The sequence below is a fragment of the Cryptosporangium minutisporangium genome, assembly GCF_039536245.1.
Classification (GTDB): Bacteria; Actinomycetota; Actinomycetes; order Mycobacteriales; family Cryptosporangiaceae; genus Cryptosporangium; species Cryptosporangium minutisporangium.
In genome coordinates, this window is the sequence record NZ_BAAAYN010000036.1 from 1 (window position 1) to 57,671 (window position 57,671).

Sequence of the window (57,671 nt, forward strand, 5' to 3'; positions counted from 1 at the left end):
GGGCGCGGGCGCGGGCGCGGGCGGCGGGCGGCGGTGCGGCGGGCACGGACGCGGGCGGCAGCGGCGGGGCGGCGGCGCAGCGCGCGGGGCGGCGAGGCGGGAGCGACACGCCGGGGGCGCGAATCGTCCACCGTGGTATTCGCCTGTCACAGTAAGACCGTGTCCCCCGGCCGTTCCCCCTCAGCCGACCGGGCCTCCTCGGCCGGCCGGGCCGTCCCGGGCGGTGGAGTCTCGCCTGCCCGGGTAGCCCTGCCCGCGGCGGCGGTCACCACGGCCGGATGGGCTGCGCTGGTCGTCGTGGGGCCGATGGCCGGTATCGCGCTGATGGTGTGGGTGGCCGAGAACCGTTCCGGTGCGCCCGCTGGCGACGCGCTGCGGCTCGCCACCGACGGCTGGCTGCTCGCCCACGGCGTCCAGCTGCAGACCGCGACCGGGCCGGTCGGGTTGGTGCCGCTGGTGCTCAGTGCGCTGGTGGTGCGTCAGCTCTACCGTGCCGGCCGGAACAGCGCGCTCGCCACCGGAGCGGAGTCCGGGCTGGGCGTGGCGCGCGTGGCGATCGCGGTGGGGATCGCGTACGGCTTCCTGGGCACGGTCGCGGCGCTGGTGGGCTCCACCGCCGCGGTGCGGGCCGACCCCGCGTCCGCCGGGATGACGACTGGGCTCGTCGCGATGTTCTGTGCGGGCTGGGGCGCCGCCCGGACGGCCGGTCTCGGAGCGGTGGTGGCGTTCCGGCTTCCGTACGTCGTCCGCCGCGGTCTCACGGCCGGCGCAGTGGCCGCCGCGGCCGTGCTCACCGCCGGAGTGCTCGCCGCCGGCGCCCAGATCGTCGTGACGCAGGAAGAGTTCCGCAGCGTCTTCGGATCGCTCCAGGGCGGCGTCGTCGGCGGAGTGGCGATCGTGGCGCTCTGCATCCTCTACGCGCCGACCGCCGCGGTCTGGGCCACCGCGTACCTGATCGGGCCGGGCTTCGCCGTCGGGACCGGCACGGCGGTGGACGCCAGCACCGTGCAGCTGGCACCGCTGCCGTCCTTCCCGCTGCTCGCCGCCGTGCCGACCGGTCCGGCGTCGGCGATGGTGAGCCTGGTGCTGGCCGCTCCCCTCATCGCCGGCCTGCTGGCCGGTGTGGTGACCGCGCGGCCGGACGGCGCCGCGGACGATTCCGATCCGCCGGAGCTGCCGCGGTGGCGGATCGCGCTCGGTGGTGCGCTGATCGCCGGGCCGGTGGCCGGAGTGCTGGTGGGTTTCGCGGCGGCGGCGTCGAGCGGGCCCCTCGGACGCGGGCGGCTGGCCGAGCTGGGTCCGTCGCCGTGGCACGTCGGGATCGTGCTCGCGGTCGAGGTGGCCGTGGCGGCGTTGGTCGGGGCCACGGTGGCGCGAACGGCGGCGTCCTGGGCGGCGTGGTCGGCCGGCCGCCGCTGGTCGCCGGCGGGCGACGCGTCGCCGTCCTGGACCGACCGCCTCCCGCCGGTCCTGCGCCGTCTCGGCCACTCGCTGTTCGCCGGCCCGGCCGCGGAACCGCGGCCCGCCGAGCGAGTGGCCGCGCCTCGCCCGGCCGCCGACCCGCCCGACGACGTCGCGGCGACGACCCAGCCGCCCCGCCGACGTGCCGGCGAGCGCTGATCCGCACGCGCTTCCGCTGAATCACGCCGAATCCGCCTTCACGAGCGTCGTGGAGGCGGCTTCGGCGTAAATCCGTGCGTCGCGGGTAGGCGGCGACGACTGGGCGGGGTGCGGGGCGCGGGCGCGGGACGGGTTAGGCTCACCGACGTCGTCGGAGCAGGCCGGGAGGCCGGAGGTAGGGAGCGTCGTGACCGCCCGAGTCGTGGTCCTCGTGTCGGGGTCAGGCACCACGCTGCAGGCGTTGTTGGACGCCGCCACCGATCCCGCGTACGGCGCGAGCGTCGTGGCCGTCGGCGCTGACCGGCACGGCATCGAAGGACTCACCCGCGCGGAGAAGGTCGGTGTGCCGACCTTCGTCCATCAGGTCGACGACTACCCAGCCCGCGCCGACTGGGACGCCGCGCTCACCGAAGCCGTCGCGGCCCACGATCCGCACCTCGTGGTCTCGGCCGGGTTCATGAAGCTCGTCGGCCCCGCCTTCCTCGAGCGCTTCGGCGGCTGCATGGTCAACAGTCACCCGGCGCTGCTGCCGTCCTTCCCAGGCATGCACGGCCCGCGGGACGCCCTGGAGTACGGCGTCAAGGTCACCGGCTGCACGTTGTTCTTCGTCGATGCCGGCGTGGATACCGGGCCGATCATCGACCAGCGAGTCGTTCCCGTACTGCCCACGGACGACGTCGCGCAGCTGCACGAACGCATCAAGGTCGCGGAGCGCGAAATGCTCGTCGACTCGATCGGCCGGCTGGCCCGGGAGGGCTGGACCGTCACTGGAAGGAAGGTCTCGATCCCATGACGCAGGCGTCCGCAGAGCAGTACGACCGGAGGCCGATCCGTCGCGCGTTGATCAGCGTGTACGACAAGACGGGGATCGAGGAGCTGGCCGTCGGGCTCGCCGAAGCCGGCGTCGAGATCGTCTCCACCGGCTCCACCGCGGGGCGCATCGCGGCCGCGGGCGTCAGCGTCACCCAGGTCGCCGAGGTCACGGGGTTCCCCGAGACGCTCGACGGCCGGGTGAAGACCCTGCACCCGCACATCCACGCGGGCCTCCTCGCCGACCTGCGCAACCCGGCGCACGTCCAGCAGCTGGACGAGCTGAACATCGCGCCGTTCGACCTGGTGATCTCGAACCTCTACCCGTTCCGCGAGACCGTCGCCTCGGGCGCCGGCCACGACGAGGTCGTCGAGCAGATCGACATCGGCGGGCCGTCGATGGTGCGGGCGGCCGCGAAGAACCACGCGAACGTCGCGATCGTCGTCGAGCCGGCGGCGTACCCGCTGGTGCTGGAGGCGGCGAAGAGCGGCGGGTTCGACCTGGCGACCCGTCGGCAGCTGGCCGCGCGGGCGTTCGCCCACACCGCCGCCTACGACGTCGCGGTGGCCGGCTGGACCGCGCGCGAGCTGGTCGAGGAAACCGGCGACTACCGCTGGCCGGCGTTCGCGGGCATCGCGCTGGAGCGCGCCGAGGTGCTCCGGTACGGCGAGAACCCGCACCAGGCCGCCGCGCTCTACGTCGACCACGACGCGGTGCCGGGCATCGCGCAGGCGGAGCAGCTGCACGGCAAGCCGATGTCGTACAACAACTACGTGGACGCCGACGCGGCGTACCGGGCGGCGTACGACTTCACCGAGCCGACGGTGGCGATCATCAAGCACGCCAACCCGTGCGGGATCGCGTCCGCGGAGGAGGTCGCCGAGGCGCACCGCAAGGCCCACGCCTGTGACCCGGTGAGCGCGTTCGGCGGCGTCATCGCAGTGAACCGTCCGGTCAGCGTGGAGATGGCCCAGCAGGTCGCGGAGATCTTCACCGAGGTCGTGGTGGCGCCTTCCTATGCGGACGGTGCGGTCGAGATTCTCTCGAAGAAGCCCTCGATCCGGCTACTGACCGCCCCCGAGCGGGCGCGTGGTGGCGTCGAGTTCCGGCAGGTCTCCGGCGGCGGGCTGGTGCAGACCGTCGACGCGGTGGACGCCCCGGGCGACGAGCTGGCCGGCTGGAAGCTCGTCAGCGGCGAGCCCGCCGACGCGGCGACCCTCGCCGATCTGCAGTTCGCCTGGCGGGCGGTGCGGGCGGTGAAGAGCAACGCGATCCTGCTCGCGGCCGACCGCGCCACGGTGGGCGTCGGCATGGGCCAGGTGAACCGGGTCGACTCGGCGCGGCTCGCGGTGTCGCGCGCCGGTGACCGGGCCGCCGGGTCGGTGGCTGCGTCGGACGCGTTCTTCCCGTTCCCTGACGGACTCGAGGTGCTCGCCGAGGCCGGGATCAAGGCCATCGTCGAGCCGGGTGGCAGCGTCCGCGACGACGAGGTGATCGCCGCAGCCCAGAAGGCGGGCGTGGCCTTGTACTTCACCCAGACCCGCCACTTTTACCACTGAGGGCGGCACGCCTAGAACGACACTGCCCTGGCCCAGCCGCGCGCGGGCGTCTGCAGGGGAGATTTTCGGGAAGACCACCTCATCCGGCGCCGGGAGAGGTGGTCTTCCCGAAAGACCACCTCAGAAGCCACCTCGCGTGACGCGTTTCGGGAAAGCGTCCCCCGGACGGTATGGCGGGCGTCATAGCTTGGCTTTCGCGCACTGACACAACGGACGTGCGGCGTCAGCAATAGTGGGCGGATGGGGTTCTTCACATCGGTCGCCGATGTCACCGACCGGCTCGCGGCAGTGGGCTACCTCGCGTCCAAGGCCGTCGCGACGACGGTCTTCCTCGCCGACCGCTTGGAGAAGCCGCTCCTGGTCGAGGGTCCGGCGGGCGTCGGTAAGACCGAGCTCTCCAAGGCCGTCGCCGCTGCCGCCGGCGCACGCCTGGTCCGCTTGCAGTGCTACGAGGGCGTGGACGAGTCGCGCGCGCTCTACGAGTGGAACCACGCCAAGCAGCTGCTGCGCATCACCGCGGGGCGGGACGAGAACTGGGAAGAGACCAAGGCGGACGTCTTCAGCGAGGAGTTCCTGCTCCCGCGCCCGCTGCTGACCGCGATCCAGGGGGACGAGCCGACCGTCCTGCTCGTCGACGAGACCGACAAGGCCGACGTCGAGATCGAAGGCCTGCTGCTGGAGGTGCTCGGCGACTTCCAGATCACCGTGCCCGAGCTCGGCACGATCGTCGCGACCCGCTCGCCGTTCGTCGTCCTCACTTCGAACGCCACCCGTGAGCTGTCCGAGGCGCTGCGGCGCCGTTGCCTGTTTCTCCACATCGACTTCCCCGACGCCGAGCTGGAAGAGCGGATCGTCCGGCTCAAGGTGCCCGGTCTCGACGAGGCCCTGGCGACGAGCGTCGTCCGGGTGGTCACGGCGCTGCGCTCGATGGAGCTGCGCAAGGCACCCTCGGTCGCCGAGACCATCGACTGGGCCCGGACGCTGCTCGCGCTCGGCGCCGAAACGCTGGACGAGCAGATCGTCGGTGACAGCCTCGGCGTCCTGCTCAAGCACCAGGCGGACGTCACCCACGCGACCAAGCGACTGCGCCTGGACACGGTGCTGCGATGAAGGAGTTGCGGTGACCGTCCCGGGCCGGCTGGTCGAGTTCGTGCAAGCGTTGCGCGAGCACGGCCTGCAGATCGGGCCGGGCGAGACGATCGACGCGGCCGGTGCGGTCTCGGTGCTCGGCTTCTCCGACCGTGAGCAGCTCCGGCACGGCCTGGCCGCCACGTTGCTGCGGCGTTCCGGCCACGAAGCGGTGTTCGACGCGATCTTCGACCTCTACTTCCCGCTGGCCACCGGCGCGCCGGAGGTCACTCGCTCGGAGACACCGGACGTCGAGGAGCTCCGCGCCCAGCTCGCGGACGCGCTGGCCGGTGGTGACGATGCGTTGCTCGCCCAGTTGGCGGCCGCCGCGGTCGCGCTGCTGGGTGCGTACGGCCAGGTGGGGGAGGGCAGCTCACCGGGCTCCGGCGGGTGGTCCGCGCACCAGGCGTTGGAGCGGCTCCGGCCCCAGACGCTGATCGCCGCGGTGGCCGAACGGATGGCGTCCGGAGAGTTCACCGACCGGCTCGCCCGGGACGAGGCCCGCAGCCGGGTCGCCGAGTTCGAGGATCGGGTCGCCGCCGAGGCCCGGCGCCGGGTCGCCGAGCTGCGCGGCCGCGACCGGATCGCCCGCTACTCGATCCCCAAGGCCGCCGACCAGCGCGACTTCATCACCGCCAACCGCGACCAGCTCGCCGCGCTGCGCCGGACGGTGAAGCCGCTGTCGCGACGCCTGGCCACCCGGCTCGCCGCCCGCCGACGGCACGCCCGCCGGGGTGCGCTGGACCTGCGCCGGACGTTCCGCCGCTCGCTCTCCACCGGTGGCGTCGCGATGCGTCCGGCGTTCCGGAAGCCGCGGCCCGGCCGCCCCGAGATCGTGCTGCTGTGCGACGTCTCGGGATCGGTCGCGGGCTTCGCCCAATTCACGCTGATGCTCGTCGAGGCGCTGCACGACCAGTTCAGCCGGGTCCGTGCGTTCGCGTTCGTGGACGCCACCGCCGAGGTGACCGAACTTGTCGCCGACAACGACGCCGATCCGGCGCGGCTGGTGGAGCGCATCCTGTCCGAGTCGGGCGTCGTCCGCTGGGACGGGCACAGCAACTACGGCCGGGCGCTGCGGGACTTCGTCACCGACTCGCTGGACGCGGTCGGCCCGCGGACGTCGGTCCTGGTCCTCGGCGACGCGCGGACGAACGGCGGCGATCCGAACCTTCCGGCGCTGCGGCAGATCGTCGACCGGGCCCGGCGGACGTACTGGCTGAACCCCGAGCCGCGCGCCTCCTGGGGTAGCGGCGACTCGGCGACCGAGGCGTACCGGACGCTCGTCGACATGTACGAGTGCCGCAACGCCGAGCAGCTCACCGGAGTTATCGCGCGACTTCTTCCGGTTTGAGCGGCCCGCTCAGGACGCCGCTGACAGGCGAGCGCGAGGCCTTGAGACCACCGCAAGGTCGAGGCGGCCTCGTGCTCGACTGCCAGCGACGCCCTGAACGGGCTCCAGGTCGGAAGGAAAACTTCAGATCGGGTTAGATGGAGCTGTGACGGCGACTCTCCTCGACGGTAAGGCGACCGCGGCCCTGGTACGGGCCGAAATCCGCGACCGGGTGGCCGCGCTGCGCAAGCGAGGCGTGGCACCGGGCCTGGGCACGGTACTGGTGGGCGACGACCCGGGCTCCCGGGCGTACGTCGCGGGCAAGCACCGGGACTGCGCCGAGGTCGGCATCGAGAGCATTCGGGTCGACCTTCCCGCCGACGCCACCCAGCAGGACGTCGAAGGCGCGGTCGCGCGGCTCAACGCCGACCCGGCGTGCACCGGGTACATCGTCCAGCTGCCGCTTCCCAAGGGCCTCGACGCCAACCGCGTGCTCGAGCTGATGGATCCTGACAAGGACGCGGACGGCCTGCACCCGACGAACCTGGGTCGGCTGGTTCTGGGCGTGCCGGCGCCGCTGCCGTGCACCCCGCGCGGGATCGTGGAGCTGCTGCGTCGCTACGGCGTGAAGCTGGACGGCGCCGAGGTCGTGGTCGTCGGTCGTGGCCTGACCGTGGGGCGCCCCCTGGGGCTGCTGCTGACCCGTCGCACCGAGAACTCGACCGTGACGTTGTGCCACACCGGCACCCGCAACCTGGCCGAGCACACCCGCGCAGCGGACATCGTCGTGGTGGCCACCGGGCACGCTCACATGCTGACGCCCGACATGATCAAGCCGGGCGCCGCGGTGCTCGACGTCGGTATCACCCGTACCGAAGCGGGGCTGGCCGGTGACGTCGACCCGGCGGTGCGCGAGGTCGCGGGATTCCTCGCCCCGATGCCCGGCGGCGTCGGTCCGATGACGCGGGCCATGCTGCTGGCGAACGTTGTCGAGACCGCAGAGCGATTTGCGGAATGACGCGCCAGCATTGCTCGTAGTTAGCTTCTGACTACTCTTTGCACGGGCCTGTCCGGATCTTCTGGGCGGGCCCGTGGTGTGTATTGGGTAATCTCCTGGAATCGCCACCCAGGCTTCACTCGCAATGAGTAACGGCCCGCGTACTCATTGCAGATAATGCTGAAGCTCCCGGGAAGATCGTGGCCCGCGTTACGTGTCCTCGCCTTTTTCTGCGTGTCATTTTTCTGACACTCTAAGCGGCGGTCGTTTCGTCGCAAGGTTGACAACGCTCACGCAGCCTATGGGGGAGACTCTTCCTGAGAAGTTTTACAGAATACCCATAGTCGGACATATGCGTCCTCGGACGAATCGGACTTAAGTTATTACTAGGGCTATCGTTGCGGCTTCAACTGAATTCCGCCAATCGACTAAACGGACTTCAAGTAACTTTCCAGGAATACATGTATGGGTTGGTCGGGGATTGACAAAGCGACATGAAGTTTTGACCGCACCTTCACATGAGAGTGCACATGTTGCCTATGATCGGTCCTTCGGGAGGCCGCTTTGCGGATCGTGAAGCGGCTACCGAGTCAAGTAGAGCAAGTTGGACATAAAGGTAGATGCGTGCAATGCAGGGAGATTTTCGGATGGGCGGCATGGAGGGGACCTGCCGAGTCACGGTGCGTGAATAACGCCGTGGTCGTACATCCGAGATCCACTGCCCGCCCGGGCCTGCCGACCGGTACCCACCGGTCGGCGCCGGGGCATGCCGAGCCGACGGAGCCGTCGGTGATCGGCGCACGACCGGTTGCCTCACCGCAGGTAGCCCACGTGTCGACCCGCCAAATTTCTGATGTCCGTGTCAGTCAGGGGCGTTACGTCGTCCCTGTCGGAGGAGGGCTGCAATGACCGCGCCGAACCGGGCTGTGACGAGCGATGACGACTCGTCACAGTCCTCCAGCTCGGCAGTAGGCCGGGTGCGCGTCCCCTCGGCGCGCCCGGCTGCCGATACCGACGGATCGACGGACCGTCCCGACGAGCGGGCCGACGACGGCGGTGCCCGGCAGCCCGAGGCTGCCGGTCGAGCTTCGGTGAGCGGAACCGCGTCGGTGAGCGGCTCCGCCTCGGTAAGTGGTTCGGCGTCCGTGAGTGGCTCTGCTTCGGTGAGCGGCTCGGCGTCCGTGGGTGGTCCGTCCGGCCGGGCGAGCGTTCCGGTGCCCGCGCCGGATGCGTACGACGGTCGGGGCCGCGCGTCGGTCCCGGTGCCGCCGCCGGTCGACGACCGCGGACCGCAGGGACGCGCGATGGTTCCGCCGCCGGCGGAGCCGCAGGACCGTCAGCCGTCCGGGCGTGCCCGGATCCCGGTTGCCCGACCCGAGCCCGACGCCGACCAGGGCTACTTAGCTGGCGGCGGTCACGAGAACGCCGGCCACGCGGCTCCCGGTTACGACCGGGCGCCCGGTTACGACCAGCCGGCCGCCTACGGCGCGGCCCGGCCTCCGCAGCCCCCGCCGCCTCCGCAGCCCGAGCAGCCCGCGTACCGGCATGAGCCGGACGCCCGCGGCGGCCACGGCTACGAGGACAGCGGCGAGTACATCCGCCCGATCTTCATCGACGCTCCGCCGATGCCGGCGCCGAGCCACGAAGAGACCACGCTCCTCGACATCGTCCAGGAGCCGTTCGGCCCGGCCCCGCGCATGGTCGCGATCGGCCGCGCGACGGTTCCGGTCTTCTCCCGCCCGGACGCGCGCGAGGAGATCCCCGAGACCGGCCTGGACGCCGCGTTCGAACTGGACAAGACCGGCCAGTTCGGCATCGAGCGCCTCCACGGCCCCCGCGAGACCTACGACTACGAGGGCTACAGCACGCTGGCCGGCCCGCTGCAGGCCGCGCCGCAGGGCGAGTACAAGGTCCAGCTCCGCCGGCTGTTCCGCCGGCGGCCGTTCCGGACCGCGATCGTCACGCTGCTGGCGCTCACCGTCGAGGTGACCTTCTTCGCGTGGCTGCTGATCGCCGGCGAGATCCCGACCGTCAAGGGTCACCAGGGGCTCTACGCCGCCACGATCGTCGTCGTCGCGGCGACGGCGCTGGTGGAGTTCTTCCGCCTGATCAACGTCCTGACGCTCTGCATGATGACGCTGGGGGTCCGGGATCCGATCCCGGTCGTTCCGCAGCGCGGTATGCGGGTCGCGTTCCTGACCACGATCGTGCCCGGCCGCGAGCCGGTCGACGTGGTGCGGCGCACGCTGATGGCGGCGAAGCGCATCCGTCACGACGGTCCGTTCGACGTCTGGTTGCTCGACGAGGGTGACGACGACGAGGTCAAGCGGATGTGCGCCGAGCTCGGCGTCCGCCACTTCACCCGACGTCACGTGCCGCAGTGGAACACCAAGCACGGCCCGCACAAGGCACGAACCAAGCACGGCAACTACAACGCGTGGATCATCAGCCACGCGCGTGAGTACGACGTGTTCGTCTCGGTCGACCCCGACCACGCGCCGCTGCCGAACTACTGCGAGCGGATGCTCGGCTACTTCCGCGACCCGAACGTCGGCTTCGTGATCGGCCCGCAGGTCTACGGCAACTACGACAACTTCGTCACGCGATGGGCCGAGTCGCAGCAGTACCTGTTCCACTCGGTGCTGCAGCGGGCCGGCAACCGGCTCGGCGTCCCCATGCTGGTCGGGACCAACAACGCGGTCCGGATCGACGCCCTGCTGTCGATCCGTGGCCTGCAGGACTCGATCACCGAGGACATGGCGACGAGCATCGTCGCCCACACCACGAAGAACCCGGCGACCGGCAAGAAGTGGCGCTCGGTCTACACGCCGGACGTCCTCGCTGTCGGCGAGGGCCCGGCCTCCTGGACCGACTTCTTCACGCAGCAGCACCGCTGGTCGCGCGGTACCGACGAGGTGCTCATCCGGTCGTTCTGGCGTCGCGGCTGGAGCCTCGGCCCGCGCCGGATGCTGCACTACATGCTCTTGATGTCCTTCTACCCCCTGACCGCGGTCGCCTGGCTGCTCGGTGCGGCCACCTGCGCGCTGTCGATCCTCCTGGGGACGAAGGGCGTGCAGGTTCCGCTCCAGGTCTGGCTGATGCTCTATGTGGACGCCGCCGTGCTCCAAGTCGGCCTGTACCTGTGGAACCGCAGGCACAACGTCAGCCCACACGAGAGCGCAGGCTCCTCCGGCGCGGTCGGTATGCTGATGTCGACGATGTCCGCACCGATCTACGTCTCGTCGTTCGTCGGTGCTCTGCTCGGCCGGAAGAGCGGCTTCGTCGTGACGCCGAAGGGCGACTCGGCCAGCCCCGACCGACTCCGGACGTTCAGCCTGCACATCGCCTGGGCCGTGTTCTTCGCGGGTCTGGTGATCGCAGCCGTCCCGCTCGGGCACGCCTTCGGCCCGCTCTGGGTCTGGCCGGTGCTGAACTGCTTCGTCTGTCTGCTGCCCGTGATCATCTGGCGCTACGAGGTCCCGCTACGCCGTCGTCAGGCGCGTAAGGCCGCTGCCGCCTATCCGCAGTCCGCACGCAACACTCACCTGGAGACCGCAGCATGAGTCCCCGGAAGAAGCCGTCGATCGGCCGCCGGTTCGTCACCCTGGTGACGACCCTCGGTGTGATCGCGATCCTCGCAATCGTCAACCGGCCGATGGTCGCCTTCGGCCAGGAGCAGTACCACCAGTTCCAGATCAACCGGGCTTCGTACAAGTCCGAGTACGGCCACTGGGACATGCTCCCGGTTCCGGCCGATTACAAGGTAAACGCGATCCACGCGGCGCTGCTCCCGACCGGCAAGGTCCTGATCATCGCGGGCTCCGGGAACAAGGAGAAGGAGTTCAAGGCCGGCAAGTTCAAGACCCTGATCTGGGACCCGGCCACGAACCACTTCAAGCTGATCATGACGCCGACCGACATCTTCTGCGCCGGTCACAGCTTCCTGACCAACGGCAACCTGCTGGTCGCCGGCGGTACCAAGAAGTACGAGGTGCTCGAGGACAAGATCAAGAAGGCCGCCGGCGTCCTGAAGATCAAGCAGGAGTCGCCGGAAGGCGATATCACCGAGTTCGACAAGGGCACGATCGTCACCTCGGCGACCGGGGTGAAGTTCAAGCTCACGTCGGATGCCAAGGTGCCCGCGGCGACGAAGAAGACCGACCCCCTCACGGGCAAGGTCGCCATCACGCCGGGTGAGACCGAGGTCTGGATCGAGGCGGTCGAGCCCGGCAAGGACTCGATCATCCCCAAGTCGATGAACTTCACCCTGCCCGGCCTGACCGGCGACGACGTGAAGAACGTGTACGGCGTCACCGAGAAGGTGACGATGGAGAAGCAGGAGTACACCGGCGCCGAGTACTCGTACGAGTTCAACCCGTTCACCGAGAAGTACGAGCGGGTCGGCAACCTCAACGAGCCGCGGTGGTACCCGACACTGATCCCGACCGCGGACAACAAGGTGCTCGCGCTCTCGGGTTTGGACCAGTTCGGCCGGATCGACACCGGCAAGACCGAGGTCTACAACGAGGAAACCCGGAAGTGGGAGTTCCAGCCCAAGCTGAACCGCTACTTCCCGACCTACCCCTCGGTGTTCCTGATGGAGAACGAGAAGCTGTTCTACTCGGGCTCCAACGCCGGCTACGGCTCGGCGACCGAGGGCCGGACGCCGGGCATCTGGGACCTCAAGACCAACAAGTTCCAGGAAGTCACCGGGCTGCGTCAGCCTGAGCTGAACGAGACCAGCTCCTCGGTGCTGCTCGCGCCGGCGCAGGAGCAGAAGGTCATGTTCCTCGGTGGCGGTGGCGTCGGCGAGAGCGAGATCTCGACCGCGCGGACCGACATCATCGACCTGGACGAGTCGGCGACCCCGACCTGGAAGCCCGGGCCGGACCTGCCGAACCCGGCTCGCTACCTGAGCACGGTGCTGCTGCCGGACGACACGCTGTTCACGTCGCACGGTTCGAGCGGCTACCGGGGCAAGGGCAACAGCGACCTGCTGACCGCGCAGATCTACCACCCGGACACGAACAAGTTCGCCACGGCCGCCGACCCGACCGTGGGCCGGAACTACCACGCCGAGGCGCTGCTGCTCCCGGACGGCCGGGTCATCACGCTCGGCAGCGACCCGCTGTACGACAAGACCGACAAGAACCCCGGTACGTTCGAGCAGCGCATCGAGATCTACTCGCCGCCGTACCTCTACCACGGCAAGCGGCCAACGATCAGCGACGGCCCGAAGTCGGTGCAGCGGGGCGGTAGCTACAAGTTCACGACGCCGGACGCCGCGGAGATCAAGAACGCCCGGCTGATGCGGCCCAGCACGGTCACGCACAGCACGGACGTCGAGCAGCGCTCGATCGCCCTGGACGTGACCCAGGCCCCCGACGGGGTCGGCGTGACGATCCCGAAGGCGCGCGGTCTCGTGCCGTCGGGCTGGTACATGCTGTTCGTCACGAACGCTGACGGAACGCCGTCGGTAGCGAAGTGGGTGCAGGTGCAGTGAACCCTTTCGACCGGCGCTAGCTGAGGGCGCCTGACCTCGGCGAACGCCGGAGGTTGAAAACGGTTCACTTAGCCGCACGTCACGAAGAGGGCGGGCCACCCGGAGGGGGTGGCCCGCCCCCTTTTGTGGGCGGCCCGCCCAGGACGACGCTGACAGGCGAGCGCGCCTCCCTTGAGACACCAAAGCCAAGGTCGCGGCGTCGGCGCGCTCGACTGCCAGCGCCGCCCTGGACGGGCTCCAGGTCAGAACGGTGCGTGGCTAGCGCTGGGGGAGCGATGCACGTTTCGAACCCCTATAGCGGATGCAGATGTGCAACGCCCCGCGCGGATGGAGGGGCCCAACTGCTCCGTCCGGGAAAGCAGCGAGCCCCTGGCCTCGATCGGCCAGGGGCTCGCTAAGTGCCCTGAGAGCTACGTGGATGCCTTCGCCAGCGACAGCGCGTACTCGGGCCACCACTGGCCGGCCGCCGGCTCTCCGTCGCGGCAGGCGCCGTCCGAGTCGCCGGGCTGCTTGACCCAGAGGAACGCGTCGACCTTCGGGATGCCGGTGTCGCTGGTCGGCGGCGTGCCCAGCGCCCGCCCCGGCGGGTTGCACCACTTCTGGTCGTCGGTCGTCTCGGTGTACGGGCCGTTGCCGTTCCGGCTGGTGTCGATCACGAAGTGCTCGCCCTCGAGCGCGTCGGACAGCTGGTTCCCGTAGTCGACGCTCGCGTCCGTCGTCTCGAAGTTCGAGACGTTCAGCGCAAAACCGTCTGCCTGGTTCACTCCGACCTGCTTGAGCGCGGCCACCATCCGGTCCAGGTCCTTGATCCAGGACGCGTTTCCGGCATCGACGTACACCCGGACCTCGGGGTTCTTCTTGAGCGTCGTGAGCGCGTACGTGAGCAGCCCGAGCCGCTCCTTGATCTGCCCCTCGTCGGTGATGCATCCGTCGAGCGTGTGCGCGATCGCGTCCGGCTCCAGCACGATGACCGCGTCGTGCCCGGTGAGCCCGGTGGAGATCTCGTCGATGTAGGTCTTGTAGGACGCGGCGTCGGCCGCACCGCCGGAGGAGTACTGCCCGCAGTCGCGGTCCGGCACGAAGTACACCGTCATCACCGCGGTCTGGCCGGCCTTGTCCGCCTCCGCGGCCAGTGCGGTGACCCGTTCGGTCGTTTGGCCGTCGTCGGACGCCAGCCACTCGGCGATCGGCCGGGACGCGATCTTGTTGAGCTGCTCGGCGTCCGCGGTGTTGCCGGCGTTCTTCAGCTGGCGGTAGTTCTGCGCGGCCGGGTTCTGCGGATTGACGTAGAACGTCTTCCCGGAGAGCGGATTGTCGGGGTCGATGCTCACGCTGGGCTTCGGCTTCGCCGTGTTGTTGCCATCGGATTCGCCACCGGAGGTGAGCGCGATCGTCAAACCACAGGCCACCAGAGCCACGACGACGGCGAGGCCGACGATCATCGGGGTGCTGACCCGTTGGGGACGCCGATGTCGAGGTGCCACCTTCTCTGCCACTTCGAGGTTCCCGCCCTGTTCCATATCCTCCGCCTGAACCTACACGGCCGGTGCCAGTCGCCCTGTGCGCCGGTTGTACGGCCCGAACCCGTGGTCGATCCGGCTATCGGCATCGTGCGCTACGCCCGGTCACCGGTCAGTCGGATTCCGGTCGCGCGCCCGGCGACGTCCGCCACATCGACAACGGCTACCCGTTCCTGCACGTCCCGGAAGCACACAAAAGTTCAGATGTGTTGCCGATCACGCCCGCGATCGGTAGAACGTCCAGGCGTCGGCGACGATCGTGTGCAGGTCGGGACGCTCCGGCACCCAGCCGAGTTCGCTGGCGGCGCGGGCGCTGGAGGCGACCAGCTCGGCCGGGTCGCCCGGACGGCGGGCCGCCATCTCGACCGGAACCGGGTGGCCGGTGACCGCGCGCACGACCTCGACCACCTGCTGGTTGCTGAAGCCGTTGCCGTTCCCCAGGTTGTAGACCCGGTGCCGGCCCGGCTCGATCGCGTCCAGCGCCAGCAGGTGCGCGGCCGCGAGGTCGGCGACGTGGATGTAGTCGCGGACGCAGGTGCCGTCGGCGGTGGGGTAGTCGTCGCCGAACAGCTGGAGCTTGTCACGCTTCCCCGCGGCGACGTCCAGCGCGATCGGGATCAGGTGCGTCTCCGGGTCGTGTCGCTCACCCAGCGGTGCGCCTGACTCGGGAAGGTAGGCGCCGGCGACGTTGAAGTACCGCAGGCTGACCGCGCCGAGGCCGTGGGCGGTGCACTCCGCGCCGATCGCCGCGTCGACGGACAGCTTCGTCCAGCCGTAGGGGTTGGTGGGTGCCTTTACCGCGTCCTCGGTGATCGGCACCTCCTGCGGGTTGCCGTACACCGCGGCGGTGGAGCTGAACACCAGCCGGGGCACCTTCGCGGCGCGGACGGCGTCCAGCAGGGCGAGCGAGCCGACGACGTTCGTGTAGTAGTGCCGCTCGGGGAACTGCACCGATTCGCCGGCCGCGATCTTCGCCGCGAAGTGAAGTACGCCATCGAAGCCGGCGTCGGGGGTGAGCACCGAGGCGACCTCGTGCACGGAGATCTGGTGCAGCGCCACCCCCGCCGGGACGGCGTCCGCGTGGCCGGTCGAGAGGTCGTCGAGCACGGTGACGTCGTGCCCGGCGTCGACCAGCAGACGCACCACCACCCCGCCGATGTACCCGGCTCCGCCCGTCACCAGCAGTTTCATTTCAGCTCCTCGTCGCAGCCCCGGCCCGTGCCCCGACACTGGCACCGCCGGCTGTTCGCCGGCCGAGAGCGGGCTGTGTTTCTCCTCGAAGATCGTATCGATCCAGCCGACCCCCGAATCCGTTGGTGGAAGCACCCGCGACGGCCCGGCCGATGCCCGAGCGCCAGTCCTGACAGAATGCTCCGTATGGGTGAGACACGTCCCCGAGTGCTGTCCGGTATCCAACCCACCAGCGACTCGTTCCATCTCGGCAACTACCTCGGGGCGGTACGCAACTGGGTGCAGATGCAGGAGACGCACGACTGCTTCTACTGCGTCGTCGACCTGCACGCGATCACCGCGGGCCACGACCCGGAGGCCCTGCGTCGGCGCACCAGGGTGTCGGCGGCGCAGCTGCTCGCCGTCGGCATCGACCCGGACGCGTCCACCCTGTTCGTGCAGAGCCAGGTGCCCGAGCACGCCCAGCTGGCGTGGGTGCTCAGCTGCATCACCGGCTACGGCGAGGCCAGCCGGATGACGCAGTTCAAGGACAAGTCGGCCAAGGGCGGCGTCGATCGGTCGAGCGTCGGCCTGTTCACGTACCCGATCCTGCAGGCGGCCGACATCCTGCTGTACCAGGCGGACGCCGTTCCGGTCGGCGAGGACCAGCGGCAGCACCTCGAGCTCTCCCGCGACCTCGCCCAGCGTTTCAACAACGCGTTCGGCAAGGTGTTCACGGTGCCCGCGCCGTACATCGTCCGGGAAACCGCGAAGATCTACGACCTGCAGGACCCGACCGCCAAGATGAGCAAGTCGGCGTCGTCACCCACCGGCATCATCGACCTGCTGGACGAGCCGAACCGCAGCGCGAAGAAGATCCGCTCCGCGGTCACCGATACCGGTCGGGAGATCGTCTTCGACCAGGCGAACAAGCCGGGCGTGAGTAACCTCCTGACGATCTACTCGGCGCTCTCCGGCCGGTCGATCGATGAGCTGACCACCGCCTACGACGGCAAGGGCTACGGCGATCTGAAGAAGGATCTCGGCGCGGTCGTGGCCGACTTCGTCGCACCGATCCAGAAGGCGACCCACGCCTACCTCGACGATCCGGCCGAACTCGACCGGGTGCTCGCGATCGGGGCGGAGAAGGCCCGCCGCGTGGCCGGAGCGACGTTGGCCGCGGCCTACGACCGGCTGGGCTTCCTGCCCACGGTGTCGACGCCGGCCCCCTCGGCGTCGACGCAGTCCCGGAGCGGTGCGTGACGCGAACGATCGGGGTCGCACTGTCGATTCCCGCCCCGTACGGTCCGCAGCTCGACGGGCACCGCCGAGCCGCGGGCGATCCGATGGCCGAGTTCATCCCCGCGCACGTCACCCTGCTCGGCCCCACCCCGCTCGCCGACGACGAGGTACCCGCGGTCGTCGAGCACCTCCGCGTCGCCGCGACCCGGCACACGGCGTTCGATCTGCATCTTCGCGGCACCGGCACGTTCCGCCCGGTGACCGCGGTGGTGTTCGTGACCGTCGCGAGCGGCATCAGCGAGTGCGAGATGCTGGAGAAGGACATCCGCACCGGCCCGCTGGACCGGGAACGGCTCTACCCGTACCACCCGCACGTGACTGTCGCTCACGACCTGGACGACGAGGCCCTGGACCGCGTTTACGTCGAGCTCGCGCATTTCGAAGCGCGATTCCGGGTACCCGGATTTACATTGTTCGAGCACGGCGTCGACGGGCGGTGGCGGCCGCGGCAGGAGTTCCCCTTCCCGGTGGAGTAGGGGACACCGCTCGCGCGGGATGGGGGCGGGGTATGGCCGATCGGTTCGTCGCCTTCCCCTGGGTGCCGCCGTGGATCGTCGGGCCGGTCCGCCGTGCCCGCAGCCGCTCCCGCGTCTTCGACACGATGATCCGGGCCGCGGTCCGGTTCGACGAGGTCAACGCGGCCCGCCTGGCGGCGGCGATCTCCTACTACGCGTTCCTCGCGGTGTTCCCGCTCGGCCTGCTCTCGTTCTCGGTGCTGGGGCACCTGCTCTCCGACGACGCCGTGCTGACGATGCGCGTCGAGTCGTTCTTGCGGCAGAACATCCCCGGCCTACCGGTGACCGCGATCGCCGACGCCCGCAACACCGCCGGAGTGATCGGCGTGGTGGGTTTCCTCTACGCCGGCCTGCGCTGGGTGGACGCCGTGCGGAGCTCGGTGCGCGCGATCTGGCGGCGTAACGAGATGCCTAACAACATCGTCTACCGGACGCTGATCGACCTGGTCGGGCTGCTCCTGCTCGGCGCCGCGTTGCTGCTCTCGGTCGGGTTGACGATCGTGCTCTCCAGCGGGGCCAACTGGCTGCTCGGCGCGGCCGGGCAGGAGGGCGAGGTTCTCGGTGACACGACGCTGAGCGTGCTCGCGTTCGTCGCCGGGATGGTCGTGAACGTCGTCGCGTTCGTCGGCTTCCTGGCCGGGCTGCCCCGGCTGCGGATGTCGGCCCGCCGAGTGTTGGGCCCGGCATTGCTGGGCGCGGCCGGGCTGGAGGTGCTCAAGACCGTTGGGCGCCTCTACATCGACATGACCGAGTCCAACCCGGCCTACACGGTCGTGGCCGGCACCGTCGGTCTGCTCGTCTTCCTGTACCTCTTCGACCAGCTGCTGCTCTACTGCGCGGCGTTGACCGCGACGGCCCAGCGCGGCGGCGCGGTGATCGACCGCGGTGCCGGTGGTGTCCCGTGTCCGCCCGACTGCCCGCCTGAGGGAGCAGAAGTCAGCGCGGACCGTCCGGCTGGCGTGGACGGTTCGGGCGCGAACTCGACCCGCCGTACCGATGTGGTGGACGACCGGCCGGCCGCGGACGAGGACCGGACGGACCCCGATCCGGCTCGCGCCGTGGTGGCCGCGGAGGGGTCCCGGGACCGACCGGATGCGGCAGTCGCGCCGACCGACGTCGGCGCGCGGACCGGGCCCGCACCTGCCGAGCCCTGAGCAGCCCGACGCCCACCACCAGCAGGCTCACCCCGACGACGCCGGCCCCGACGAAGTAGGCAGACGGGCCCTCCTCGGTACCGGCCGGAGGGACGGCGTCCGCGCGGGCGGCGTCGGGGTTGCGGGTGCGTTCGGCGGCCGGCGCGTCGTTGGCGCCGTTGACCAGCCGCCCCACCGGCTCGGCCGCGGCCGGGAGCGCGAACCCCCAGTCGAGCAGACCCGCGGCCTGTTTCCACAGCGGCTCCGGCCGGTGCTCCCCGTCGAGCATCGTGACGACCAGCCGCCGCCCGTTCCGGGTGGCCGCACCGACGAAGGTGTGCCGGGCCTGGTCGGTGAAGCCGGTCTTCCCGCCGATCGCCCCCGGGTAGTTGTAGAGCAGCTTGTTGTCGTTCTGGATCTGGAACCCGGCGTACTTCCGCGGCGGCTGGACGTTCGGCTGCTGCGGGGGGATCTGCGCGGACTTCGTCGCGGTGTACTTGCGGAAGTCGGCGCGGGCGAAGTCGGCCCGCGCGATCAGCGCCAGGTCGTAGGCGCTGGTCCACTGGCCGGGGCCGTCGAGCCCGGACGGCGTCACCGCATGGGTGTCGTTCGCGCCGAGCTTCGCCGCGGTCGCGTTCATCGCCGCGAGCCCGCCCTTGACGCCGGAGTCGCCGCCGATCAACCGGGCCAGCACGTTCGCCGCGTCGTTGCCGGAGACCAGCATGAGCCCGAGCAGGACCGTCTCGAGCCGGTACCGGCCGCCCTCCACCAGGCCGACCGCGGAGCTGCCCGACTCGAACGCGAGGTCGCCCGCGGTGACCGTGACGACCTGGTCGGGTTTCACCCGCGGCAGCGCGGTGAGGGCGGTGAGCAGCTTCAGCGTGCTCGCCGGAGCGTGCAGCGCGTGCGGGGCGCACGCAGCCAGCACCTCGCCGCTGTCCAGGTCGGCGAGTACCCAGGCATGGGCGTTGAGGCTCTTCGGCAGCGCTGCGGGCGAGTTCCCCGGCAGCACCAGCCCGTCGCTGCCCATCCGCTCTCCGCCCACCGGGTCCTCGGTGTCCTCGGTGGTGGGCGGCGTCGGCCGCGGGGGTGCAGTCACCGGCGGCGACGCCTTGGCGATCGGGCACCGTGGGTCGTCGGCGGCCGTGGCGGTGCCGGCCGCGGGGCCGGTCACCGTCAGGCCGCTGACGGCGCACACCAGGGTGAGCACTGCTGCAGCGAGTCGAACCGGTCTCACTGGGCGAACGCTACCCGGATCCGGGCGCGTCGCCGGGTAGTTGTGCGCGCGTCGTGGATGAGCGAGCGCCGCTCAGACCGTCGGCGGCGGGGTCGTCTTGGTGGCTTCCAGGAGCGCGTCGAGTTTCTGCTCGATCGCGTTCATCCGCTGATCGACGTATTCCTTCAGCTCCGCGACCTGGTTGGAGTGGTCGTGCCTCATGACCGATCCGCGGTAAGCGTTCCCGTCGCCGCCCCGCACCGTGTCGTCGATGGCGTCGAGCTGGGTGCGGGCGCGCTCGCTGTTGGCCTTGATCCGCGCCCACTCGGCCTGCGGCACCTGGGCCATGTCTTCTCCTCCGTTGGTGCGGTGGTTCTGCCAGTCACGCAGAATCGACGAACTGTAGGTCTCGTAGCCGGCCAGTCCGGATAGGTGCAGGTGGTGATCGGCCGACGAGTAGCGTCCGCGGAACGAGTCCCGGCGCGTGTACTGGTGGCCGTTGATGTTCAGGTAGTAGACCCAGCGGTAGTTGCCGGCCCGGAGACGCGGGATCAGCCAGCGCTCCAGCCCGGTCATGTTCGGGGCCTGCAGGTCGATCGCGTAGACCTTGCCGAACCGGCACCGTCGGCCGGCGTACCCCTCCGAGCACCAGGGCGTGTGGCCGCCCGAGCCGCGTAAGTGGGCGGCGTTGCCGATCACGCCGAGGCAGCGGTAGCCCAGGCGCCGCATCGCCATCGCGGCGTCGTACTCGTCGGCGACGCCCTCGATCGGCGTCCAGCGGACGCGGGCGCCGGTGGACGGTCTGATCACCGAGCCGCCGTCGCGGATCGCGAACGTCGTCACGGCGTTCGCGGCGGCTCCGGCGCCGCCTGCGCCCTCGGGTGGGATTGGTTCGTCCGGATCGAGGGCTTCAAGGGGCCAGGACGGTGCGGTGACCGCCGCCTCCAGAGTCACCGGAACCGTCGGCATGACCTCGGCTAACGCGGCCAGCTCAGCGTCGGTGTGGGTTTCCTCGGGGGCGGGCGGCACGACAACACCCGGCAGTGGCTCGGACACGTTGTGCGCCTCCGGGTCGCTTCGGGTACCCCCGGACCGGTACCTCGTGCAGCCGCGGGGCAAACCCAGAGTAGCGATCATGCGGGCGTTCTCACGAGTCCTGGGTGTATGCGCAGGAACGCTCTGGGAGGCGGGGCGGCGGGAGGGGCACGTGGTGAACGGTCATACTGGATCCGTGGTGCTCTCTCGTCGCTGGTCAGCGTTCCTGCTCGTCGCGGGGGCCTGGAACTGGCTGATCTGGCCGCGGTTCGCGAAGGCGATCTGGGACGACCCACGCGCCTGGGACGACGGCTCCCCGACGTCGTTTCTCACCGTCCACGCTGTACTCATTGTGACGGCACTCACGATCGGCACGGTCACAGCGCTGCTCGGCCTCAAGGGCCTCCGCGCACGATGAAGCCCCGCCGGAGGCGGGGCTTCTGAGGCCGCGCAGCGGCCGTAGTTCTTGTTCTGACTGTGCCCGCCCAGGACGAGGCTGGCAGTCGAGCGCGAGGCCGTCGCGACCTGATGTGTGTCTCAAGGCCTCCCGCTCGCCTGTCAGGCTCGCACGTCAGCGGGCCGCTCACACCCTGCGGAAGAGGAGGGCTCGCTTGACTTCCTGGATCGCCTTGGTGACCTCGATGCCTCGGGGGCAGGCGTCGGTGCAGTTGAACGTCGTCCGGCAGCGCCAGACACCCTCGGCGTCGTTGAGGATCTCCAGCCGCTCCTCCGACCCCTCGTCACGCGAGTCGAAGATGAACCGGTGCGCGTTCACGATCGCGGCCGGACCGAAGTACTGGCCGTCGTTCCAGAACACCGGGCACGAGCTGGTGCACGCCGCGCAGAGGATGCACTTGGTCGTGTCGTCGAACCGGGCCCGGTCCTCCGCCGACTGCAGCCGCTCCTTGGTGGGCTCGTTGCCGTAGGCGATGAGGAACGGCTTCACCGCGCGGTACGCGGCGAAGAACGGCTCCATGTCGACGATCAGGTCCTTCAGGACCGGCAGGCCCTTGATCGGCTCGATCGTGACCACTTCGCCGTCCTTGGTCAGCAGGTCCTTGAGGAGGACCTTGCACGCCAACCGGTTGACGCCGTTGATGCGCATGGCGTCCGAGCCGCAGATGCCGTGCGCGCACGACCGGCGGTACGTCAGGGTGCCGTCCAGGTAGCCCTTGACGTGACCGAGCGAGTTGAGCAGCCGGTCGCCGGGCGTGACCGGGACCTCGTACGTCTCCCAGTGCGGCTCGGCGTCCGTCTCCGGGTTGTACCGCCGGATCTTCAGGTTGACGGTGCGGATGACCGTCCCGGAGGTCGTCTTCTCGACGAGTTCCTCGTCGGTCGGGTCCTTCGTGATCTCCATGGTGGCGGCCATCAGTACTTGCGCTCCATCGGCTGGTAGCGGGTCACGACGACGGGCTTGGTGCCGAGCTTGATCTCCCCGTTCGGCTGCCGGTACGCCATCGTGTGGTGCATGTAGTTCTCGTCGTCCCGCGTGGTGTAGTCCTCACGGGAGTGACCACCGCGCGACTCCTTGCGAGCCTCCGCGCAGTAGACGAGCACTTCGGCCAGGTCGAGCAGGAAGCCCAGCTCCACGGCCTCGAGCAGGTCGGAGTTGTAGCGCTGGCCCTTGTCCATGATCGAGATCCGGCCGTACCGCTCCTTGAGCCCGGCGATGTCGTCCAGGGCCTGCTTGAGCGATCCCTCGGTGCGGTAGACGGCCGCGTTGAGGTCCATCGTGTTCTGGAGTTCCTTGCGGATGTCGGCCACCCGCTCGTCCCCGGTGGAGGACCGCAGCCCTTCGACGAGGGCGATCACGGTCTTCTCCGGGTCGGACGGCAGCTCGACGTGGTCGTGACCCAGCGCGTACTCCGCCGCCGCGAGGCCGGCCCGACGCCCGAACACGTTGATGTCGAGCAGCGAGTTGGTGCCCAACCGGTTCGCACCGTGCACCGACACGCAGGCGACCTCACCCGCGGCGTAGAGGCCCGGGATGACGTTCTCGGCGTCCCGCAGCGCCTCGCCGTGGATGTTGGTCGGGATGCCGCCCATCGCGTAGTGCGCGGTCGGGTACACCGGGACCGGGTCGGTGTACGGCTCGACACCCAGGTAGGTCCGGGCGAACTCGGTGATGTCGGGCAGCTTGGCGTCGAGCTGCTCCGGCGGCAGGTGCGTGAGGTCGAGATAGACGTAGTCCTTGTGCGGACCGGCGCCGCGTCCCTCGCGCACCTCGGTGGCCATCGCGCGGGCGACGATGTCGCGGGGCGCGAGGTCCTTGATCGTCGGGGCGTACCGCTCCATGAACCGCTCACCGGAGTCGTTGCGCAGGATGCCGCCCTCGGCCCGTGCGCCCTCGGTGAGCAGAATGCCCAGGCCGGCCAGGCCGGTCGGGTGGAACTGGTAGAACTCCATGTCCTCCAGCGGGAGGCCCTTGCGCCAGACGATTCCCATGCCGTCGCCGGTGAGGGTGTGGGCGTTCGACGTCGTCTTGAAAACCTTGCCGAAGCCGCCGGTGGCGAACACGACGGCCTTGGCGTGGAAGACGTGGATCTCGCCGGTGGCCAGCTCGTAGGCGACCGCGCCCGTGCAGACCGGACCCTCGGGGGTCTCGGTCATGATCACGTCGAGGACGTAGAACTCGTTGTAGAACTCGATGCCGTGCTTGACGCACTGCTGGTAGAGCGTCTGCAGGATCATGTGGCCGGTGCGGTCGGCGGCGTAACACGCCCGGCGGACCGCGGCCTCGCCGTGGTTACGGGTGTGGCCACCGAACCGGCGCTGGTCGATCCGGCCCTCGGGGGTGCGGTTGAACGGCAGCCCCATCTTCTCCAGGTCGAGGACCGCGTCGATCGCTTCCTTCGCCATGATCTCGGCGGCGTCCTGGTCGACCAGGTAGTCGCCACCCTTGATCGTGTCGAAGGTGTGCCACTCCCAGTTGTCCTCCTCGACGTTGGCCAGGGCGGCACACATACCGCCCTGCGCCGCGCCGGTGTGGGAGCGGGTCGGGTAGAGCTTGGTCAGAACGGCCGTCCGAGTTCGCTGGCCCGCCTCCAGGGCGGCGCGCATACCGGCGCCACCTGCCCCGACGATGACCGTGTCGTACCGGTGGAACTGCATCTCGGTCTCCCTGGTCAGCTGATGTTCGGGTCGAAGGTGAAGATGACCAGCGTGCCGAGCGCGATGATCAGCGTCGTCGTGGTGTAGAGCAGCATCTTCAGCCAGAACCGAGTGCCGTCCCGCTCTGCGTAGTCGTTGATGATCACCCGCAGCCCGTTGGTGCCGTGCAGCTGCGCGAGCCAGAGCAGTGCCAGGTCGAACACCTGCCAGAACGGGCTGGCGTACTTGCCGGCGACGAACGCGAAGCTGATCCGCTGGACGCCACCGTCGATGAACGCGTTGACGAACAGGTGGGTGAAGACCAGGCCGACGAGCAGTAGGCCGGAGAGGCGCATGAACACCCAGGCGTACATCTCGAAGTTCGTGCGGTTGGTCGCGCGCTGACGCCGCGGGGAGCGGGGCGCCTCGATCTGCAATCCGGTGGTTGCCATCGCTCAGCTCCCGAACACTTCGAGGAACGCGTGCTTGAGCAGGTAGTACGAGCTCGGGACCATCAAGGCGACCCAGAGCACGACGATCACCCGCAGCATCACGGCCTGGTATTTGGTGCCCTTCGACCAGAAGTCGACCAGCACGATCCGGATCCCGTTCAGAGCGTGGAACGCGATCGCGGCCGTCAGGCCGAGCTCCATCAGGCTCATGATCGGGTGCTTGTACGACGCGATCACGTCGTTGTAAGCGTCTGGCGACACCCGGATCAACGCGGTGTCGAGAACGTGGACGAAGAGGAAGAAGAAGATCAGGACGCCGGTGACCCGGTGGGCCACCCACGACCACATCCCCTCACGACCCCGGTAGAGCGTGCCCGCCGGAAGACGACGGGCGGTGGGTGCGGCGCTGGGCATCCGACACACGCCTCCGTGGTGAAAGGTGGAGACCGGAAGCAGCGTGCTGACTGCCCCCGGGCAGGCACGGCTGTGGCAACAATCAGACACACCCGCGTCTTCGAATGCTATTCCCAGGATCCGGACACCCCTATATGGGTGTGAGGTGTCAGACCAGGTGAGTGGCGACTCTCACAGGGCAGCACGAGGTCGTCCGAGCCCTGCGGAGCGGGGGATCGGACCGACGGGAACTCGAGCGGTCGTCTGGCGGCTCGGCGTGGCGTCTCCAGCGTCGGACGGTACGGCCTTTCACGATAAAGCATTGGAGAAAGGCCAAACGGGCGCGCTTACACCGTTGCCAACAAATGCAACGAGAGTTCAGCAACATTTGCCGTTAACCAGCCGTGCGCCAACGGGACGAAATGCAGCTAGATGTCTAGATCGAGCGCGCGACTCCGCTTGCCCGGCGCACGAGACGCCGACGCAACATCAGTTTCATCTGTCGGTTACGACACGCCCGTTAGTGTCCCCTCGACGCCGACCGGGCCAGCAAGCGATGGGGCTCAGCCGGTCGGACCGGTGAGTCTCCGCTCCGATCCGGTTTAGTCACGGTCCGGTGACGACTGCCTGCTCCGCTTCAATCCACGTCTACCTGCGCCTACGCTCCCTCTGTTCTGCACTGACCGCGCCGCACGATGGTCGCGGCGGACGCACGCAGACCGGGGCTGTGCCCAGGGGAAGGAGACTGTCTTGCGCTACCCGCGTGGGATGAAATTCGCGGCGGTGGCCGCGGTCTTGGCGATGGCGCTCACGGCCTGTGGGGGGAGTGACGACGACTCCGCGAGCACGGATTCGACGTCCGGCTCCGACCAGACGCTGAAGATCGGCCTCGCCTACGACATCGGCGGGCGGGGCGACAAGTCCTTCAACGACGCCGCCGCAGCCGGTTTCGACAAGGCGGCCGAGGAGTTCAAGCTCGAGAACAAGGAGCTTGCCGCCAAGGCCGACGAGGTCGACGCCGACAAGGAGGCGCGGCTCAAGGAGCTCGCCGACGCCGGTTACAACACGATCGTCGCGGTCGGCTTCGCGTACGCGAACGCCCTGAAGACCGTCGCGCCGGACTACCCGGACGTGAAGTTCCAGATCATCGACGACAGCAGCGTCACCGCCGAGAACGTGTCCTCCTACACGTTCAAGGAGAACGAGAGCGCCTACCTCGTCGGCGCGCTCGCGGCGCTGAGCAGCAAGACCGGCACCATCGGCTTCGTCGGTGGCGTGAACAACCCGCTGATCCAGAAGTTCCAGGCGGGCTTCGAGGCCGGCGCCAAGGCTGCCAAGCCGAGCATCAAGGTGCTGCCGGTCTACATCTCGCAGCCGCCGGACTTCAGCGGCTTCGCCGCCCCCGACAAGGGCAAGGTCGCTGCCACCGGTCTCTACGAGCGGGGCGCGGACGTCGTCTACGCCGCGGCCGGGCTGTCGAACAACGGTGTCTTCGAGGCCGCTGCGGCGACCAAGAAGTGGGCGATCGGTACCGACTCCGACCAGTTCCTGAGCGCCGCGCCCGCGGTGAAGCCGTACATCATCGGGTCCGCGCTCAAGGGCGTCGACACCGCGGTTTACGACTTCATCAAGTCGGTCGAGAACGACTCGTTCAAGGCCGGCAACACCGAGCTGGGCCTCAAGGAGGACGGCGTCGGTTACGTCATCAACAACGAGCAGTTCAAGCAGTTCGCGACGCAGATCGACAAGTTCAAGGCGGACATCGTCGCCGGCACGATCAAGGTGCCGACGACCGTCTGAGTAATGCCGGCCGGCCCCCGCTCCGGTGAGCGGGGGCCGGCCGGACCATTTCCGCCCCCCGCTGCCGGCGACGCAGCCGTCGGGGCCACCTGCACCCGGCCGCTCGGCGGCCACAGCGACAGGCTGTAGTTTTCGCACGCGCCCGACCGGCGCCGCCCGCACAACCCCCGGTGACCACCACGCACCGCCCGAGGAGAGGAGACGGCCATCTCCGAGACGACCGGCCCCGCCGGCCCGACCACCGGCGACGGCCCTGCCGATCGCACGGCTGCCGCCGGCCCTCCCGCCGTCGAACTGCGTGGCATCACCAAACGCTTCCCCGGCGTCGTCGCCAACTCGGACGTCAACCTCTCGGCCGACCGCGGCGAGGTGCACGCGATCGTCGGCGAGAACGGCGCAGGCAAGTCGACGCTGATGAAAACGCTCTACGGCTTGCACAAGCCGGACGAGGGCGAGATCCGGATCGACGGAGAGCCGATTTCGTTCTCCTCGCCGTCCGACGCGATCAAGGCCGGCGTCGGCATGGTCCACCAGCACTTCATGCTCGCCGACAACCTCACCGTGCTCGAGAACATCGTGCTCGGCAGCGAGCCGACGCGGTTCGGGTTCCTCGACCGTCGCCGCGCCCGCGCGAAGGTCAGGGAGATCGCGTCCGCTTACCACCTGGACGTGGACCCGGACGCGCTGGTCGAGGAGCTCGGTGTCGGTGACCGGCAGCGGGTGGAGATCCTCAAGGTGCTCTACCGGGGCGCCCGGATCCTGATCCTGGACGAGCCGACCGCGGTGCTGGTCCCGCAGGAGGTCGACGAGCTGTTCGGCAACCTCCGCGAGCTCAAGGCCGAGGGCCTCACGGTGCTGTTCATCTCGCACAAGCTGGACGAGGTGCGCGCGGTCGCCGACCGGATCACGGTGATCCGCCGCGGCACCACGGTGCGCACCGTCGAGCCGAACGAGGTCACCGCCCGCGACCTGGCCCAGCTGATGGTCGGCAGCGAGCTGCCCGAGCCGGAGCTGCGTGGTTCCACGGTCACCGACCGGGCCGTGCTGAGCGTCGAACAGCTGACCGTGCTGGCGGCGAACGGCCGCCCGGTGGTCGACGGCGTCGACCTCACCCTGCACGCCGGTGAGGTCGTCGGGCTGGCCGGCGTCGAGGGCAACGGGCAAGCCGAGCTGGTCGAGGCGATCATGGGCATGCGGCCGTCCACCGGGATCGTGCGGCTGGCCGACAAGGACATCAGCGACTGGGGCACCCGGGAGCGCCGCGAGGCGGGCATCGGGTACATCCCGGAGGACCGGCACCGCCACGGCCTGCTGCTGGACGCGCCGCTCTGGGAGAACCGCATCCTCGGTCACCAGACCCAGGCGCCGAACGTCCGAGGAGCGTTCGTCAACCGCAAGGGCGCGCGGGAAGACACCGAGCGCATCGTCCGCGAGTACGACGTCCGGACGCCCAGCGTCGACGTCTCCGCGTCCTCGCTCTCCGGCGGTAACCAGCAGAAGCTGATCATCGGCCGGGAGATGAGCCACGAGCCGGCCGCGCTGATCGCCGCCCACCCCACCCGCGGCGTCGACGTGGGTGCCCAGGCCGCGATCTGGGACGAACTCCGGCGGGCCCGCGCGGCCGGCCTCGCGACCCTGCTGATCTCCGCCGACCTCGACGAACTGATCGGGATGTCCGACACCCTCTACGTGATCCTGCGTGGCCGCATCGTGGCCCAGGTCGATCCCCACAGCGTCACCACCGAGGAGCTCGGTGCCGCGATGACCGGAGCGGGAGAAGCAGCGTGAGCCCCAAACTCCGCCTGCGCCGCATCGGGCTGATGCTGGCCGCGCCGGTCCTCGCGCTGGTTATGGCGTCCCTGCTGGTCACCGTGCTGCTCCTGGCGCTGGGCAAGGAGCCGGGCGTCGTCCTGGACGCGATGGTCCAGTCCGGCAAGCGGCCCGGCAACATCGTCGACATCGTCAACCGGGCCACGTTCCTCTACATCGCGGCGCTCGCGGTCGCGATCGGGTTCCGGATGAACCTGTTCAACATCGGCGTGGACGGCCAGTACCGCCTCGCCGCGTTCCTCGCCGCCGCGGTCGGTGGAGCGATCGTGCTGCCCGGCCCGCTGCACATCCTGGTGGTCCTGATCGTCGCGATGGCGGTCGGTGCGGCCTGGGCCGGAATCGCCGCGATCCTCAAGGTCACCCGGGGCGTCAGCGAGGTCCTCTCCACGATCATGCTCAACGCGATCGCCACCGCGGTGATCGCGTACCTGCTGCGGGACGGCATCCTCGGCGTGCTCTCCGGCAGCGGCAACGAGGTCGGCACGAAGCCGATCCCGGAGTCGGGCTGGTTCCCGTCGCTCGACCCGATCGCGCGCCCGATCATCGAGGCGCTCAGCAGCTCCGGGCTGCTCGACTCGGACACCGTGCAGAACCCGAAGCTGCCGGCGTCCAAGGAGGTCTACGGCTTCCTGGTCGTCGCAATCATCCTCGGCATCCTCTACGCGGTCCTGGTCGACCGCACCCGGTTCGGGTTCGACCTGCGCGCCACCGGCTCGTCGCCGACCGCCGCGGTGGCCAGCGGTGTGAGCGTCAAGCGGATGGTGCTCACCAGCATGCTGCTTTCCGGCGCGGTCGCCGGCCTGATCGGTATGCCGGAGTTGCTCGAGGGACGCGGCCACAACTTCTCGCTGAACTTCCCCAGCGGCATCGGCTTCACCGGGATCGCGGTCGCGCTGCTCGGCCGGAACAACCCGATCGGGATGGCGCTGGCCGCGCTGCTCTGGGGCTGGGTCGACGTGACCACGCGGTCGCTGGCGATTCTCGACCCGCCGAACGACACCTCGGACAAGGTCGCGTCGATCGTCCAGGCGTTGATCGTGTTCTGCGTCGTCATCGCGTACGTCGTCGTGAACCGGTGGGCGAAGGCTGCGGAGGCACGGCAGGTGGCGCAGGAGCTGGCCTCCGGCCACGACCTCTCCACCGAGGAGCCGGTGCCCGCCGCGGTCGGTTCCGCCGCGTCGAAGACCGATGCGGACGCGTCGCCGCCCGCCACCGCAGGCGGCTCTCCGGAGCCGGGGGAATCGCCGGGCGCGAAGCGCTCGGACGATGAGGGCACCGAGCGGGAGGGGGGACGATGAGCCTCATCGATACGGGGACCGCACCGGCACCCGCCGGCCCGGCCCAGCCCGCGCGCATGAGCCGGGCCCGCATCTACTACATCGTGATCGCGGTCATCTTCGCGTTCTTCATCGTCCGTGCCCTGCTCGGTGCCGACGACCTCACCTCGGCCGGTGCGATCCGGGCGGCGCTGCAGCTCGCGGTGCCGATCGGCCTCGCGGGTCTGGGCGGTGTCTGGACCGAGCGCGCCGGCGTCACGAACATCGGCCTCGAGGGCATGCTCATCGTCGGCACGCTCTTCGGGGCCTGGGCCGGCTACCAGTGGGGGCCGTGGAGCGGCGTCGTCGTCGGCCTCTTCGCCGGCGCGGTCGTGGGTGCGCTGCACGCGATCGCCACGGTCGTTTTCGCGGTCGACCAGATCGTCTCCGGCGTCGCGATCAACATCCTCGCGGTCGGCGTCGGTGGCGTGCTCGGCAAGGTGTTCTTCGAGGGCAAGGAGGCTGCCAGCGAGCGGCAGTCGCCGCCGATCCCGGACATGGGTACCTGGTCGATCCCGGGGATCGACGGTCCGCTCGGTGACCTGGAAGCCAAGCACTGGGTGGTGCTCTCCGACCTCGCTGGCATCCTGCGCGGCATTTTTGTCGGGCTGTCGCCGCTGACCGTGCTCGCGATCGCGCTGGTGCCGCTGAGCTGGCTGATTCTCTGGCGGACCGGGTTCGGTCTGCGGCTGCGCTCCTGCGGTGAGAACCCGGTCGCGGCGGAGACGCTCGGCGTCAACGTCTACCGGACGAAGTTCCTGGCGGTCGTCATCTCGGGTGCGTTCGCGGGCCTCGGTGGCGTCTACCTGGTGACGGTCTCCAGCGGCACGTACCTGGAGGGCCAAGTCGGCGGGCGTGGCTTCATCGGCCTCGCCGCGATGATCTTCGGTAACTGGACACCGCTGGGCACGGCCGCCGGTGCGCTGCTGTTCGGCTACACCGACGCGCTGCGCTTGCGGTCGGACGACTCGTCGGTGCCCGCGCTGCTGGCGTTCGCGGCGGTCGCGCTGATCTTCCTGGCGCTCCGGCAGATGTGGCGGATCTACCGGACCGACGGTCCGAGCGCTCTGCTCCGTCGCCTGAGCCCGAGCGCGGTCTGGCTGGTTGCGGTCGGCGTCTTCGCCGGCTTCGTCGCGCTGGGCGTCTCGGCGGCCGACGGGTGGGGCACCACCGGCATCGTCACGCTGGGGATCCTGATCGCCGCCGGGTTGGGTTACGTCGGTGTCCGACTGGGTCGACGCACCGAGGCGGGCCCGTTGACGCTGTACCTGCCGACCGCGGTGGTGCTCGGCGTGCTCACGTTGACCGGGTTCGAAGTGCCCAACCAGTTCGTCGGGGTCACACCCAACATCGTGACGCTGCTTGTGCTGGCGTTCGCGACCCAACGCCTCCGAATGCCCGCGGCCGACGGCCTTCCGTACCGAAGAGGTGAGGGCTCGTGACGATCGACTGGGACGCGTTGCGGAGTGCGGCTACGGCGGCGATGGAGAAGGCGTACGCGCCGTACTCCAAGTTTCCCGTCGGCGTCGCCGGGCTGGTCGACGACGGGCGGATCGTGGTCGGCTGCAACGTCGAGAACGCGTCGTACGGCCTGGGGCTGTGCGCCGAGTGCGGCATGGTGTCGGCGCTGGCGGCCTCCGGCGGAGGCCGCCTGGTCGCGGTCGCGTGCGTCGACCGGTCCGGGAATCGGCTGATGCCGTGCGGCCGCTGCCGCCAGCTGCTCTGGGAGCACGGCGGGCCGGACTGCCTGCTCGACACGGTGTCGGGAGTCCGCCCCATGCGGGAGGTGCTTCCCGACGCGTTCGGCCCGGACGACTTGCTGACCCGGTGAACGCCGTGCATGCGTGGCGCGACGCTGCTGGGCTGAATTCGGGCGGCCGCTCCCGCGTACGATCGTGGGCCGGGTGACTGCAGCCTTTTCGACCGGCGCCTGCTGAGGTCGGGGACCTTCGAGAGGGCCGGAGGTTGAGAAGGTTCACGGAGCGGAGGCAGGCGTGCACTTCACGGCAGTCGATGTGATTCGGGCAAAGCGCGACGGCGCTGCCCTCACCGACGCGCAGATCGACTGGGTGATCGACGCCTACACCCATGGCCGGGTCGCCGAGGAGCAGATGGCCGCGCTGGCGATGGCGATCCTGCTGCGCGGGATGGACCGCCGCGAGATCACCCGCTGGACGGCCGCGATGATCGCCAGCGGCGACCGCATGGATCTGAGTGGCGTTTCGCGTCCGACGGTGGACAAGCACTCCACCGGCGGCGTCGGCGACAAGATCACGCTGCCGCTGGCACCGCTGGCCGCTGCCTGTGGTGCGGCGGTGCCCCAGCTCTCCGGCCGCGGCCTCGGACACACCGGAGGGACGCTCGACAAGCTGGAGTCGATACCCGGCTGGCGCGCCCGGCTGAGCACCGAGGAGTACCTCGCGCAGCTCGCGTCCGTCGGCGCGGTGGTGTGCGCGGCCAACGACACGCTGGCTCCGGCCGACCGCAAGCTGTACGCGCTGCGCGACGTGACCGGCACGGTCGAGTCGATCCCGCTGATCGCCTCGTCGATCATGAGCAAGAAGCTCGCCGAGGGCGCGTCCGCGCTGGTGCTCGACGTCAAGGTCGGGTCCGGCGCGTTCATGAAGACCGAGGCGCAGGCGCGTGAGCTGGCCGAGACGATGGTCGCGATCGGATCCGACCGCGGCGTCCGGACGGTCGCGCTGCTGACCGCGATGGACACGCCGCTGGGGTACGCGGTGGGGAACGCGCTGGAGGTCGTGGAGAGCGTCGAGGTGCTGGCCGGCGGGGGCCCTGCCGACGTCGTCGAGCTCACGGTCGCGCTGGCCCGTGAGATGGTCGCCGCGGCGGGGCTGGACGTCGATCCCGCCGAGGTACTGGCCTCCGGGAAAGCGATGGACACCTGGCGGGCGATGATCAGCGCGCAGGGCGGTGACCCGTCCGCGCCGCTGCCGGTCGCACCGGTCACCGAGGTGGTCCGCGCCGAGCGGGACGGCGTCGTGACCCGGCTCGACGCGTTCGCTGTGGGAGTCGCCGCCTGGCGTCTGGGCGCGGGCCGCGCACGCAAGGAGGACGCCGTCTCGGCGTCCGCGGGCGTCCGGCTGCACCGCCGTGAGGGCGATCGGGTCGCCGCGGGCGACCCGATCCTGGAACTGCACACGGAGGACGCCGACCGGATCCCGCCCGCCCTCGAAGTTCTGTCTGCCGGGTTGGTCGTCGGCGCGCCGGATACCGCGGTGCTCGCCGGACCGCTGGTGCTCGGCCGGATCGGCGGTTGACCGTGCTGCGTCACCCCGGCCGCCCCAGAAGGGGGTGACGATGGCGAACGACCCCGACCCCGACCTCGGTACGGTCGCCGTGCCCGACGTCGACACCGCGACGCCGGCCGTGGCCGCACCGCTGGCGCAGGGGACGCAGTCCGGCCGGGCCGCGCCCAAGCGGCGCGCTGGTGCCGAGCCCGACCCCGAGCCGGAGGGTCAGACGACCCCGGCTCCGGATCCGGTGATGATCCGCGCCGCGACGCTCGCCGACCTCGCGGACCTCGGCTTTCCGCCGCCGCCGGACGGTTATCCGCTGGTCTGGGAGCCCGGGGACGCGGTGGCGCTGCGGCCGACCGCGGAGATCCTGGCGCGCTGCGCGGTGCTCAACGCGGTGCTGGCCGGCGTGTTCGGTGCTCCGCCGGAACTGACCTGCGGCTGGCTCGAACGCAACGACCTGGTCGACGCGGTCACCGCGCCCGAGTGGGAGTTCCTGTCCGAGCGCAAGGGCTCGGGTGACCTCTACGGGCTGCACGTCGAGGCGCTGTGGGCGTTCGCCTGGGTGCTCGGGGTCGGTGAGGACCTCGATCCGGGCCGGTACTGCGGCGAGGGCCTGGCGGCCTGGCTGCCCGATATCGGCGCCGGTGAGTCGTTCGGTGCGTGGCAGGGGCGGGCCGGCGTTCGTCCCCGTCCGGCCGCCGAGGTCGCCGCGCTGCTCGATCTGCATTACTGCCTCGACTGGGGGCACGTGCAGGCGTTGATGAACGACGAGCCTCCGCCTGGGGTGACGCTACCGTACGTGATCGGCCAGAGACGCTGGGCATTGGAATGGGCAGTCACCTTCCGCGGTCCGTACCATCCCGCGCCGCCGCGCTGGGACGAGGTTGATCTGGCAAGTTGAAAAGCCTCCGCAGGTAGACCTTGCCTCTCTAGAGTGGCAAGGCGGCGCGGTGCTCCCGGGACTTTCGCGCCAGAAGTTAACCGGAGGGATGCGAACAGTGACGGGGACCAGCCGTCCGGCCGATCCACCGACGGGACGAGCGCATCGCGCGTTCCTCCCCCTCCTCGCGATTGCCGGGCTGCTCCTGGCCGCGTGCGGGCAGGGAACCGCAGGCGGAGAGGACCGGAGCACCGCCGGGCCGACCGGCGAAGACACGTTGAGCTCCAGCCTCGTCGCGTATCACGGCGTTCCGATCGGTGGCCGGTTCATCGACGCCGACCGGGGCGCGCTGGTGCGCACCCGGTGCACCGCCGAGAGCTGCGGCTACCAGCTGCTCCAGACCTCCGACGGCGGTCAGACCTGGTCCGCGTCGACCGTGCCCGGTGCCCCGGTGACCAGCGCGCCGCTCGACGACGCGCACGCCGTCGTCCTACCCGGCGGCCAAGTGGTCACCGAGATCCAGGTGGCGGCCGATCGTCCGGCCCGGCACACCACGGACGGCGGCAAGACGTGGCCGGCGCAGAGCGCGGCACCGGTGGGCGCGACCGCCGAGGTGCCGAACGACGGCACGCTGGTCGGCTGGTGCGCCCAGAGCGTCGACTGCACCGAGCCGTTCCTCCGGGTGATCAAGGTGAACGGGACGTCGTCCTCGTTCGGGCCGCCGCCGGCCGAACTCGCCGAGACGGTCAGCGCCACCCGCGACGCCGAGGGCTCGATCTGGGTGCAGGGACGGGACGGCGTCGGGCGGGTACTGCTCGCGGTCAGTCGCTCCAACGGCGAGAACTGGACGGTCAACCGGGTGCCGGCGCCCGCGGCGGCGACGGTGGAGATCGCCGCGGTCGGCGAAGCGGCGTGGGTGCTCTCGGCGACCGCGCCGGAGAGCGGCACCGGGGACACCGGTGAGACGACCACGGGCCGCAAGATGCGCCAGTCGCTGCTCTACAGCGCGAACTCCGGGGCGGCGTTCGACAGCGTGAAGCTCGCCGAGGAGTACCGGGTCAACGCCGACAGCGGCATCGGGATCACCGAGTCCGGTGACGCGGTGATCTCGTCCGACGGTCGGGTCGCGGTGGTGTCCCCCGACGGTCAGGTCACCCCGGTCAAGGACGTCCAGGGCGCCGTCTACGACCTCGGTGCCCAGATCCTCGTCTACGGCCCCGGTGGCAGCTGGGTCTCCTCCGACGCGGTCACTTGGAAGCCGCTCCCCAAGGGTTAGGGCGGCCGCTAGCTCCAGGGCGGGAGTTCGGGGAGGTCGCCCGAGATGGTGAGCGCGGGAGCGGCGAGCCCGACGCGGCCGACCAGCCAGGCCAGGATCGCGGCGTCCGGACCGTCGAGCGTCGCGACGACGTCCCCCGTACCGAAGCGGCTCGGCCCCACCTGCACCGCCGCGTTCGACGGCAACCGGCCGGGCAGCTTCGCCAGCTCGTGCGGCAGGTGGCAGGCCACGAACTCCTCCGGCCACGACTCGATCGTGTAGACGTCCATCCCCAGGTCGATGTGGTGGATCTCGACCTCGCGCCAGCGCGACCAGGCGCACCGGGACGCCGGGTACGCGCCGGTCGGGAACTGGACCTGACGGCCCCACGTCGGTGCGGTCATCCGCGCGAACGCGTGCACCACCTGGATGTTCGCTGAGTAGACCTCGTCCGCCAGATCGTTCGCGCTGCTCTGCGCGCCGAGCTCGATCTCCGCCTCGCGCACGGTGGGTCCGCCCGGGTAGGCGGCGACCGGCCGTTGGGTGAGCACCCCGTCGATCAGCCGCACCATCGCTTCGCCGCCGCGCGCGACGTGCGCGACCACGTGTCCGCGGGTCCAGCCAGGGAGGACGGAGGGTTCACGGATCTCCGCGTCGGTGAGGGTGGCGAGTGTGGCGGCGAATCTCTCCTGCGCCAGCGGGACGTTCGCAACGGCGGCGGGGAGGTCGTACGTCGACGTTGTCACCCGGCACATCCTGCCCTGACCGACACACTCGGTGCAGGACCGTTTTACCGATTCTCGCCGAACGGTCGAGCTTGCGCGTCGACTGACGGGTATCCGCCCCCAGACGGGGCACTGAAATGCCGCCGTTCGCGGGTATTGGCGGCTCCGGTCGGGGGTGTCGGCGCGTCAGTCTCGTGCAGCCGCACCACTGAGGACAGCAGGCTCCGGAGTGGACTCCGCGGCCACCGGGGGTGTGGACGGCGCCTCCCGCAGACCGAACCGGTCGTAGACCTTCCGCAGCGGACGCGGCGCCCACCAGTTCGCCCGGCCGAGCAGCGTCATCGTGGCCGGAACCAGCAGGCAGCGGACGATCGTCGCGTCGATCAGCACCGCGACCACCAGGCCGACGCCGATCTGCTCGACCGTGCCGATGTCACCGAGGACGAAGCAGGAGAACACGATCACCATCGCGATGGCGGCCGAGGTGATGATCTTGCCGGTCCGCTGCAGCCCGGACCGCACCGCCGCGTCGTTCGACTTCCCGGAGTCGTACTCCTCCTTGACCCGGGCCAGCAGGAACGTCTCGTAGTCCATCGACAGGCCGAACGCGAACACGAAGATCACGATCAGGACGCCGGGGTCGAGGCCGGGGTTGACCAGCAGGTCCAGCGGGCCGGCGCCCCAGCCCCACTGGAAGGCGGCGACCATCGCGCCGAACGTCGCGCCCATCGACACCAGGTTCATCAGCAGCGCCTTGATGGGCACGACCACCGAGCCGGTCATCAGGAACAGCAGCACGAACATCGCCAGCGCGATGACACCCGCGGCGAGCGGAAGGTCTCGCTTGTAGAGCTCCAGCTCGTCGGCGAAGTACGCGGACTGGCCGGTCACCCACGACTCGCCACCGTCCGGACGGTCGGCCCGTAGGCGCTCCACCAGCTCACGGGCGGCCGGCCCGCTGGCGTCCCCGCGAGTGTCGATCGACACCACGGACGTGCCGGGACGCAGCTGCTCGGCTTCCCCGATCCGGCGGACCTCCGGGTCGTCGGCGAAGCCGGCGGCCCACTGGTCGAGCGCGGCGGCGTCCACCCGAGCCACCACCGAGAGCGACGGCGCCTCCTGGCGGCCGAAGCGGCTGTCCAGCGTGTCGAGCACCCGGCGGGACTCGATCGACGTCGGGATCTCGCCGAGCCCCGGCGAGCTGATCTTCGTCGAGAACACCGGGATCGCGGCCAGGAGCAGCACGGCCAGCGAGCCCACCAGGACGATCAGCGGACGGCGCTGGACACCCCTGGCGACCGCGGCGAACACACCGCGCTCGGGCTTGACGTGCCGGGCCTTGCGGAACCGGCTGGTACCGGCCGGGGTGATCCGGCGGCCGATCAGGCGGAGCATCGCCGGCACCAGCGTCACCGCGGTGAGCATCGTGACCAGCGCGATCGAGATGCCGGCCGCGCCGATCGCCTGCATGAACGGCATCTGGACGACGACCAGGCCGGCGAACGCCGCCATCACGGTCATCGCGGAGAACGCGACCGTTCGACCGGCCGTGCCACCGGCGCGGTGGATCGCCTCTTCGCGCAGTGCCAGCGGCAGGATCGGCTTGCCGACCCGCACCTTCTTGGCGTTCAGGTCGGGGCCGGCAGCGGCGACCAGCGCGGCCAGTTCCTCGCGGTACCGGGAGACCACCAGCAGGCCGTAGTCGATCGAGAGACCGAGCCCGAGCAGCGTGACGACGGTGACCGTGTCACTGCCCAAACCGACGAACTTCGAGAAGCCCCAGAGCGTCAGCATCGCGGTGGCCACCGAGGCGATCGCGCCGATGATCGGCAGCCCGGCGGCGATGAACCCGCCGAACACCACGATCATGAACAGCAGCGTCAGCGGCAGCGAGATGAGTTCCGCGGTGGTCAGATCGCTCTCCACCGCCTCGTTGATCTCGCGGCCGAGCAGCTGGTCGCCGCCGAGCTCGAGCTTCGCGCCCGACAGGCCGTCGTCGATCCGGTCGAGCCGCTTGCTCACCGCCTCGACCGAGCTGTCCTCGACCTCTTCGTCGAGGTCCTTCTCGTAGTGGACGACGACCAGCAGCGCGCGCTTGTCCTGGGAGATCAGCGTCGGGCCGGCGGAGTACGGGGTGTCGACCCGGGTCACTCCCTGCTCACCGCGGACGTCCGCGGCGGCCTGCTCGACCGCGGCCTTCGTCGCGGCCGCGTTCGGGTCGACCCGGTCGATGACCGCGATGACCGAACCGCCCTCGGTCTCCGCTTCCTCGAGGACGTCGCCCCCGGTCACCGACTCGAACTTGACGTCGTTGCGGTCCTGGTCGAGGGACTCGAAGACCGGCCCGCTCGCGAAGACACCGCCCACGATCGCGAAAACCCAGACGGCCACAACTAGTAAGCGATGCCGGAAACAGAATCGACTCAACCGACCGAACATCCGTCTACCCCTCCGTGCCCCGCACCCCCGCCGGGCGCGTCGGGGCTAACCCTCTCGGAGCAGCCCTGTTGCGGGCATCAGGTAGCCACCCTGATTCGACCCCGGGCTCCAGGGGTCTCGGGCCTAGGGGCGACCCCCTAATACGGAGGTATCGATACCGAAGTATGAGTGCGGCGAGCGACCGGCTCGGTGTGACGGCCGGATGAACGGGCACGGCCCGTTCCGCAACGAACGCGCAACGACATCGTGCCTGCTCACCGCGCGTGAGGTCTGGATGCCGGGCTGGGATAGCCTCTGCGAGCATGAGTGATCCGTTGGCCTACTCCGACATCGTTCGGGCTCCCAAGGTGCTGCTGCACGACCACCTCGACGGAGGGCTCCGGCCGCGGACCGTCGTCGAGTTGGCTGGCGAGACCGGGTACCGCGACCTCCCCACCACCGACGTCGACGAGCTCGGGGAGTGGTTCCGGGTGCAGGCCGACTCCGGTTCGCTGGTCCGGTATCTGGAGACGTTCAGCCACACCGTCGGCGTCATGCAGACCAAGGACGCGTTGAGCCGCGTCGCCGCCGAGTGCGCGTACGACCTGGCGCTCGACGGTGTGGTCTACGCCGAGGTGCGGTTCGCGCCCGAGCTGCACATCGAGCAAGGCTTGACGCTCACCGAGGTCGTCGACTCGGTTCTGCACGGTTTCGAGGCCGGTGCCGCGGAGGCCGCCGCTGAAGGCCACACGATCCGGCTGGGGACGCTGCTCACCGCGATGCGGCACGCGGCACGGTCCCGCGAGATCGCCGAGCTGGCGGTCGCTTACCGGGACGCGGGCGTCGCCGGCTTCGACATCGCCGGCGCGGAAGCGGGCTTCCCGCCCACCCGTCATCTGGACGCCTTCCAGTACATCAAGCGCGAGAACGGCCACTTCACCATCCACGCGGGCGAGGCGTTCGGGCTGCCGAGCATCTGGGAGGCCCTGCAGTGGTGCGGCGCCGACCGGCTGGGCCACGGCGTCCGGATCGTGGACGACATCGAAAGCCCCGCGGCCGACGGCGGTTCGCTGCCCGACGTCGACCCCAGGGACGGGGTAGTGCGCCTCGGACGGCTGGCCGCCTACGTCCGGGACAAGCGGATACCGCTGGAGATGTGCCCCTCGTCGAACATCCAGACCGGGGCAGCGCCGTCGATCGCCGAGCACCCGATCGGGTTGCTGCGTGACCTGCGCTTCCGGGTCACGGTGAACACCGACAACCGGCTGATGAGCAACACGTCGATGTCGAAGGAGTTCGCGCTGCTCTCCGAGGCGTTCGGGTACGGCTGGGCCGACCTGCGCTGGTTCACGGTCAACGCGATGAAGAGCGCGTTCCTGCCCTTCGACGAGCGGCTACGGCTGATCGAGGACGTGATCAAGCCCGGCTACGAAGAACTTGTGGGTTCGTGACCGCTAGCGCGGGAGTCGCTCGCCGAACGGGCGTGCGGCTCTGGAACGGAGTTCTCTGGCTGTCGGTGGCGGGCCTCGTGGCCTGGCTGCTGGTCCGCGGTTTCGGGTTCGACCATCGGACGCCGTTCGCGCAGCTGGTCTCGTTCACGCCGTACGTCGCCGTGTGCTCGCTGGTGCCGTTGGCGGCGGCGCTGGTCACCCGCGCGTGGCGGATCGCGGTGGTGACCGGGATCGTGGTGGCCGTGTTCGCGGCGTTCGTCGTGCCTCGGGTGGTGCCCCGGGGCGCCCCGGACGGCGTCCGGCTGACCGTGATGGCGTTCAACACGAAGATCGGCGCGGGCTCCGTGGAGGAGGTCGCCGCGCTGGTCCGTCGGGAGAAGCCGGACGTGCTGACCGTCCAGGAGCTCACGCCGGAGTGGGCCGCTCGCTTCGCGGCGTTGGAGCTGTTCCCGTACTCGGCGCTGCGGGCGCTGCCCGGTGCCGCCGGGACCGGCATCTGGGCGAAGCACCCGCTGACCGACGCGCGGACGGTCGACCCGAAGTCGGGGTTCGACCAGACGTTCGCGGTGCTGCGCCGGCCGGGGAAGCCGCCGGTGGAGGTGGTGAGCGCGCACCCGCGTCCGCCGACGATCCGGCCGGAGGACTGGGGATCGCCGCGGCGGTGGGTCGGAGATCTCGAGCGACTGCCGGCGGCGTCGGACTCCGGGCCGGTACGGGTGATGGCCGGCGATTTCAACGCGTCCCTGGACCACTCGCCGTTCCGGGAGCTCGTCGACACCGGGTACGTGAGTGCCGCGGTCCAGGTCGGGAAGGGACTCGTCCCGACCTGGCCGATGAACGGGAACCATGCGCCGCCGGTGACGATCGACCACGTGCTGGTCGATTCACGCGGCGGCGCGTCGTCGTTCGATGCGTACACAGTGGCCGGCTCCGACCACCGCGCCATCATCGCCGACCTGGTGATTCCCTCCTAGGCCCGCGCAGCAGGGCTTCTTCGCTCTGACCTGGAGCCCGTCGAGGACGAGGCTGGCGTCCGATCGTGAGGCCGTCGCGACCTGGTGTGTGTCTCAAGGCCTCGTGATCGGCCGTCGGGCTCGCCCCCTCGGCGGGCCGCTCACTCAGAAGGGATCATGGCCCAGGCGATGAGATAGATGAGGAACTGCGGCCCGGGGAGCAGACACGAGAGGACGAAGAGCAGGCGGACCGTGTTGGCGGACATCCCGTAGCGGCGACCGATCGCGGCGCACACCCCGGCGAGCCACCGGTCGTTCCGCGGACGGGCGAGGCGACGGCCGTAGGACACCGAAGACATGGGGGCACCTTCTTCTCACGGGGGCCTTCGTGAGGCCGGTGGATTTCGGCGGGCGGATCACCGCGCCGATATCCACGGTGCGCCCCGTGCCGCGCCGATACCTCGGCCAGGAGTCGGATTCCCGTGTCCGGGCTAACCCCGGGACGTGCTGGGCCGTTGCTCAGGGCTGCTAGGCCGTGCCTCAAAGGTTCCGGCCGCCGTGGCCACGGTCCAGGCGGCGGTCCGGCAAGGCGGAGGTTCGTCCGGATGCCGCCGTCGTATCCGGACGAGCCGACAACGCGGCCGGTCGTCGTCTGGACCGCGGCCACGGCGGGTTGCTGGCCTTTGAGACACGGCCTGGCGCGCAGTGCCGATGGGCTGCCCTGGCGGCGGCCCTGAGCGTGGCGCTCGGCTACTGCTCGAAGATGCCGAACACGTTGCCTGCCGGGTCGCGGAAGCGCGCGGTCACCTCCGGAGCGTCCGCTCCGATCGGCTGGATCACTTCGCCGCCGTGCTGAACCAGCGCCGCGATCGTCTTCTCGACGTCGTCCACCATGATGTAGATCAGCAGGCCGGGCTCGGACGCCGGCGGCCGCCCGGTGACCCACACTCCACTGACCTCGCCGACCGTGTCGTCGAACGCGAGCGCGCCGTCACCCCGCCGACGCAGCGCCCATCCGAAGACCCGGCTGTAGAAGTCGCCTGACTGCCGTACGTCGACGGCCGGAATCTCGAGATAGCAGAGCTTGCCGTTGGCCAATGTGGGCATCGCCGCTCCGTAACCGTCGTTTTCGGACCGTACGCCGATAAGTGTGCCGTTCCGCACGCTGTATCGGGCGCTGTCGTCCGTGAAGTGCCATGAAATACCGATGTTCTCGGCTGACTCACGTACGCCGCACCCGTTCGGCTCAGGAATCGAGGCGACGCAGGCGTAGCACGGTGCCGGGTGGCGCTTGCGCGGCCAGCCACAGATCGTCGGGATCGACCACGCCGATCACTGGATATCCGCCGGTGACCGGGTGGTCGGCGAGGAAGAGCACCGGACCGGACGGTGGAATCTGCAACGCACCGGCCACCATGCCCTCGCTCGGCAGCTCGTCGGAGACCGCGCGGGCCAGCGGCGGCCCGTCCAGCCGGGCACCGACCCGGTCGCTCTGCGGTGTGACGGTCCAGCCGGTGACGTAGAGGGTCTCGACGGCCTCCGGGGTGAACCAGTCTTCGCGCGGCCCCGGGTGCACCCGCAGCACCGGCTCCGGCGGAATCTCCGGCTCGACGACCTGCCGGGCCGCGAATCCGGCCCGTACGCCGTCGAGGTCGAGTTCGCCGTCCGAGACCCAGGTGTCCTCGCGCTCGGCGCGGTCCGTGGCCACTGGGCGGCCGGATGCGTCCGGGCCGGCGTCGTCCGACGGGCGGGCACCGCCTGACCCGAGCGGAAGACGGTCGCCGTCGCGGACACGTGCCGGGCCGAGCCCGGACAGCGTGTCGGTGCTGCGGCTGCCGAGCACCGGCTCCACCGCGACGCCGCCGGCGACGGCCAGGTACGCGCGAACGCCGGCGCGAGCGGCGTCCACCCGGATTTCGGCACCGGCGGGAACCCCGACCGCGGCACCGTGGGGCACCGGAACCCCGTCCACCGACAGCCGGCAGCGCGCCCCGGTGAGCGCGATCACGACGTCCGCATCGGGCACGGCCACGAGACCGCCGAGGGTCACCTCCAGCGCCGCCGCGGAGGCGGCGTTGCCGACGAGCGCGTTCGCGCGCGTCAGCGCGGGCAGATCGGCGGCGCCGGACCGCGGGACGCCCACGTGGGCCCAGCCGGGGCGGCCCCGGTCCTGGACGGTCGTGAGCGGGCCCCCGGACCGGATCGTCAGCACGGACCGGATCGTCAGCACGGACCGGATCGTCAGCACGGGGTGAACCGCACCCGGTCGCCGGGGGAGAGCAGTGCGGGCGGGTCGGCGGCCGCGTCCCAGAGGGTCTGGTCGGTGCGACCGATCAGCTGCCAGCCGCCGGGGGAGGGGCGCGGGTACACGCCGGTGAAGTCCCCGGCCAGACCCACCGCGCCGACCGGTACCCGAGTCCGCGGCGAGCTGCGGCGCGGGACGCGCAACGGCTCCGGGAGCCCGGTGAGGTAGCCGAAGCCGGGTGCGAACCCGGTGAACGCGACCGTGTAGACCGCGCCGGTGTGCAGCGCCACGACCCCGTCCACGTCGACGCCGGCCAGGGCGGCGACGTCCTCGAGGTCGGGGCCGTCGTACCGGACACAGATGGTCAGCTCCCGGCCGACCTGCTCCGGCGCTTCGTCCGGACGCCACGCCGCTGCCCACCGGAGATCCGGGGCCTGGCCGGGACTGGTGCGCACCAGCACGGTGCGCGCCCCCGGGACGACGTCCTCGATCCCGGGCAGCGCACGCCGGACGATCTCCGCCCGCAGCGCCGCCGGGTCGCTGGTCTCGATCAGTTCGGCGTCCCGACCCATCCGGCTCATGCGTGGGTTGTTCGGCTCAGTCGTGCCACTCGACGGACGAGGTGATCCGGCCGATGACGCTCCGCCAGGCGAGCGCGACCTGCTCGGCGCCGATCCTCTTGAGCTTGCGGCGGCCGAAGAACCCCTTGGCGCGCAGGGCCTCGTCCAGATCGTCGAGCGGACTGCCGGGGGCGAGGACGGCCTCGACCTCGGCGAGTTCCAGCGCGTACGCCAGGTCGCGGGCGAGCTCACCGGCGCCGATGATCAGGTCGCGCTCCCACACGTCCCGGCCGCCGCGGAGGTTCTCGACCACGAGGTCGAGTTCGTAGCGGTCCTCGTCGTCCGGGACGACCAGGTCGGGGGTGATCGTCTCGACCAGTTCCGCCCAGCTCTCGCTGTCGGCCAGGTCGTGGACGGCACCGGACTTCACGAACGCGACGAGCGACTCCGGCTCGTGGAAGAGGTGGAGCTTGCCTGCGGTGGCGAGGAACACCGCCTCTTCCTCGCCGGCGGCGACCCGGGCTCGGCCGGGCTCCTCGTCGAGTGGCTCCTCGTCGTCGAGCGCGGTTTCGTCGTCGAGGTCGTCGTCGAGGTCGTCGTCGAGGTTGCTGTCGCGGGTGCGGCGGCGCTCGTCCTTGTCGTCGTCCTCGTCCTCGGCGGAGTCGCGGGCGGGGCGATCGTCGTCGTCCTCGTCCGTGTCGTCGGCGTCCCCGGCGGCGAGCGCTTCGGCTTCGAGCTCCTCGTCGATGTCGTCGTCGACCGGCTCCTCTTCGACGACCCGGTACTGCCGGAGCGTCAGACCGACCCCGCCGCGCGGTAGCGCGATCTCGACCGGGTCGATGCCGAGCGCGGCCCAGTACTCGGCCACACGGGCCGACCGTTCACCCTCCGGCGCGTCGTCCTCGGCGGCCTCGGGTTCGTCGTCGGTCACCGCGTCCTCACGCGGTTCGACGTCCTCCGGGTGCCTGCCCGCCACGGCTCCTCCTGGGTGCGGCCGATTCGTCCGCACCTACCTTAGGGCCGATGGGCATCCGGGTGGTGAGCGCCACCCGACGAGGCTTATTCGGGCTCGGTTCGCCCGCTCGCTGTTCAGGGCTCCGATCTGCGAAGACGGGCCGCGGTGGGCCGGACCCGAATAAGTCTCGCTGTTTCAGCCGCCGTCGTTGTCGATGTCGAGTTGCGGCTCGTCGTCGTCCCACCACGCGGCGATCGCGGTCGTCTTTCCGGGGCCGGTGAACTGAATCTGCACCCGCGTCGGGCTCAGCTGTTTGACCTGCGGGGTGTAACCCGTTTCCGGGTACGTATCGATGACTATGACTCGTTCGCTGGTCCACTGGATCTTGGCCCAGCCGCCGGTGGTCGACACCGTGCTGAGGTAGTTCAGTTGCCCGTTCTCGTCTTCCCAGGTCTGCGGTGTCGGCGTGGCGGCGTTGCTGGTCTCGGCCGTCGGTCGGGGAGTAGGACTGCGGGTCTTTCCGGCCGCCGGAGGTGGACCGGTGGATCGCGGCGCGGAATCTTTCAATTCTCGCGCCGAAGGTGGATTTGACCGATCTGGGACGGCTGCATAAAGGACGAGACGAACACCAAACCACGAAACGGTCACTGCTAAGGCGGTGGTACCAAGCCAAAGCAAGGTGAGCCGTACCGCACGAGGCATACCGTCCATCCTTTCATCGGGCTACCGTGCCGGACATGCCGACCGTGTTGCTCGTCGAGGACGACCCCACGATCCGTAGCGCCCTTGTACGTTCTCTGTCAAAGGCGGGCCACGTGGTCCGTGCTGTGGGAACCGCGCTGGACGCCCTACGGGAAGTCACTTCAGCGCGTCCCGACGTAGTAATCCTCGACCTAGGACTACCCGACTTGGACGGTGCGGACGCATTGCGCATGTTGCGTGGCGTTTGTGATGTTCCAGTTGTGGTGGCGACCGCCCGTGACAACGAGCGGGAGATCGTCCGTCTGCTGAACTCCGGTGCCGACGACTACCTCGTCAAGCCGTTCTCGTTCGAGCACCTGACCGCGCGGATGACCGCGGTGCTGCGTCGGAGCAGCCCGGGTGAGGTGCGGCGTGACCCGACGCTTACCGTGGGTGGTCTCCGGATCGACCTGAACCGTCGCGAGGCGGTGCTCGACGGCGCGCCGCTCGACCTGGCGCGCCGGGAGTTCGACCTGCTCGCCTACTTGGCGGCCCGGCCGGGCACCGTGGTGAGCCGGCGGGAGCTCGTCGAGGCGGTGTGGCGCCAGCCGGCGGTCGGCGGTGACCAGACGATCGATGTGCACTTGTCCTGGTTGCGCCGCAAGCTAGGAGAGACCGCGGCTGCCCCGCGGTACCTCCGGACCGTTCGTGGGGTAGGTGTGAAGCTCGTGGATCCCACATGAGACCGGGCCACCGATGAGGCGGGCCCTCGCGCTGGTCGCGCTGGCGACCACCTCGATGGTCTCGCTGGCCTTCGTCGTGCCGCTGCTCCTGGTCGTGCATCAGATCGCCCGCGACCGGGCGATCACCGATGCCCAGCGCCAGGCGGACGCGGTGGTGTCCGTGCTGACCGCGACGACGGTCTCGCAGGACATCGAGAACGCGCTGGTGACGATCCCGGCGTGGAAGCAGGACGGCCTGGCTATCCATCTACCTAGCCAGAGCGAGCCGATCGGGACCGCGAGGGCCAAGCCTGCCGACATCCGACTCGTCCGGAACAGCGCGGACGAGTCGATCACCGCCGACGTCGACGGTGGGGTCGTCTATCTGCGGCCGACCACGCTTTCGTCCGGCGACGACACTGCGGTCATCGAGGTGTTCATCCCCTCGGAGGCGCTCAGCCGCGGGGTCACCGGTGCCTCGGTGGCGCTCATCCTGGTCGCGTTGGGGCTGGTCGTGGGTTCGGTGGTGGTCGCCGACCGGTTGGCAGCGAAAGTCGTCGGTGCGACCCGAAATCTCGCGGCGGTGGCGCGCGCGTTCGGTGACGGCAACCTGGAGGCCCGGGTCGAGCCGTCCGGTCCACGGGAGCTGTCCGAGGCCGGCGTCTCGTTCAACACGATGGCCGATCGGGTCGTCGCCACACTGGACGCCGAGCGCGAACTCGCCGCCGACCTGTCGCATCGCCTCCGAACACCGCTGACGGCCCTCCGGCTGGACGCCGAAGCGCTGGACGACGGCGTGGACGCCGCCCGCATCCGGGAGGCCGTCGCAACGCTGGAGCGCGAGGTCGACGTCATCATCCAGACCGCGCGCCGGCCGCTCTCCGAGCGCGGCCCGGAGTGGTGCGACCTGGCCGAGGTGGTCGCGGACCGGGTCGACTTCTGGGGCGCCCTCGCGGAGGACGAGCACCGCGACTGCCGGCTGGCCGGCGTCGGGCGGCGGGTGCCGGTCGGGGTGTCCCGTACCGAGCTGGTGTCGATCGTCGACGTGTTGCTGGGCAACGTGTTCCGGCACACCGCGCCGGGGGTGGCGTTCGCGGTCAGCGTGCTCGTGCTGCGCGGGCCGGTGGCCGCCCTGGTCGTCGAGGACGCCGGAACCGGTATTCGCCACCCACGGATGGCCGTGCGGCGGGGGAACAGCGGCGGTGGCTCGACCGGCCTCGGCCTCGACATCGTGCGTCGGGTGGCGGAGGCCGCCGGAGGTTCGATCCGAATCGACACGAGCCCGATGGGCGGAGCCCGAATCCGCGTCGACCTGGCGATGCTCGACCCGGCGGTGTTCGGACACGGTCGCGGTGGCGTCATGCCGGACCGAAAAGACACCGATCGTTCGTGGCCGGATGTGCCTCGTGGGACGGGTGATTATCGGCCATTGCACCGGGCGGTCGGAGCCTTGAGGGCAATGCGGAAGACGCGGGTTAACTCGCGATCAGAGAGACCTTAACGAAACCTCAAAGGGCTTCCGACTGGTCAGCAGTGCATCGTAACGTTCAGTTGTCAGACACCCCGCGAACCGACGCCGACCCCCCGGGCGCCGGACGCAACCGAAGCGCGGTGGGACAGGGCAGGCTTAGATCCCCCCGTCCCACCGCGTAAGGTTTTTCTGGGGCATTTCCGTCGCACTATTTCCGCCGGTATTATCGCTGCTCGCGGGGCGACGAGTGGCCAGCGGTTTCCGCGGGCCACGCGCGCAGGGTGAGGACGGCGATCGTTTCGAGCTCGGAGCGAGTCGCGCCGTCGCGAGCCTGCTGGGACATGCCCTGAATTGCGACGCCGGTGAGGCGCGCCAGGGCCCCGGAATCGGTATCGGTCGGCAAAATTCCGGCGTCGACGTCGTCTTGGATTCGGCGCGATATCACGGCGATGTTCGCATTCCGGCGATCCCGGAGCAGCTGCTCGACGTCGGCTGAATCGGGCCCGCAATTCGTGGCTGCACTGACCACGAGACACCCCGGGGGGTGGTGTGGCGCGGTGTATTCCGCCGCGGCCTCCCACAGCATTCGAGAGACCGCCGCGCGGGCGGTGTTTTCCTCTTCCAGTGCCCGCGCCGTAAATGCACCGTGCGTCCGGCTGTAAACGTCGACGACTTCGCGAAACAGCGTCTTCTTGTCCCCGAATGCCGCATAAAGACTCGGCGCGCCGATGCCCATCCGCTTGGCGAGCGTCGAGATCGGCGTCGCCTCGTAGCCGTGGGCCCAGAACTCCTCGAGTGCGGCCTGCAGGGCGCGGTCCCGGTCGAACCCGCGTGGTCGCCCCCGCGCGGGTTGGCGGGGGGTGGGGTTCGCGGCGCCCGTGTCCGTCGTCACGGCGCTCATTCTATAGCGCTCGCTAGAGAATGTCGGCTACGGTAATTCTGTAGCGACCGCTAGAGAAAGGACCTCCCACATGGGTGCGCTCGACGGAAAGACCAGCCTCGTCACCGGCGCCAGCCGTGGAATCGGCCGGGCAATCGCCCGTCGTCTCGCCGCCGACGGCTCGCTCGTCGCCGTGCACTACGGGACGAACGCGACAGCCGCCGACGAGACGGTCGGCCTGATCCGAGCGGCCGGCGGGGAAGCGTTCCCGCTCGGGGCCGAGCTCGGTGTCCCGGGCGACGTCGAGCGGCTCTGGGACGCGTTCGACGACGCACTGGCCGCCCGGGGTGTGCCGCTCGGCGTGGACGTCGTCGTCAACAACGCGGCGATCGGATCGTCCGGTCCGCTCACGAAGACCACGGCGGAGGAGTTCGACCGAGTGTTCGCCGTCAACGTCAAGGCGCCGTTCTTCCTGGTGCAGCAGGCGCTCGACCGGATCCGCGACGGCGGGCGGATCATCAACGTCTCGTCCGGCGTCACTCGGATCGCATTACCGGAGACGCTGGCTTACTCGATGAGCAAGGGTGCGCTGAACACGTTCAGCTTCACGCTGGCGCACGAACTGGGCGTCCGGGGTATCACGGTCAACGCGGTGGCGCCCGGGATCGTGGACACGGACGTCAACGCCGATTGGCTCCGAGCCGATCCGGCCGCGCGGGCGCACGCGGCGAGCTACTCGGTGTTCGAGCGGGTGGGGGAGCCGGAGGACGTCGCCGAGGTGGTCGCGTTCCTGGCGTCCCCCGCCGCGGGGTGGGTCACCGGCCAGGTCGTCGACGCCACCGGCGGCTCGCACCTGGGCGCCGCCCCCCTCCGCTCCTGAAGGTGCCTTGCACTGACCTGGAGCCCGCCGAGGACGAGGCTGGCGTCCTCGCGCAAGGCCGCCTCGACCTTTGCGTGGTCTCAAGGCCAAACGCGAGGCCGCCAGGCTCGCCCCTCGGCGGGCCGTGCACTAGACGCCGATCGGGTGCCAGACCGTCTTAGTCTCGGTGAACGTGGTGAGGCGGCTCAGCGGCGGGTCGGCGGTGAAGTCCTCGGCGGGGTCGGGGCGGCGGACCCGCTTGAGGTTCCCCGCTGCCTGCGCCTCCCACTCCGCGGCCTGGTCGACGTCGGCGCCGGTCAGGTCGATGCCCCGCACCTCTTCGTGCGATGCCAGCCACGGCCCCAGCTCGGACACCTGCCCGGTCAGCAAGTTCACCACGCCGCCGGGCAGGTCGGAGGTGGCCAGCACCTCGGTCAGCGTCACCGCGGCCAGCGGGTGCGCGGTGCTGGCCACCACCACGCAGGTGTTGCCGGTCGCGATCACCGGCGCGACCACGCTCACCAGCCCGAGCAACGGCGCGGACGGCGGCGCCAGCACCCCGACCACGCCGGTCGGCTCCGGCGTCGAGAGGTTCAGGTACGGTCCGGCGACCGGGTTCGTCGCGCCCACGACCTGGGCGTACTTGTCCGCCCACCCCGCGTACCAAACCCACCGGTCGACCGCGGCGTCCACCGCAGCCTCGGCGCGGTCCCGGCCGATGCCTTCCGTGGTCGCCAGCTCGTCGACGAACTGCGCCCGCCGCCCTTCCAGCATCTCGGCGATCCGGTACAGGATCTGACCGCGGTTGTACGGCGTCCGGGACGCCCAGCCTCCGAACGCCTTGGCCGCCGCGACGACCGCGTCCCGGACGTCCTTCCGGGAAGCCCGCGCCACGTTCGCCACGAACGCTCCCTCCGCGTCGTTGACCGGGTACGTGCGCCCCGACTCGCTCCGCGGGAACGCGCCGCCGATGTACAGCTTGTACGTCTTCCGAACGCTCAGCCGCCCGTTGGTGCGCGCCGGCGCCGCGGCGAGCCGACTGGCCATCCCGACCCGCGGTGGGGCGGTCGGCGACGTCGGCAGCGCGTCCGCCGATACACCGGTCGTCACGATCGTCTCGGTCCGGGAAGCACGCTTCGCCGGTGCGGCCTTCTTCGCGGGCGCTGCGTTCTTCCCTGACGCGGTGGTGCGCTTCGCGGGTCGCGCGGCACTGGATTTCGCCCGCGGCCGGGCGTCGCCATTGTTGTTCGGCTGGGTCATCGGACGTAGGCCTCCAGGCCGTGGCGGCCGCCCTCGCGGCCGTAACCGGACTCCTTGTAGCCGCCGAACGGCGACGCCGGGTCGAACTGGTTGAACGTGTTGGCCCAGACCACGCCGGCGCGCAGCTTGTCGGCCATCCAGAGGATCCGGGAGCCCTTCTCGGTCCAGATACCAGCGGAGAGCCCGTACGGCGTGTTGTTGGCCTTCTCGACGGCCTCGGCGGGCGTCCGGAACGTCAGCACGGACAGCACCGGGCCGAAGATCTCCTCGCGGGCGATCCGGTGGGCCTGCGAGACCCCGGTGAACACCGTCGGCGCGAACCAGAACCCGCGGTCGGGCAGCTCGCACGGCGGCGACCAGCGCTCGGCCCCCTCCGCCTCGCCGGCCGCGGACAGCTCGCGGATCCGCTCCAGCTGCGCCGCGGAGTTGACCGCCCCGACGTCGGTGTTCTTGTCCAGCGGGTCACCGACCCGGAGCGTCGCCATCCGCCGCCGAAGCGCGCTCAGCACCTCGTCGGCCACCGACTCCTGGACCAGCAGCCGAGACCCGGCGCAGCACACGTGCCCCTGGTTGAAGAAGATCCCGTCGACGATGCCCTCGATCGCCTGGTCGATCGGCGCGTCGTCGAAGACGATGTTCGCGGCCTTGCCGCCGAGCTCGAGCGTGAGCCGCTTGCCGGAGCCCGCGATCGCCCGGGCGATCTCCCGGCCCACGTCGGTGGAGCCGGTGAAGGCAACCTTGTCGATGCCCGGATGTGCGACCAGCGCCCGCCCGGTCTCTCCCGCCCCGGTCACGATGTTGACGACGCCCGGCGGCAGCTCGGCCTGTCGGCAGACCTCCGCGAACAGCAGCGCGGTCAGCGGCGTGGTCTCGGCCGGCTTGAGCACGACGGTGTTGCCGGTGGCCAGCGCCGGCGCGATCTTCCACGCCAGCATCAGCAGCGGGAAGTTCCAGGGGATGACCTGCCCGGCCACGCCGAGCGGGCGTGGCTCTGGCCCCAGCCCGGCGTAGGACAGCTTGTCGGCCCAGCCCGCGTAGTAGAAGAAGTGCGCGGCGACCAGCGGCAGGTCGACGTCGCGGGACTCGCGGATCGGCTTGCCGTTGTCGAGCGACTCCAGCACCGCGAACTCGCGGGCCCGCTCCTGCAGCAGCCGAGCGATCCGGAACAGGTACTTACCCCGCTCCTTGCCGGGCATCGGACCCCAGACGGTGTCGAACGCCTTCCGGGCGGCGGCCACGGCTCGGTCGACATCGGCGGCACCGGCCTCGGCGACCTCGGCCAGCACCTCCTCGTCCGCCGGGTTCACGGTCTTGAAGACGCCGCTGCCGTCGGTGAACTCGCCGTTGATGAACAGCCCGTAGGAGGGGCGCAGGCTGACGACGTCGCGCGATTCGGGGGCGGGTGCGTACTCGAACATGTCAGTCCAGGGTCACGTGGTCGGAGCCGGCGTAGTGGCCGGTGGCGATCTTGCGGCGCTGCAGCAGGACGTCGTTGAGCAGGCTGGACGCACCGAACCGGAACCAGTCGGGGTCGAGCCAGTCGGGGCCGGTGATCTCGTTGACCATCACCAGGTACTTGATCGCGTCCTTGGCGGTGCGGATGCCGCCGGCGGGTTTCATGCCCACCTGGCGGCCGGTGGCGACCCGGAAGTCCCGGCACGCCTCGAGCATCACCAGCGTCACCGGCAGCGTCGCCGCGGGTGAGATCTTGCCGGTGGACGTCTTGATGAAGTCGGCCCCGGCGAGCATCGCCAACCAGGACGCCCGGCGGACGTTGTCGTAGGTGACCAGCTCGCCGGTCTCCAGGATCACCTTGAGGTGGGCGTCGCCGCAGGCCCGCTTCGTCGCGACGATCTCCTCGAACACCTGGCCGTAGCGGCCGGAGAGGAACGCGCCCCGGTCGATCACCATGTCGATCTCGTCGGCGCCGGCCGCGACCGCGGCCCGGGTGTCGGCGAGTTTGACCTCGCGCGGTGCCCGGCCGGACGGGAACGCGGTGGCGACGGCGGCGACGTGGACGCCGGAGCCCTTCAGCGCGTCCACGGCCTCCGGAACCCGGTCGCCGTAGACGCAGACCGCGGCCACCGGTGGGGCGTCGTCGCCCGGGTGCAGCGCCTTGGCGCAGAGCGCCCGAACCTTGCCGGGCGTATCGGAGCCTTCCAGCGTGGTCAGGTCGATCATCCGGATCGCCAGGTCGAGCGCGTAGACCTTGGACGACGCCTTGATCGAGCGGGTGCCGAGGCGGGCGGCGCGGGTCTTCGCGCCGACCTCGTCGACGCCGGGAAGGCCGTGCAGGAAGCGGCGGAGCGCCGCCTCCGAGCGGGTGACGTCGCGGAGCGCATCGGCGTTGTCGACACTGTCGGACGCCCCGGACACGGGAACCTGGGCCGGTGCGGTGACGGACATGCTGACGATCCTACGCAGCGCGTGACCGGCCCGGTCAGGGCAAGTTCGGCCGGTCGGCGCCCCTTGCTTTGGGCAGAGCCGACCAGCGTGCCGGGTGACGGATCGGCCAACGGCCCGGGCCGGAACGTGAAGGGCGGGTGAAGCCTGCGCCGGGGCGGCTCCTGGGCGGTCCTCCGCCCCTACCTTCGGCGATCGAACCGCCCGGTAACGGCGGCGGGTGTCACGACGAAGGAGACGGCATGGCCGACCGGAGCGATCTTCCGCGGACGCGCGGGGAGCGGCTTCGTATCGCGCACTTCTCCGACACGTTCCTCCCACGGCGCGACGGCGTCATCACCTCGATCCGGACGCTCGCGGGTGCGCTCGCCGCACGAGGGCACGAGAGCGTGCTGTTCGCGCCCGGGTACCCCGCCGCGACGCCGGTCGGCTTCCCGGTCGTCGGGCTGCCGTCGATGCCCTGCGGAGTGGCCGATCTCCGGCTGGCGACCTGGCCGCGATCCCGCTACGTGGAGTGGGTGGCCGACGCCGCACCCGACGTCGTGCACGTCCACACGCCCGGCCCGGCCGGACTGCTCGGCGTGCTGGCCGCGCAGCGACTCGGCCTGCCGCTGGTGCAGACGTACCACACGGACCTGCACGCCTACCTGGAGGCGTACCGGATCCCCACGACCGCGCTGCGGGTGATGCGGGCTGCCTACGCGCGTCGGCTCGGCGTCGGCACGTCCTGGCCGCCCCGCCGGGCGCTGCGGATCGTGCGCGGCGCGGCCGGTGCGTGGCGTTCGGAGCGTCGGTCGGCGACCCGCTGCCGGTTACTCGACGCGGCCAACACCGCGTTCTTCGGGGACACGGACGTCGTCGTGGTACCGACCGCCGCGGTGCTGCGACGCTCGGCGCTGCCGGTCGATCCGGCGCGGATCGTCTCGGTGCCGACCGGGGTCGCGCCCCGGGCGGTGGCCGCCGACGCCGGCCCGGCGTTCCGGCAACGGCACCGGATTCCGTCGGACGCTCCGCTCGTGCTGTTCGTGGGCCGGGTGAACCGTGAGAAGAACGTCGAGGCCTTGCTGGCGGCGGTGGCGGCGGTGGCGAGGTCGGTGCCGGCCGTGCGGCTCGCGCTGGTCGGTGCGGTGTACGAGCAGCGGTGGCTCGCCGGGCTGCTGCGGACGCACGGCGTCGGGGATCGGGTGGTGGTAACCGGGCAGCTTCCGGCCGCCTCGGTCGCGGAGGCGTACGCCGCCGCCGACGTGTTCGGGTTCCCGTCCCTCACCGACACCCAGGGGCTGGTGCTGCAGGAGGCCGCGCTGGCCGGGGTGCCCGTGGTCATGGCGGACTCCGTCCTGCACGCGCACGGACCGCTGGGCGGCGCTGCGGTGTGCGCGCCGGGGGACGGGTTCGCGGCCGGGCTCACCGCGCTGCTCACCGATCCGGAGTTGGCGTCGCGGACGGCGGCAGCGGGCCGGATGGCGGCGCTGCGCCACACGCCGGAGGCGTACGGCTCCGCGATCGAGGCCGTCTACCACCGCGCCCGGGCCTCCCGGCGGGCAGTCGACGTGCCCGGGTCGGCCTCGCGGGCGGGGCTGGTGCTCCGCGCCAGCGCCTGAAGCGCGACGCCCGGCGTCGCGGATGTCGTGTGGCCTCGCGGACCGCGGGCGAGGTCGGCGTTGGGTTACCGCTGGTGGGCGGGGTACCTTCGCGACGTGCAGACCCTTGTCGTCGACCACCCGCTCGCCGCCGCTCGCCTCACCACGATGCGCGACGCCCGCACCGAGCCGGCGGTCTTCCGAGCCGCGCTCCGTGAGCTGACCCTGATGCTGGTCTACGAGGCCACTCGCGGCATCGAGATCGAGAAGTACCCGATCCACACCCCGGTGGCCCGCACCACCGGCACCCGGCTGGGCAACCCGCCGCTGCTCGTCCCGGTGCTCCGCGCCGGCCTCGGGATGGCCGAGGCGGCGTTCGGGCTGCTGCCCGAGGCGTCGATGGGCTTCGTCGGGCTGGCGCGGGACGAGGAGACGTTCCAGCCGCGGGCCTACATGGAGTCGCTGCCGGAGAACCTCACCGGCCGGCCGGTGTTCGTGCTCGACCCGATGCTGGCCACCGGCGGCTCGCTGCAGCACTGCGTCGGCCTGCTCACCCAGCGGGGCGCCACCGACGTAACGGTGATCTGCGCACTGGCCGCGCCGGAGGGGCTGCGCCGTCTGGAGGAGGCCCAGCTGCCGATCCGGGTGGTCACGGCCAGCATCGACGAGCGGCTGAACGACTCGGCGTACATCGTCCCGGGCCTCGGCGACGCGGGCGACCGCCAGTTCGGCTCGGTCTGACCCGAGGTGCCCACGGCGCCCGCCGCCTCGGGCGGGCGCCGCAGAGGCCCCTTCCCGAAAGTCCGCCCCCAGCGGCGGCGTCAGGGCTAGCGGAGGCCTAGGACGGCGGCCACCTCGGAGCGGAGCGCCGCCAGATGGGAAGCGGCAACGTCCCGTGCGGTGTCCACTCCTGCCGATACCGGCTCCACGACCTCCAGGTACGCCTTGAGCTTCGGCTCCGTACCGGACGGACGGACGACCACCCGCACCCCCGGCGCGCGCAGCGTCAGCACGTCCGCGGACGGCAGCCGGTCGTGCACCTCGGTGACCTCCCGACCGAGCAGCGTCTCGGGGGTGCCGGAACGGATCCGGCCCATCGCGGCCGCGATCTCCCGCAGGTCGTCGACCCGCACCGACAGCTGCGTCGTCGCGTGCAATCCGAACTCCATCGCGAGCTCGTCGAGCCGGTCGGTCAGCGTCCGTCCGCGGGCCTTCAGCTCGGCCGCCAGGTCGGCGATCGCGAGCGCCGCACCGATCCCGTCCTTGTCCCGGACGACGTCCGGTGCGACCGCGTACCCCAGCGCCTCCTCGTAGCCGTACGCCAGGTCGTCGGCGGCGCGGACGATCCACTTGAAGCCGGTCAGCGTCTCGGCCGCCCGCGCGCCCCTGGCCGGCGCCAGGGTTCCGAGTAGCGAGGACGACACGATCGTCGTCGCGAACGTGCCCTTGACGCCGTGCCGCAGCAGCGCGTCCGCCAGCAGGACTCCGACCTCGTCGCCGTGCAGCAGCCGCCATCCCGACGGCGACGGCACCGCGACCGCGCACCGGTCGGCGTCCGGGTCGTTGGCGATCGCGATGTCGGCGCCCACCGACGCGGCCAGCGCGAGCAGCTCGTCGACCGCGCCGGGCTCCTCCGGATTGGGGAACGCGACGGTGGGGAACGCCGGATCGGGCTCGGCCTGCGACGGCACGACCGCGGGCGCGGCGAACCCGGCCGCCGCGAACGCCTGTTCCAGCACCTCCCGGCCGACGCCGTGCAGGGGTGTGTACGCGACCCGGAGCGCCGCGCGTCGGGCGTCCGCGTCGGGGTCGGCGCCCACCACGGCCTGCACGGTCGCCGCGATGTACTCCGTCACCAGCCGTTCGTCCACCTGCTGCGCGGCCGTGCCGAGCGGCACCGTTCCGAGCTGTTCGACGGCCCGGATCCGCTCCTCGATCTCCCGGTCCGCGGGCGGCACGATCTGCGCACCGTCCGACAGGTAGACCTTGTAGCCGTTGTCGCCCGGCGGGTTGTGGCTGGCGGTGACCATGACGCCGGCCGCGGCGTCCAGTCGGTGGACCGCGTACGCGAGCACCGGCGTCGGCAGTGGCCGCGGCAGCAGGAGGGCCGCCCGGCCCCCGCCGGTGACCACCGCAGCCGTCTCGGCCGCGAAGGCCGCGCTGCCCCGGCGGGCGTCGTATCCGATCACCACGGCACCGTCGGCGCGGTGGTCGTCCAGATAGGCGCAGAGACCCGCCGCGGCCGCGCGCACGACCGCACGGTTCATGCCGTTCGGCCCGGCCCGCACCGGGCCGCGTAGGCCCGCGGTGCCGAACGTGAGCGGACCGGCGAAGCGATCGGCGAGGTCGTCGAGCGTGCCGGGGAATCCGGAGAGCACCGCTTGGAGTTCGGCGCGAGTGACCGGATCGGGATCGTCCGCGATCCACAGTTCGGCGCGATGGCGCAGCGCGGCTACCTCGGGGCCCGTCCAGCCGGACGTTTCGGTCATGCGTCCATCGTGCCCACCCCGCTGACCGGCTACGCGCCCGGGTCGGCATTCCGGATCTCGTGGTGTCGAGGGGCCGCGAAAGAGACGTTCCGTGATTACGCTGGCCCGGATTGACCCCCACTCAGGGGGCAGGCAGGAACCGGCCCGTAGCGGGACGGTGGGTGAAGGGATGTAACAGGGCCGGGAGGGAGTCGTACCGTTGCGGCAGGTGGCAGACCAGTGACCCCGACTAGCGCCGGCTCGGCCTTCCGGGCCGCGCGGAACTTCCTCCTCGAAACGGCCACTGACTACGGGCAGGCGATCAATCAGTTCGTCTGGCCCCGTTTCACCGCGTTCAACTGGGCGCTGGACTGGTTCGACGACATCCTCGCTACCGAACATGCCAACGACCGTGCGCTGTGGATCGTGGACGCCACCGGCGCCGAACGGTGCTGGACGTTCGCCGAGCTGTCGGCGCGTTCCAGCCAGGCGGCCGGATGGCTGCGCGACCAGGGCGTGCGGCGCGGCGACCGGGTGCTGGTGCAGCTCGGTAATCAGGTCGAACTCTGGGAGACGCTGCTCGCGCTGATGAAGCTGGGCGCGATCGCGGTGCCGACGTCGCCGTTGCTGCCGCCGGTCGACGTCGCCGGGCGGGTGGTCCGCGCCGACGTCGGCCACCTGGTCGTGCGCGCAGACCGGACCGGCGGACTGGGCTCCCTGCCGCCGGGCCTCACCCGGATCGCCGTCGGTCGGCCGATCGACGGATGGCTGCGCTACGACGACAACCGACACGCGCCCGCGTCGTTCGAGCCGGACGACGCGACGCTCGCCGACGACCCGCTGCTGATCCTGTTCACGCCGGGCACCACCGGGCGGGCGAAGGCGATCGTGCACACCCACGTCTCGTACCCGGTCGGGCACCTGA

The 57,671-nt window shown here is 70.5% G+C and carries 48 protein-coding genes and 1 pseudogene (1 of these 49 running past the window's edge); 28 read left to right on the forward strand and 21 right to left on the reverse strand.

Annotation, left to right across the window (positions count from 1 at the left end; all coding sequences use genetic code 11):
- Window positions 1-159 precede the first annotated feature (159 nt).
- From ABEB28_RS26185 to glxA, 8 genes are all read left to right on the forward strand, one after another.
- Window positions 160-1,620, forward strand: coding sequence for a cell division protein PerM (locus ABEB28_RS26185; RefSeq protein WP_345730868.1), 1,461 nt, complete (start codon window positions 160-162; stop codon window positions 1,618-1,620).
- Window positions 1,621-1,807: 187 nt separating this feature from the next.
- Complete coding sequence (gene purN / locus ABEB28_RS26190) at window positions 1,808-2,413, forward strand: phosphoribosylglycinamide formyltransferase (protein WP_345730869.1); 606 nt, start codon at window positions 1,808-1,810, stop codon at window positions 2,411-2,413.
- Window positions 2,410-3,990, forward strand: coding sequence for a bifunctional phosphoribosylaminoimidazolecarboxamide formyltransferase/IMP cyclohydrolase (gene purH / locus ABEB28_RS26195; protein WP_345730870.1), 1,581 nt, complete (start codon window positions 2,410-2,412; stop codon window positions 3,988-3,990). The genes purN and purH overlap by 4 nt, the downstream gene beginning before the upstream one ends.
- Window positions 3,991-4,230: 240 nt before the next feature.
- Window positions 4,231-5,100: an AAA family ATPase gene (locus tag ABEB28_RS26200; RefSeq protein WP_345730871.1), complete on the forward strand. Its 870-nt coding sequence runs from the start codon at window positions 4,231-4,233 to the stop codon at window positions 5,098-5,100.
- Between the two features lie 10 nt (window positions 5,101-5,110).
- Complete coding sequence (locus tag ABEB28_RS26205) at window positions 5,111-6,469, forward strand: vWA domain-containing protein (RefSeq protein ID WP_345730872.1); 1,359 nt, start codon at window positions 5,111-5,113, stop codon at window positions 6,467-6,469.
- A 145-nt stretch (window positions 6,470-6,614) separates the two neighbouring features.
- Window positions 6,615-7,466 carry a bifunctional methylenetetrahydrofolate dehydrogenase/methenyltetrahydrofolate cyclohydrolase gene (locus tag ABEB28_RS26210; protein ID WP_345730873.1) on the forward strand — a complete coding sequence of 284 codons (852 nt, stop codon included), beginning with the start codon at window positions 6,615-6,617 and terminating at the stop codon, window positions 7,464-7,466.
- Window positions 7,467-8,590: 1,124 nt separating this feature from the next.
- Window positions 8,591-11,008, forward strand: a complete 2,418-nt coding sequence (locus ABEB28_RS26215) for a glycosyltransferase family 2 protein (RefSeq protein WP_345730874.1) — start codon at window positions 8,591-8,593, stop codon at window positions 11,006-11,008.
- Window positions 11,005-12,948 carry a radical copper oxidase GlxA gene (gene glxA, locus ABEB28_RS26220; RefSeq protein ID WP_345730875.1) on the forward strand — a complete coding sequence of 648 codons (1,944 nt, stop codon included), beginning with the start codon at window positions 11,005-11,007 and terminating at the stop codon, window positions 12,946-12,948. Before ABEB28_RS26215 ends, glxA begins: the two co-directional genes overlap by 4 nt.
- Window positions 12,949-13,358: 410 nt before the next feature.
- On the opposite strand, the gene ABEB28_RS26225 is transcribed toward glxA, so the two are convergent.
- Complete coding sequence (locus tag ABEB28_RS26225; protein ID WP_345730876.1) at window positions 13,359-14,432, reverse strand: glycoside hydrolase family 6 protein; 1,074 nt, start codon at window positions 14,430-14,432, stop codon at window positions 13,359-13,361.
- 252 nt (window positions 14,433-14,684) lie between these two features.
- Window positions 14,685-15,659 (reverse strand): UDP-glucose 4-epimerase GalE, encoded by a 975-nt coding sequence (gene galE / locus ABEB28_RS26230; protein WP_345730877.1) that lies wholly within the window; start codon window positions 15,657-15,659, stop codon window positions 14,685-14,687.
- A gap of 186 nt (window positions 15,660-15,845) precedes the next feature.
- On the opposite strand from galE, the gene trpS reads away from it, so the two are divergent.
- From trpS to ABEB28_RS26245, 3 genes and pseudogenes are all read left to right on the forward strand, one after another.
- Window positions 15,846-16,901, forward strand: a complete 1,056-nt coding sequence (trpS, locus tag ABEB28_RS26235) for a tryptophan--tRNA ligase (protein WP_345730878.1) — start codon at window positions 15,846-15,848, stop codon at window positions 16,899-16,901.
- On the forward strand, window positions 16,898-17,416 hold the full coding sequence (locus ABEB28_RS26240; protein ID WP_345730879.1) for a 2'-5' RNA ligase family protein: 519 nt from the start codon (window positions 16,898-16,900) through the stop codon (window positions 17,414-17,416). Before trpS ends, ABEB28_RS26240 begins: the two co-directional genes overlap by 4 nt.
- 125 nt (window positions 17,417-17,541) lie before the next feature.
- Window positions 17,542-18,306 (forward strand): annotated as a pseudogene (locus ABEB28_RS26245) (YihY/virulence factor BrkB family protein); the annotation flags it as partial.
- A gap of 85 nt (window positions 18,307-18,391) precedes the next feature.
- On the opposite strand, the gene ABEB28_RS26250 reads toward ABEB28_RS26245, so the two are convergent.
- On the reverse strand, window positions 18,392-19,825 hold the full coding sequence (locus tag ABEB28_RS26250) for a D-alanyl-D-alanine carboxypeptidase family protein (protein ID WP_345730880.1): 1,434 nt from the start codon (window positions 19,823-19,825) through the stop codon (window positions 18,392-18,394).
- Between the two features lie 72 nt (window positions 19,826-19,897).
- Window positions 19,898-20,860, reverse strand: coding sequence for a hypothetical protein (locus ABEB28_RS26255; protein ID WP_345730881.1), 963 nt, complete (start codon window positions 20,858-20,860; stop codon window positions 19,898-19,900).
- A gap of 175 nt (window positions 20,861-21,035) precedes the next feature.
- On the opposite strand from ABEB28_RS26255, the gene ABEB28_RS26260 reads away from it, so the two are divergent.
- Window positions 21,036-21,257, forward strand: coding sequence for an SCO4848 family membrane protein (locus ABEB28_RS26260; RefSeq protein WP_345730882.1), 222 nt, complete (start codon window positions 21,036-21,038; stop codon window positions 21,255-21,257).
- 165 nt (window positions 21,258-21,422) lie between these two features.
- Here the strand turns inward: ABEB28_RS26260 and ABEB28_RS26265 are convergent, their stop codons facing one another.
- From ABEB28_RS26265 to sdhC, 4 genes are read right to left on the reverse strand one after another with little or no spacing between them, the layout of a single operon-like run.
- The gene (locus ABEB28_RS26265; RefSeq protein ID WP_376981526.1) at window positions 21,423-22,211 is read right to left on the reverse strand and encodes a succinate dehydrogenase iron-sulfur subunit; all 789 of its coding nucleotides are present in this window, start codon (window positions 22,209-22,211) and stop codon (window positions 21,423-21,425) included.
- Window positions 22,211-23,953, reverse strand: coding sequence for a succinate dehydrogenase flavoprotein subunit (sdhA, locus tag ABEB28_RS26270; protein ID WP_345730883.1), 1,743 nt, complete (start codon window positions 23,951-23,953; stop codon window positions 22,211-22,213). The genes ABEB28_RS26265 and sdhA overlap by 1 nt, the downstream gene beginning before the upstream one ends.
- A 14-nt stretch (window positions 23,954-23,967) precedes the next feature.
- Window positions 23,968-24,384, reverse strand: a complete 417-nt coding sequence (locus ABEB28_RS26275) for a succinate dehydrogenase hydrophobic membrane anchor subunit (RefSeq protein WP_345730884.1) — start codon at window positions 24,382-24,384, stop codon at window positions 23,968-23,970.
- A 3-nt stretch (window positions 24,385-24,387) separates the two neighbouring features.
- Window positions 24,388-24,798 (reverse strand): succinate dehydrogenase, cytochrome b556 subunit, encoded by a 411-nt coding sequence (gene sdhC, locus ABEB28_RS26280; protein ID WP_345730885.1) that lies wholly within the window; start codon window positions 24,796-24,798, stop codon window positions 24,388-24,390.
- 729 nt (window positions 24,799-25,527) lie between these two features.
- On the opposite strand from sdhC, the gene ABEB28_RS26285 reads away from it, so the two are divergent.
- The 8 genes from ABEB28_RS26285 to ABEB28_RS26320 all read left to right on the forward strand — a co-directional run bounded on the left by ABEB28_RS26285 (window position 25,528) and on the right by ABEB28_RS26320 (window position 35,136).
- Window positions 25,528-26,577, forward strand: coding sequence for a BMP family lipoprotein (locus ABEB28_RS26285; RefSeq protein ID WP_345730886.1), 1,050 nt, complete (start codon window positions 25,528-25,530; stop codon window positions 26,575-26,577).
- A 294-nt stretch (window positions 26,578-26,871) separates the two neighbouring features.
- A complete protein-coding gene (locus tag ABEB28_RS26290) occupies window positions 26,872-28,365 on the forward strand; it encodes an ABC transporter ATP-binding protein (RefSeq protein ID WP_345730942.1) in 1,494 nt (497 codons plus the stop codon).
- A gap of 32 nt (window positions 28,366-28,397) precedes the next feature.
- On the forward strand, window positions 28,398-29,705 hold the full coding sequence (locus tag ABEB28_RS26295) for an ABC transporter permease (protein WP_376981532.1): 1,308 nt from the start codon (window positions 28,398-28,400) through the stop codon (window positions 29,703-29,705).
- Complete coding sequence (locus tag ABEB28_RS26300) at window positions 29,702-31,165, forward strand: ABC transporter permease (RefSeq protein ID WP_376981528.1); 1,464 nt, start codon at window positions 29,702-29,704, stop codon at window positions 31,163-31,165. The genes ABEB28_RS26295 and ABEB28_RS26300 overlap by 4 nt, the downstream gene beginning before the upstream one ends.
- Window positions 31,162-31,554 carry a cytidine deaminase gene (locus tag ABEB28_RS26305; protein WP_345730888.1) on the forward strand — a complete coding sequence of 131 codons (393 nt, stop codon included), beginning with the start codon at window positions 31,162-31,164 and terminating at the stop codon, window positions 31,552-31,554. Before ABEB28_RS26300 ends, ABEB28_RS26305 begins: the two co-directional genes overlap by 4 nt.
- A gap of 163 nt (window positions 31,555-31,717) precedes the next feature.
- Entirely contained in the window at window positions 31,718-33,001 is a 1,284-nt protein-coding gene (locus ABEB28_RS26310) for a thymidine phosphorylase (protein WP_345730889.1), read from the forward strand.
- Window positions 33,002-33,227: 226 nt separating this feature from the next.
- Window positions 33,228-33,881 (forward strand): DUF4272 domain-containing protein, encoded by a 654-nt coding sequence (locus ABEB28_RS26315; protein ID WP_345730944.1) that lies wholly within the window; start codon window positions 33,228-33,230, stop codon window positions 33,879-33,881.
- A 97-nt stretch (window positions 33,882-33,978) separates the two neighbouring features.
- Window positions 33,979-35,136, forward strand: a complete 1,158-nt coding sequence (locus ABEB28_RS26320; protein ID WP_345730890.1) for a hypothetical protein — start codon at window positions 33,979-33,981, stop codon at window positions 35,134-35,136.
- 8 nt (window positions 35,137-35,144) lie between these two features.
- On the opposite strand, the gene ABEB28_RS26325 is transcribed toward ABEB28_RS26320, so the two are convergent.
- Window positions 35,145-35,861, reverse strand: a complete 717-nt coding sequence (locus tag ABEB28_RS26325) for a maleylpyruvate isomerase family mycothiol-dependent enzyme (RefSeq protein ID WP_345730891.1) — start codon at window positions 35,859-35,861, stop codon at window positions 35,145-35,147.
- A 165-nt stretch (window positions 35,862-36,026) separates the two neighbouring features.
- Window positions 36,027-38,231: an MMPL family transporter gene (locus tag ABEB28_RS26330; protein WP_345730892.1), complete on the reverse strand. Its 2,205-nt coding sequence runs from the start codon at window positions 38,229-38,231 to the stop codon at window positions 36,027-36,029.
- A 350-nt stretch (window positions 38,232-38,581) separates the two neighbouring features.
- Here ABEB28_RS26330 and ABEB28_RS26335 point away from each other — a divergent pair, with 350 nt between their 5' ends.
- The gene (locus ABEB28_RS26335; protein ID WP_345730893.1) at window positions 38,582-39,709 is read left to right on the forward strand and encodes an adenosine deaminase; all 1,128 of its coding nucleotides are present in this window, start codon (window positions 38,582-38,584) and stop codon (window positions 39,707-39,709) included.
- Window positions 39,710-39,741: 32 nt separating this feature from the next.
- Entirely contained in the window at window positions 39,742-40,683 is a 942-nt protein-coding gene (locus ABEB28_RS26340; RefSeq protein WP_345730894.1) for an endonuclease/exonuclease/phosphatase family protein, read from the forward strand.
- Between the two features lie 140 nt (window positions 40,684-40,823).
- Here ABEB28_RS26340 and ABEB28_RS26345 read toward each other — a convergent pair whose 3' ends face one another.
- From ABEB28_RS26345 to ABEB28_RS26370, 6 genes are all read right to left on the reverse strand, one after another.
- The gene (locus ABEB28_RS26345; RefSeq protein WP_345730895.1) at window positions 40,824-41,021 is read right to left on the reverse strand and encodes a PspC domain-containing protein; all 198 of its coding nucleotides are present in this window, start codon (window positions 41,019-41,021) and stop codon (window positions 40,824-40,826) included.
- A 391-nt stretch (window positions 41,022-41,412) separates the two neighbouring features.
- Window positions 41,413-41,769: a VOC family protein gene (locus ABEB28_RS26350; RefSeq protein WP_345730896.1), complete on the reverse strand. Its 357-nt coding sequence runs from the start codon at window positions 41,767-41,769 to the stop codon at window positions 41,413-41,415.
- 139 nt (window positions 41,770-41,908) lie between these two features.
- Complete coding sequence (locus ABEB28_RS26355; RefSeq protein ID WP_345730897.1) at window positions 41,909-42,910, reverse strand: 5-oxoprolinase subunit C family protein; 1,002 nt, start codon at window positions 42,908-42,910, stop codon at window positions 41,909-41,911.
- A complete protein-coding gene (pxpB, locus tag ABEB28_RS26360) occupies window positions 42,904-43,488 on the reverse strand; it encodes a 5-oxoprolinase subunit PxpB (RefSeq protein WP_345730898.1) in 585 nt (194 codons plus the stop codon). Before pxpB ends, ABEB28_RS26355 begins: the two co-directional genes overlap by 7 nt.
- Window positions 43,489-43,504: 16 nt before the next feature.
- Window positions 43,505-44,443, reverse strand: coding sequence for a DNA primase (locus ABEB28_RS26365; protein ID WP_345730899.1), 939 nt, complete (start codon window positions 44,441-44,443; stop codon window positions 43,505-43,507).
- A gap of 174 nt (window positions 44,444-44,617) precedes the next feature.
- Window positions 44,618-45,124 carry a hypothetical protein gene (locus tag ABEB28_RS26370; RefSeq protein WP_345730900.1) on the reverse strand — a complete coding sequence of 169 codons (507 nt, stop codon included), beginning with the start codon at window positions 45,122-45,124 and terminating at the stop codon, window positions 44,618-44,620.
- A 35-nt stretch (window positions 45,125-45,159) separates the two neighbouring features.
- Between ABEB28_RS26370 and ABEB28_RS26375 the strand changes: the two genes are divergently transcribed.
- Window positions 45,160-45,846: a response regulator transcription factor gene (locus ABEB28_RS26375; protein ID WP_345730901.1), complete on the forward strand. Its 687-nt coding sequence runs from the start codon at window positions 45,160-45,162 to the stop codon at window positions 45,844-45,846.
- Window positions 45,847-45,859: 13 nt separating this feature from the next.
- Entirely contained in the window at window positions 45,860-47,326 is a 1,467-nt protein-coding gene (locus tag ABEB28_RS26380) for an ATP-binding protein (protein WP_345730902.1), read from the forward strand.
- Between the two features lie 193 nt (window positions 47,327-47,519).
- Here ABEB28_RS26380 and ABEB28_RS26385 read toward each other — a convergent pair whose 3' ends face one another.
- The gene (locus ABEB28_RS26385; protein ID WP_345730903.1) at window positions 47,520-48,197 is read right to left on the reverse strand and encodes a TetR/AcrR family transcriptional regulator; all 678 of its coding nucleotides are present in this window, start codon (window positions 48,195-48,197) and stop codon (window positions 47,520-47,522) included.
- Between the two features lie 70 nt (window positions 48,198-48,267).
- Between ABEB28_RS26385 and ABEB28_RS26390 the strand changes: the two genes are divergently transcribed.
- The gene (locus ABEB28_RS26390) at window positions 48,268-49,056 is read left to right on the forward strand and encodes an SDR family oxidoreductase (RefSeq protein ID WP_345730904.1); all 789 of its coding nucleotides are present in this window, start codon (window positions 48,268-48,270) and stop codon (window positions 49,054-49,056) included.
- A gap of 129 nt (window positions 49,057-49,185) precedes the next feature.
- Here the strand turns inward: ABEB28_RS26390 and ABEB28_RS26395 are convergent, their stop codons facing one another.
- From ABEB28_RS26395 to deoC, 3 genes are all read right to left on the reverse strand, one after another.
- Window positions 49,186-50,082, reverse strand: coding sequence for an aldehyde dehydrogenase family protein (locus ABEB28_RS26395; protein ID WP_345730945.1), 897 nt, complete (start codon window positions 50,080-50,082; stop codon window positions 49,186-49,188).
- A 209-nt stretch (window positions 50,083-50,291) separates the two neighbouring features.
- Entirely contained in the window at window positions 50,292-51,713 is a 1,422-nt protein-coding gene (locus ABEB28_RS26400; RefSeq protein WP_345730905.1) for an aldehyde dehydrogenase family protein, read from the reverse strand.
- A gap of 1 nt (window position 51,714) precedes the next feature.
- On the reverse strand, window positions 51,715-52,701 hold the full coding sequence (deoC, locus tag ABEB28_RS26405) for a deoxyribose-phosphate aldolase (protein ID WP_345730906.1): 987 nt from the start codon (window positions 52,699-52,701) through the stop codon (window positions 51,715-51,717).
- A 239-nt stretch (window positions 52,702-52,940) separates the two neighbouring features.
- Between deoC and ABEB28_RS26410 the strand changes: the two genes are divergently transcribed.
- Together ABEB28_RS26410 and upp are read left to right on the forward strand one after the other, a co-directional pair.
- A complete protein-coding gene (locus tag ABEB28_RS26410) occupies window positions 52,941-54,299 on the forward strand; it encodes a glycosyltransferase (protein WP_345730907.1) in 1,359 nt (452 codons plus the stop codon).
- 147 nt (window positions 54,300-54,446) lie between these two features.
- On the forward strand, window positions 54,447-55,019 hold the full coding sequence (gene upp, locus ABEB28_RS26415; RefSeq protein WP_376981534.1) for a uracil phosphoribosyltransferase: 573 nt from the start codon (window positions 54,447-54,449) through the stop codon (window positions 55,017-55,019).
- Window positions 55,020-55,105: 86 nt separating this feature from the next.
- Here the strand turns inward: upp and ABEB28_RS26420 are convergent, their stop codons facing one another.
- Window positions 55,106-56,767, reverse strand: coding sequence for a phospho-sugar mutase (locus ABEB28_RS26420; protein WP_345730909.1), 1,662 nt, complete (start codon window positions 56,765-56,767; stop codon window positions 55,106-55,108).
- 219 nt (window positions 56,768-56,986) lie between these two features.
- On the opposite strand from ABEB28_RS26420, the gene ABEB28_RS26425 reads away from it, so the two are divergent.
- Window positions 56,987-57,671, forward strand: partial view of an AMP-binding protein gene (locus ABEB28_RS26425; protein ID WP_345730910.1) — the 5' portion only. It continues 1,058 nt past the right edge of the window; the window shows 685 of its 1,743 coding nt (coding positions 1-685); its start codon is at window positions 56,987-56,989; its stop codon lies beyond the right edge, outside the window.

Coding starts and splice junctions, on each gene's coding strand:
- ABEB28_RS26395 (WP_345730945.1), bottom strand. CDS start 50,082: ATGGCCAGTCGGCTCGCCGCGGCGCCGGCGCGCACCAACGGGCGGCTG.
- ABEB28_RS26370 (WP_345730900.1), bottom strand. CDS start 45,124: ATGCCTCGTGCGGTACGGCTCACCTTGCTTTGGCTTGGTACCACCGCC.
- ABEB28_RS26295 (WP_376981532.1), top strand. CDS start 28,398: ATGCTGGCCGCGCCGGTCCTCGCGCTGGTTATGGCGTCCCTGCTGGTC.
- ABEB28_RS26300 (WP_376981528.1), top strand. CDS start 29,702: ATGAGCCTCATCGATACGGGGACCGCACCGGCACCCGCCGGCCCGGCC.
- glxA (WP_345730875.1), top strand. CDS start 11,005: ATGAGTCCCCGGAAGAAGCCGTCGATCGGCCGCCGGTTCGTCACCCTG.
- ABEB28_RS26350 (WP_345730896.1), bottom strand. CDS start 41,769: ATGCCCACATTGGCCAACGGCAAGCTCTGCTATCTCGAGATTCCGGCC.
- deoC (WP_345730906.1), bottom strand. CDS start 52,701: ATGTCCGTCACCGCACCGGCCCAGGTTCCCGTGTCCGGGGCGTCCGAC.
- galE (WP_345730877.1), bottom strand. CDS start 15,659: ATGAAACTGCTGGTGACGGGCGGAGCCGGGTACATCGGCGGGGTGGTG.
- ABEB28_RS26345 (WP_345730895.1), bottom strand. CDS start 41,021: ATGTCTTCGGTGTCCTACGGCCGTCGCCTCGCCCGTCCGCGGAACGAC.
- ABEB28_RS26315 (WP_345730944.1), top strand. CDS start 33,228: ATGATCCGCGCCGCGACGCTCGCCGACCTCGCGGACCTCGGCTTTCCG.
- ABEB28_RS26265 (WP_376981526.1), bottom strand. CDS start 22,211: ATGGCCGCCACCATGGAGATCACGAAGGACCCGACCGACGAGGAACTC.
- ABEB28_RS26410 (WP_345730907.1), top strand. CDS start 52,941: ATGGCCGACCGGAGCGATCTTCCGCGGACGCGCGGGGAGCGGCTTCGT.
- upp (WP_376981534.1), top strand. CDS start 54,447: ATGCGCGACGCCCGCACCGAGCCGGCGGTCTTCCGAGCCGCGCTCCGT.
- trpS (WP_345730878.1), top strand. CDS start 15,846: ATGGGTGAGACACGTCCCCGAGTGCTGTCCGGTATCCAACCCACCAGC.
- pxpB (WP_345730898.1), bottom strand. CDS start 43,488: ATGAGCCGGATGGGTCGGGACGCCGAACTGATCGAGACCAGCGACCCG.
- ABEB28_RS26335 (WP_345730893.1), top strand. CDS start 38,582: ATGAGTGATCCGTTGGCCTACTCCGACATCGTTCGGGCTCCCAAGGTG.
- ABEB28_RS26390 (WP_345730904.1), top strand. CDS start 48,268: ATGGGTGCGCTCGACGGAAAGACCAGCCTCGTCACCGGCGCCAGCCGT.
- purH (WP_345730870.1), top strand. CDS start 2,410: ATGACGCAGGCGTCCGCAGAGCAGTACGACCGGAGGCCGATCCGTCGC.
- sdhC (WP_345730885.1), bottom strand. CDS start 24,798: ATGCCCAGCGCCGCACCCACCGCCCGTCGTCTTCCGGCGGGCACGCTC.
- ABEB28_RS26385 (WP_345730903.1), bottom strand. CDS start 48,197: ATGAGCGCCGTGACGACGGACACGGGCGCCGCGAACCCCACCCCCCGC.
- ABEB28_RS26375 (WP_345730901.1), top strand. CDS start 45,160: ATGCCGACCGTGTTGCTCGTCGAGGACGACCCCACGATCCGTAGCGCC.
- ABEB28_RS26275 (WP_345730884.1), bottom strand. CDS start 24,384: ATGGCAACCACCGGATTGCAGATCGAGGCGCCCCGCTCCCCGCGGCGT.
- ABEB28_RS26400 (WP_345730905.1), bottom strand. CDS start 51,713: ATGTTCGAGTACGCACCCGCCCCCGAATCGCGCGACGTCGTCAGCCTG.
- ABEB28_RS26200 (WP_345730871.1), top strand. CDS start 4,231: ATGGGGTTCTTCACATCGGTCGCCGATGTCACCGACCGGCTCGCGGCA.
- ABEB28_RS26380 (WP_345730902.1), top strand. CDS start 45,860: ATGAGGCGGGCCCTCGCGCTGGTCGCGCTGGCGACCACCTCGATGGTC.
- sdhA (WP_345730883.1), bottom strand. CDS start 23,953: ATGCAGTTCCACCGGTACGACACGGTCATCGTCGGGGCAGGTGGCGCC.
- ABEB28_RS26420 (WP_345730909.1), bottom strand. CDS start 56,767: ATGACCGAAACGTCCGGCTGGACGGGCCCCGAGGTAGCCGCGCTGCGC.